The 57,671-nt window shown below is 65.9% G+C and carries 46 protein-coding genes (1 of these 46 only partly in view); 25 read left to right on the plus strand and 21 right to left on the minus strand.

The window, feature by feature from the left end:
- The first annotated feature begins 44 nt into the window (after positions 1-44).
- Positions 45-269 (plus strand): DUF3606 domain-containing protein, encoded by a 225-nt coding sequence (locus DES41_RS22590; protein WP_114469907.1) that lies wholly within the window; start codon positions 45-47, stop codon positions 267-269.
- A gap of 850 nt (positions 270-1,119) precedes the next feature.
- Entirely contained in the window at positions 1,120-1,431 is a 312-nt protein-coding gene (locus DES41_RS22595) for a DUF4148 domain-containing protein (protein WP_114469908.1), read from the plus strand.
- A 286-nt stretch (positions 1,432-1,717) separates the two neighbouring features.
- On the opposite strand, the gene DES41_RS22600 is transcribed toward DES41_RS22595, so the two are convergent.
- The 4 genes from DES41_RS22600 to xseA form a co-directional block, all read right to left on the minus strand.
- Complete coding sequence (locus tag DES41_RS22600) at positions 1,718-2,152, minus strand: hypothetical protein (protein WP_114469909.1); 435 nt, start codon at positions 2,150-2,152, stop codon at positions 1,718-1,720.
- Entirely contained in the window at positions 2,149-2,598 is a 450-nt protein-coding gene (locus tag DES41_RS22605; protein WP_114469910.1) for an H-NS histone family protein, read from the minus strand. The genes DES41_RS22600 and DES41_RS22605 overlap by 4 nt, the downstream gene beginning before the upstream one ends.
- Positions 2,599-2,808: 210 nt before the next feature.
- Positions 2,809-3,135: an exodeoxyribonuclease VII small subunit gene (xseB, locus tag DES41_RS22610; protein ID WP_114469911.1), complete on the minus strand. Its 327-nt coding sequence runs from the start codon at positions 3,133-3,135 to the stop codon at positions 2,809-2,811.
- On the minus strand, positions 3,132-4,871 hold the full coding sequence (gene xseA / locus DES41_RS22615; RefSeq protein ID WP_114469912.1) for an exodeoxyribonuclease VII large subunit: 1,740 nt from the start codon (positions 4,869-4,871) through the stop codon (positions 3,132-3,134). Before xseA ends, xseB begins: the two co-directional genes overlap by 4 nt.
- Before the next feature lie 575 nt (positions 4,872-5,446).
- On the opposite strand from xseA, the gene DES41_RS22625 reads away from it, so the two are divergent.
- From DES41_RS22625 to leuD, 5 genes are all read left to right on the plus strand, one after another.
- A complete protein-coding gene (locus DES41_RS22625) occupies positions 5,447-6,004 on the plus strand; it encodes a sugar O-acetyltransferase (protein ID WP_114469914.1) in 558 nt (185 codons plus the stop codon).
- Positions 6,005-7,018: 1,014 nt separating this feature from the next.
- Positions 7,019-7,987 carry a Bug family tripartite tricarboxylate transporter substrate binding protein gene (locus DES41_RS22635; protein ID WP_114469916.1) on the plus strand — a complete coding sequence of 323 codons (969 nt, stop codon included), beginning with the start codon at positions 7,019-7,021 and terminating at the stop codon, positions 7,985-7,987.
- 46 nt (positions 7,988-8,033) lie between these two features.
- Complete coding sequence (locus tag DES41_RS22640) at positions 8,034-8,951, plus strand: isocitrate lyase/PEP mutase family protein (protein ID WP_114469917.1); 918 nt, start codon at positions 8,034-8,036, stop codon at positions 8,949-8,951.
- A 14-nt stretch (positions 8,952-8,965) separates the two neighbouring features.
- Positions 8,966-10,378, plus strand: a complete 1,413-nt coding sequence (gene leuC, locus DES41_RS22645; protein WP_114470026.1) for a 3-isopropylmalate dehydratase large subunit — start codon at positions 8,966-8,968, stop codon at positions 10,376-10,378.
- A gap of 2 nt (positions 10,379-10,380) precedes the next feature.
- Positions 10,381-10,986, plus strand: a complete 606-nt coding sequence (gene leuD, locus DES41_RS22650) for a 3-isopropylmalate dehydratase small subunit (protein WP_114469918.1) — start codon at positions 10,381-10,383, stop codon at positions 10,984-10,986.
- Between the two features lie 16 nt (positions 10,987-11,002).
- On the opposite strand, the gene DES41_RS22655 is transcribed toward leuD, so the two are convergent.
- From DES41_RS22655 to ku, 3 genes are all read right to left on the minus strand, one after another.
- Entirely contained in the window at positions 11,003-11,899 is an 897-nt protein-coding gene (locus tag DES41_RS22655; RefSeq protein WP_245965825.1) for a GntR family transcriptional regulator, read from the minus strand.
- A 251-nt stretch (positions 11,900-12,150) separates the two neighbouring features.
- On the minus strand, positions 12,151-13,002 hold the full coding sequence (locus DES41_RS22660; protein WP_114469920.1) for a tetratricopeptide repeat protein: 852 nt from the start codon (positions 13,000-13,002) through the stop codon (positions 12,151-12,153).
- Between the two features lie 20 nt (positions 13,003-13,022).
- Positions 13,023-13,958: a non-homologous end joining protein Ku gene (ku, locus tag DES41_RS22665; RefSeq protein ID WP_114469921.1), complete on the minus strand. Its 936-nt coding sequence runs from the start codon at positions 13,956-13,958 to the stop codon at positions 13,023-13,025.
- 247 nt (positions 13,959-14,205) lie between these two features.
- On the opposite strand from ku, the gene DES41_RS22670 reads away from it, so the two are divergent.
- Positions 14,206-14,586 carry a response regulator gene (locus DES41_RS22670; protein WP_114469922.1) on the plus strand — a complete coding sequence of 127 codons (381 nt, stop codon included), beginning with the start codon at positions 14,206-14,208 and terminating at the stop codon, positions 14,584-14,586.
- A 412-nt stretch (positions 14,587-14,998) separates the two neighbouring features.
- Here the strand turns inward: DES41_RS22670 and DES41_RS39870 are convergent, their stop codons facing one another.
- The gene (locus DES41_RS39870) at positions 14,999-15,235 is read right to left on the minus strand and encodes a hypothetical protein (protein ID WP_425466384.1); all 237 of its coding nucleotides are present in this window, start codon (positions 15,233-15,235) and stop codon (positions 14,999-15,001) included.
- Between DES41_RS39870 and DES41_RS39210 the strand changes: the two genes are divergently transcribed.
- The 4 genes from DES41_RS39210 to DES41_RS22690 all read left to right on the plus strand — a co-directional run bounded on the left by DES41_RS39210 (position 15,179) and on the right by DES41_RS22690 (position 20,961).
- Positions 15,179-15,358: a hypothetical protein gene (locus DES41_RS39210; protein WP_245965826.1), complete on the plus strand. Its 180-nt coding sequence runs from the start codon at positions 15,179-15,181 to the stop codon at positions 15,356-15,358. The genes DES41_RS39870 and DES41_RS39210 overlap by 57 nt on opposite strands.
- A gap of 434 nt (positions 15,359-15,792) precedes the next feature.
- The gene (gene imuA, locus DES41_RS22680) at positions 15,793-16,587 is read left to right on the plus strand and encodes a translesion DNA synthesis-associated protein ImuA (RefSeq protein ID WP_114469924.1); all 795 of its coding nucleotides are present in this window, start codon (positions 15,793-15,795) and stop codon (positions 16,585-16,587) included.
- Positions 16,535-17,851: a Y-family DNA polymerase gene (locus DES41_RS22685; RefSeq protein WP_425466385.1), complete on the plus strand. Its 1,317-nt coding sequence runs from the start codon at positions 16,535-16,537 to the stop codon at positions 17,849-17,851. The genes imuA and DES41_RS22685 overlap by 53 nt, the downstream gene beginning before the upstream one ends.
- The gene (locus DES41_RS22690; RefSeq protein ID WP_114469925.1) at positions 17,848-20,961 is read left to right on the plus strand and encodes an error-prone DNA polymerase; all 3,114 of its coding nucleotides are present in this window, start codon (positions 17,848-17,850) and stop codon (positions 20,959-20,961) included. The genes DES41_RS22685 and DES41_RS22690 overlap by 4 nt, the downstream gene beginning before the upstream one ends.
- Before the next feature lie 128 nt (positions 20,962-21,089).
- Here DES41_RS22690 and DES41_RS22695 read toward each other — a convergent pair whose 3' ends face one another.
- Positions 21,090-22,931 carry an FAD/NAD(P)-binding protein gene (locus DES41_RS22695; protein WP_114469926.1) on the minus strand — a complete coding sequence of 614 codons (1,842 nt, stop codon included), beginning with the start codon at positions 22,929-22,931 and terminating at the stop codon, positions 21,090-21,092.
- Between the two features lie 69 nt (positions 22,932-23,000).
- Positions 23,001-24,392: a KamA family radical SAM protein gene (locus tag DES41_RS22700; RefSeq protein WP_114469927.1), complete on the minus strand. Its 1,392-nt coding sequence runs from the start codon at positions 24,390-24,392 to the stop codon at positions 23,001-23,003.
- 158 nt (positions 24,393-24,550) lie between these two features.
- On the opposite strand from DES41_RS22700, the gene DES41_RS22705 reads away from it, so the two are divergent.
- The 5 genes from DES41_RS22705 (at position 24,551) to DES41_RS22725 (ending at position 31,879) form a co-directional block, all read left to right on the plus strand.
- A complete protein-coding gene (locus DES41_RS22705; RefSeq protein WP_114470028.1) occupies positions 24,551-25,399 on the plus strand; it encodes a LysR family transcriptional regulator in 849 nt (282 codons plus the stop codon).
- A 1,050-nt stretch (positions 25,400-26,449) separates the two neighbouring features.
- Entirely contained in the window at positions 26,450-27,778 is a 1,329-nt protein-coding gene (locus DES41_RS22710) for an MFS transporter (RefSeq protein ID WP_114469928.1), read from the plus strand.
- Between the two features lie 66 nt (positions 27,779-27,844).
- Positions 27,845-29,278 carry an FAD-binding oxidoreductase gene (locus tag DES41_RS22715; protein ID WP_114469929.1) on the plus strand — a complete coding sequence of 478 codons (1,434 nt, stop codon included), beginning with the start codon at positions 27,845-27,847 and terminating at the stop codon, positions 29,276-29,278.
- A 47-nt stretch (positions 29,279-29,325) separates the two neighbouring features.
- Positions 29,326-30,885, plus strand: coding sequence for a tannase/feruloyl esterase family alpha/beta hydrolase (locus DES41_RS22720; protein ID WP_114469930.1), 1,560 nt, complete (start codon positions 29,326-29,328; stop codon positions 30,883-30,885).
- A 31-nt stretch (positions 30,886-30,916) separates the two neighbouring features.
- Positions 30,917-31,879 (plus strand): LysR substrate-binding domain-containing protein, encoded by a 963-nt coding sequence (locus DES41_RS22725; RefSeq protein WP_114469931.1) that lies wholly within the window; start codon positions 30,917-30,919, stop codon positions 31,877-31,879.
- A 36-nt stretch (positions 31,880-31,915) separates the two neighbouring features.
- Here the strand turns inward: DES41_RS22725 and DES41_RS22730 are convergent, their stop codons facing one another.
- Entirely contained in the window at positions 31,916-32,392 is a 477-nt protein-coding gene (locus DES41_RS22730; RefSeq protein WP_114469932.1) for an Lrp/AsnC family transcriptional regulator, read from the minus strand.
- A 113-nt stretch (positions 32,393-32,505) separates the two neighbouring features.
- Here DES41_RS22730 and DES41_RS22735 point away from each other — a divergent pair, with 113 nt between their 5' ends.
- Both DES41_RS22735 and DES41_RS22740 read left to right on the plus strand, forming a co-directional pair.
- Positions 32,506-35,985: an indolepyruvate ferredoxin oxidoreductase family protein gene (locus DES41_RS22735; protein WP_114469933.1), complete on the plus strand. Its 3,480-nt coding sequence runs from the start codon at positions 32,506-32,508 to the stop codon at positions 35,983-35,985.
- An 88-nt stretch (positions 35,986-36,073) separates the two neighbouring features.
- Entirely contained in the window at positions 36,074-37,213 is a 1,140-nt protein-coding gene (locus DES41_RS22740; RefSeq protein WP_114469934.1) for an acyl-CoA dehydrogenase family protein, read from the plus strand.
- Positions 37,214-37,369: 156 nt separating this feature from the next.
- Here the strand turns inward: DES41_RS22740 and DES41_RS22745 are convergent, their stop codons facing one another.
- The 6 genes from DES41_RS22745 to DES41_RS22770 all read right to left on the minus strand — a co-directional run bounded on the left by DES41_RS22745 (position 37,370) and on the right by DES41_RS22770 (position 44,994).
- Positions 37,370-37,993: an IncC plasmid conjugative DNA transfer DtrJ family protein gene (locus DES41_RS22745; protein WP_114469935.1), complete on the minus strand. Its 624-nt coding sequence runs from the start codon at positions 37,991-37,993 to the stop codon at positions 37,370-37,372.
- Positions 37,990-39,888, minus strand: a complete 1,899-nt coding sequence (gene traD, locus DES41_RS22750) for a conjugative transfer system coupling protein TraD (protein ID WP_114469936.1) — start codon at positions 39,886-39,888, stop codon at positions 37,990-37,992. The genes DES41_RS22745 and traD overlap by 4 nt, the downstream gene beginning before the upstream one ends.
- A 1-nt stretch (position 39,889) precedes the next feature.
- Complete coding sequence (mobH, locus tag DES41_RS22755) at positions 39,890-41,731, minus strand: MobH family relaxase (protein WP_114469937.1); 1,842 nt, start codon at positions 41,729-41,731, stop codon at positions 39,890-39,892.
- Positions 41,732-42,030: 299 nt separating this feature from the next.
- Positions 42,031-43,089, minus strand: coding sequence for a DUF932 domain-containing protein (locus DES41_RS22760; protein WP_114469938.1), 1,059 nt, complete (start codon positions 43,087-43,089; stop codon positions 42,031-42,033).
- Positions 43,090-43,329: 240 nt separating this feature from the next.
- Positions 43,330-44,340 carry a DUF7146 domain-containing protein gene (locus tag DES41_RS22765; protein WP_114469939.1) on the minus strand — a complete coding sequence of 337 codons (1,011 nt, stop codon included), beginning with the start codon at positions 44,338-44,340 and terminating at the stop codon, positions 43,330-43,332.
- A 90-nt stretch (positions 44,341-44,430) separates the two neighbouring features.
- Positions 44,431-44,994 (minus strand): hypothetical protein, encoded by a 564-nt coding sequence (locus DES41_RS22770; RefSeq protein WP_114469940.1) that lies wholly within the window; start codon positions 44,992-44,994, stop codon positions 44,431-44,433.
- A 481-nt stretch (positions 44,995-45,475) separates the two neighbouring features.
- On the opposite strand from DES41_RS22770, the gene DES41_RS22775 reads away from it, so the two are divergent.
- From DES41_RS22775 to DES41_RS22790, 4 genes are all read left to right on the plus strand, one after another.
- Positions 45,476-46,219 (plus strand): AcaB family transcriptional regulator, encoded by a 744-nt coding sequence (locus DES41_RS22775; protein WP_114469941.1) that lies wholly within the window; start codon positions 45,476-45,478, stop codon positions 46,217-46,219.
- A 439-nt stretch (positions 46,220-46,658) separates the two neighbouring features.
- Positions 46,659-47,000: a helix-turn-helix transcriptional regulator gene (locus tag DES41_RS22780; protein ID WP_114469942.1), complete on the plus strand. Its 342-nt coding sequence runs from the start codon at positions 46,659-46,661 to the stop codon at positions 46,998-47,000.
- A gap of 122 nt (positions 47,001-47,122) precedes the next feature.
- Positions 47,123-47,533: an HU family DNA-binding protein gene (locus tag DES41_RS22785; RefSeq protein WP_114469943.1), complete on the plus strand. Its 411-nt coding sequence runs from the start codon at positions 47,123-47,125 to the stop codon at positions 47,531-47,533.
- Positions 47,534-47,791: 258 nt separating this feature from the next.
- Positions 47,792-48,703, plus strand: a complete 912-nt coding sequence (locus DES41_RS22790; RefSeq protein WP_114469944.1) for a site-specific integrase — start codon at positions 47,792-47,794, stop codon at positions 48,701-48,703.
- Between the two features lie 1,039 nt (positions 48,704-49,742).
- Here DES41_RS22790 and DES41_RS22800 read toward each other — a convergent pair.
- Positions 49,743-50,234 (minus strand): hypothetical protein, encoded by a 492-nt coding sequence (locus DES41_RS22800; protein WP_114469945.1) that lies wholly within the window; start codon positions 50,232-50,234, stop codon positions 49,743-49,745.
- Between the two features lie 838 nt (positions 50,235-51,072).
- Here DES41_RS22800 and DES41_RS22805 point away from each other — a divergent pair.
- Both DES41_RS22805 and DES41_RS39875 read left to right on the plus strand, forming a co-directional pair.
- On the plus strand, positions 51,073-52,305 hold the full coding sequence (locus tag DES41_RS22805) for a DUF1173 family protein (protein ID WP_114469946.1): 1,233 nt from the start codon (positions 51,073-51,075) through the stop codon (positions 52,303-52,305).
- Between the two features lie 449 nt (positions 52,306-52,754).
- Positions 52,755-52,901, plus strand: a complete 147-nt coding sequence (locus tag DES41_RS39875) for a helix-turn-helix domain-containing protein (RefSeq protein ID WP_425466386.1) — start codon at positions 52,755-52,757, stop codon at positions 52,899-52,901.
- Between the two features lie 227 nt (positions 52,902-53,128).
- Here the strand turns inward: DES41_RS39875 and DES41_RS22815 are convergent, their stop codons facing one another.
- The 3 genes in view from DES41_RS22815 to DES41_RS39605 are tightly spaced (at most 19 nt apart) and all read right to left on the minus strand, a layout consistent with a single transcriptional unit that may run on beyond the window.
- Positions 53,129-55,279, minus strand: coding sequence for a bifunctional diguanylate cyclase/phosphodiesterase (locus tag DES41_RS22815; RefSeq protein WP_114469947.1), 2,151 nt, complete (start codon positions 55,277-55,279; stop codon positions 53,129-53,131).
- Complete coding sequence (locus DES41_RS22820; RefSeq protein ID WP_114469948.1) at positions 55,276-56,112, minus strand: alpha/beta fold hydrolase; 837 nt, start codon at positions 56,110-56,112, stop codon at positions 55,276-55,278. The genes DES41_RS22815 and DES41_RS22820 overlap by 4 nt, the downstream gene beginning before the upstream one ends.
- A 19-nt stretch (positions 56,113-56,131) precedes the next feature.
- Positions 56,132-57,671, minus strand: the 3' portion of a protein-coding gene (locus DES41_RS39605; protein WP_114469949.1) for a methyl-accepting chemotaxis protein. It continues 179 nt past the right edge of the window; 1,540 of the gene's 1,719 nt are visible here — the last part of the coding sequence; its start codon lies off the right edge, out of view; the stop codon is at positions 56,132-56,134.

Here is a 57,671-nt window from a genome sequence, read left to right on the forward strand (position 1 = left end):
GCCAAGTAACCGAGCGGCTACAGGCCGTAGTAAGGAACAACACCATGGGTAGCAAAGACAGAAGCCTTGAACCGAGCACTCCCGGCCCGGAGCGCATCGAAGTTGGCTCAGACGAGGCGCTTCGTGGCTGGGCCACGCGCCTTGACGTCAGCCCGGAACAGATCCGCGAAGCTGTCGAAAAGGTGGGCGACCTTGCAAGCGACGTCGAGCTGCATCTCAAAGGCAGCCGTAGCACCACCAACGACGATCGGGTTGAAGCACAAGAGTAGTGCAGCGGCTCCGCCGCAGCAAGAAGACGGGCCGCACCCGCCATGCCGCCTGAGGACTATTTCGGTCGCGGTCTGAGTTTTCGGGCAAAGCTCTTCTTGCTTCCTCGCTCATACGCTGCCAAGCATCCGGCGGTGGATGCCTGGCGTTGTCCAACCCGACGACGGCTCTCCACATGCGTTAGTCCAGCCGTCGCTCGTTTTGGGTTCAACGTCGTCGTAGGAGCCGCCTGGCTACTTGTTGCACGCTCTGGCGCCGTCCGCGAATGCAGGGCCGTAGTGGTCGTAACTGGCAACGCTCGCGCTGGGGCGAGAGCCGTCGTTGCTCCGCTAACAGCTGTTTTCTCCGGTGAGGTCAGTGGTCTTCGCCACGACTTTGCCCGTCAGGGCGCTTCATACAGCCCCTGCGACGGCGCCTGTTGCAGCCCCCACGGACCGGTAGGACCACCGATCGGCGCGCATGCTGCGCCAGCACCTAATACCCCGCGGGCAACAACGCCAACTGCCGCACCCGCGCCAACGTCTTTCTTGTCTCTTTCGTCTATCCAATTTTCCTGCTGACTGGTGAGGAAGAGAGCCGCGGGGGGGAGGGCGAGAAGTTCGGTGCCGCGCGCCGGTGCGCCGGGCACTCGTGGTCGAAGTGTTTTGCGATGTGCGCGTTCGGTGGCGCCGCACCTTTGTTGCGACGTTGGAAACGGTCCATTCCCCCGAGCCCGGTTTTTCTTTAAGGCTGCAGCTTCGACAATTGAGCCATCGATGAGACGCACTGAAACAACTCATCGAGACGCGGCGGACATGGGGTCCGGCCCCGCCGATCGAGCAAGTCACATCTGTCAACGCAAAGGAATTCATCATGAACAAGTTCGTCGCTTCCGCCCTGATCGCAGCTGCCGGTTTCGCTGCTGCCCCCAGCTTCGCCGCTGATTTCGTTGGTGGTGAAGTCGGCTATGTGCCAGAGGTCTCCACCAGCGTCAGCGGTCTGACCCGCGAAGCCGTTCGCGCTGAAGTGGTGCAAGCGGAACGCAATGGCACCATGCCTGAGCTGGGCGAAGGTGCTGACGTGGGCGCTGTCGCTACCGCCAAGAGTACGCTGAGCCGCGATGCCGTGCGCGCCCAAGCCGTCTACGCCGTGCGCCAAGGCCAATTGGTGGGCGGCGAAGTCTGAACAATCAGCGCACCCACGACGAGCCGCCTTCGGGCGGTTTTGTCGTTCTGGTGCGGCAACCGCCGTGCTCAAGGGGCCATGCCCATTGCCTCGACCGCGAAACTTAACGCGATGCAATGGCCATGCGCGAAGCGGCCCCTCCGATCAACGGGTTGCAAGTCCGTCCAGATGAGCTGGCCGGACGGAATCGGAGCGTTGGCCGCCTTCATCTGGAAAGTAGTGGGGCAACGGCCTCGTCGCTAACCGCAACAGGACCGTCCAAGCTCCGCAGTTCGGCCTTCGCTTCTCAACGAGACGACCTCAAGGCAGCAAGCGAAGCGAACAGCAATGAGAGCTCCGCGCCATAGCGCCACCACGGCCGCGCCATCGACTCGACGGCCCGGCCAAATCTCACACCGTCATGAAGCCAAGGCAGGAGAACGAGCGTGCAGAGCAAGGCGGCCACGACGAAGAGCAGCCAGTGAAGAAGCACCGGTCGACCAAGCCGGAACGCGGCAACGGCCCCCACAAAGGCCGGGAGGCCAAGCCCAAGGCTGCCAACGACGAGAAGGTCCCACAGCATGCGTCCGATGTGAGAGGCGCCGTTGCCGTCGAACCAAGCCACATACATCGATGGCGGCGCAATGGTCTTGGTAGCCTGCAGCGTCACCAGCGCCACGCAGGCCACGCCGAACCCCGTTGCAACGGGCCAGAACCCGTCCCTCATCACCGCGGTACTCATGTGGTGCGCGAAGAGGCCCGACGGGCCGCTTCCTCGAACGCGCGCAGCGGGTCGCCGGGCACATCGGCAGCGGAGGGCTCCTTCACCAGGAACTCCTCCAACTGCCTCCCAGCGCTCAGAGCCTCGCGGAGCCATCGAGGGTGGGGACCGCGTCCTTTCCAATAGTCGCCGGTTGCCGGGTTCCGGTACTTGACCGCAACGTGGAACGGCGAGCCGGAACTGCGAAGGGGCAGTTCCACTTTCGGCGGCCGCAGGACTGGAATGGGCGGCAGGGCCTTGCGGTGAGCAGCCTCCACATCGCGCAGGACCGTTGCGGGGCTCAGTTGGAACTCCACGGCCATGTCTGCAATCTGCTTTCGCGCGGCGTCGCGCTCTTTCAACCAGGTCGCATACAGAAGATGGTCCAAAGCGGCCAGTTCGGTCTTCAATTCACGCAGTGTGGGCATCAGGGAATGGCTCAGTATCCGGGTATTTTCTTTCGGAGCGGCCGCCCCGCCTTGCAATGCGCTGCTTGGCGCTGTCACCGGCGCATTGGGAGGTGCGCCTCAAAAGGCTAGTGGCGCGCAACGGCCTGCTTGCCGCCTGAGGTCGGTTGCCAAGGCGCAAGTCCGAAGAGGCCGAAGAGGCCGCTAGATTTTCGTTCAGTAGCCGAACCATCAGAACGGCACGTCGTCGTCTTCAGCATCCTCCGCGGCCGGTGGTGCCGGCCGTGCGCGCGCAGCGGTGCCCGTGTTGCCCGTCGCCGCATCGGCTCTTGGGCCTGAGGGGGCAGGCGTTGAAGGACTTTCGCCCACGTCCGCCAACGCTTCCTTGAGCGCCGCCTCGACGGCATCGATGCGCTGTCTGCAGACCTTGTAGGCAGCCACCGATTGGGTCACCACGCTCAGCAGGTCGTCGATGTTCGGCTCGTCTGAATTGCGAAGGTCCTGCGCATGGCGCTGCAGAACTTCATACGCTTCGCGGAATGTTTGCGGTTGCGTCATTTGCTTTCGTCCTTGGATTCTTTGTCTGGCTCAAGCCGAACCGATTGAACGGTGGCGTGCACCACCCCGTCCGAGAATGAAATTTCAACAGGGTCGACGAGGCCTGTCGCGCGCCGCGCAGATGTGACCGTTGCTCCATCGGGACCTCGCACCATGGCGAAGCCTCGCTTCAGGGTCTTCGACGGGCCCTGGCCAGCAATCTCGCGGAACAAGCCTTGCGCGGCATCCGACGCAGACGAAACCGCAGAATGGGCATCCCCCGCGATCGACTGCATCTGCCGGTTCGCCGCTGCTGCGGCATGCTTCAGGTTGGTGGCGGCACCGCTCAGCACGGTCGGGAGTGCCGCAGCGCATGCTTGACTGGCTGCCTTGACGCTCGTCTGCGCGTGGCGCAGGACACCGTCCAGTGCAGTCGGGACTGCTTGCTGCGCCAGGGCCAGCGCGGTCATTGCTCCATGGCGAATGTCGGCTGTCCACTCACGCGCCTGCCTGTCGGCCAGGTGCAGAGCTTCTCGCGCCGCTTCGCCGATGTTCCCCATGAGTTGAGCGTTCTGTGCACGCGCCTGCTGGAGTGCCGAAGCGGCGGAGGATTGCACCTCCAGCTCGAGCTTCTCCGTTTGAGCACGGGCTCGGTCTGAAGTCCGCTGGGCCTGCTTGACGACAAGTTCGAAGCTGGCCTGCGCGGCGCGAGCGCGAGAAACGATGTGCTGCTCCATGCCTGCAACGACTTTGCTTGGCGTGTCGAACCGACGGTGCGCGACCTCGTCGAGCACCGTGTTGTCACGTTCATGCCCAATGCCGGTAAGCACTGGTACGGAACATTCGCAAATCGCGCGAGCCAAGTCGTAGTCGTTCAGCCAAGCCAGGTCGTTGACCGCGCCCCCGCCCCGGATGATGATGACCGCATCGAGTGCTGTGCCTTGCGCAAGCCCTGTGAGCAGAGTTGTGCGGATCTCCGCCGCCGCGCCTTCACCTTGGAACCTGCTGTGCATGTAATCGAAACGGCAGACGCCAAAGCGCTCAAGCCGCGCCGCTTCCGCCGCGAAATCCCCGTGCCCGGCGGCTGCCTCTGGTGACACCACCAACGCACGGCGGAAATCCCATGGGGGTGCCAGCCTCTTGTTCATCTCGAACAGGCCCTCGCGCTTCAACCGCTGGCGGATTTCCCTTTTCTTGGCCTCCAGGTCGCCCAGCGTATACGTTGGGTCGATGCCGTCAATCTCCAACGAGAAGCCGAACTGTGCCTTGAAAACGGGTCGTGCCCGGACCAGCAATTTGATGCCTGCTGAAAGGATCGCGCCCGTCGCCTGCTCGAACTCGGGAACGATGCGCTCTGCGGTACGCGACCAGATGGCGGCCTGCGCTTTGGCCACGACGCTACCGTCTGCCGTGCGCTCCGACAGTTCCAGGTACACGTGCCCGCCTCTGGCGGACACGCGCAGAACCTCCGCGGTTGTCCACACGCCCTCGCCGTATGCAGCCGCGACAGTGCGTGCAACGCCGTTCAGGAGTTGGGACAGCAAGATGCCGCGGTGCGCTGGAGCAGCATCGGTAGCCGGAAGGAATGAGCTTGTGGTGGCAACCGCGACGGCCTGCGCAGGCAACCAGGCCGCGAACTGCGCAAGCTCCAGGCCGTCAGGCACGTACCAGCGGCGCTCGGTTCCGTCCCACCGGGCGCCCAGCGCTTTGGCGGCGTCCTTCTCCCGAAAGGCGACAGTGAGGAACGTCCGAGACATGGCCGCGCAGTCTAGCCGGCGCTCCCGGAACCAAGGCGTGGCCGCACTGGCTTGCCTGCCAGCTTAAGAGCCGCCATACGGCTCAACGAGCTTTCCATCCACAAACACTTGCGCTCCGATGACCTCGATGAGCATCGAAACCCACTGGCTCTCCCAAACATACCGCTGCACGCCCTCGGCTGCGAGTGGCAAGTCCTGCTGAGCGCTTGGCACCGCCCGTCGAAGGTTTTCCGGGAGCAGGGGCGCATTCATGTTGGAACTTCGGTGGCGTGCTCGTTGTTGTCGCAACTTCCTGAGCTTAGAAGCCGCCCGTAGAACCGTGCGCGGAGCTGAGAAGAGAAAAAGGTCGACTCTTGGGAGACCTGTGCGGTTCAGCACTGTGGCTGCTATTGCGATACTGTACAAACAATCAGTCCCAGACGCAAGACCGGCATGATCGCGGTGCGGTGCCGTTGACCATGGTGCAGCTGTCGAGGCGCACTGCCATCTTGGTCTTCGGCAGGGCCTCCGCACGGGTTCTGAGGCCTCGGCAGCCTTGCTTGCGCGCAGTCACGCGCGTGGTGCATGCTTGCCATATGCAAAAGACGCAAAAGCAAAGGATGCTTGCCGGCGAGTTGTACGACGCGGGCGACCCGGAGATTCAAGCCGACCTCGCCGCTGCACGCGAATGGATGGTCCGCTACAACGGGTCGCTTGGCGGAACGTCAGCGCAACGTCGTGCGCTGCTGCGCGAGCGCTTCGCGGGCGTCGGTGACGGGGCCGGCGTACGACCGCCGTTCCACTGCGACTACGGGTTCAACATCTCCCTTGGCGCCGGAGTTTTCTTGAACTTCAACTGCGTCATCCTGGATGTTGTCCAGGTCAGCATTGGCGACAGGACCCAGATTGGGCCTGGAGTTCAGATCTTGACCGCCGACCATCCGCGCGATGCGACATCTCGCGAGGCTGGACTGGAATTCGGACGCCCGATCCACATCGGCCGAAATGTCTGGATTGGGGGCGGAGCGCTCATCCTGCCGGGCGTGACGATTGGTGACGAAGCCGTGGTGGGGGCAGGAAGCGTGGTCACGCGCGATGTGGCCGCTGGACAGACCGTGGTTGGCAATCCAGCAAGGCCGCGGTCCTCGCGGTAGGCGCGACCGATGGCCGCCAGTTGGCGGAAGGGCCCCTGTTGCTATGGGAATCTCTCCGGCTCGCGAGTGGCGAGCCATGTCACGCTGAAACCCATGGAAGCCTCCGGCTGCTCGTGCGGTCTTCTCCGAATCTGTCGAGTCGGCGATGTGGAAGCGGAGCACGTCCATGTGGATGCGCTAGACCATCCGTGCGTTGCTGACGTTTTTGGCGCCAGCCCCGCATCCAGGCCGTCTCTCTCCACACCCGCCGCTCCTGCAGAGTCCCATGGCAGCACGTGACCAGCGCGCTCAAGCTCTTCCAGGTGCTTGGCAGGCTCGCGCCGGCAGAGCGCAGCCAGGCCTAGGGTCAGCGTCCACAGTGCGAACGACGAGGCTGGCGGCGCGGGTGATGGGATCTTCGATTGTCGGTAGCACAGGTTCGCCCGAGAAGGGGGGCAGGCGGCGAAGTCGGCGGTTCAGCGGAGCTTCTTGCGCGCGACCGGGCGAGCCCGCGGCAGTGGGAAAGCACGACGCAGTCTCCAGCTGTGCTTCCATGGCACTGCGACACCTCCTGTGGCTGTCTACGCGCCGCTTTGTAAATCGCGTGTGACGCCGCTTGAGGCCCGAACATGTGCTGGCGGCTACGCAAGATGTGCAGCCGCGGCATCACAGGGCTTCACGGCTTGGCGTTCCGTGGTGCTCGGCGCGCTGCGTCCTGCAATCCGGAGTGGGTCGGACGCCGTCAGATCACGTATGTCAGACATGGAAGTCGTTCACCTGAGCGTCCGAGAGACTGCACTGGCGATGCTGTTGCATGGGTTGCTGCAGAACACCGTCGCGATGTCTGCGGACCTGCAATTCAGAGCGCAGAGCCTGGAATTCCGGCGACTGTCTTCTGCGCCCTCAAGGCGCATGGCCCCGGTTTTCAGCGCCCGCTAGGTGGAACCCCTAGGTGGGTGACTGTCGCATGGTCCGTATATTACTATACGGACATGCATAACAGACAGCATCCGAACGACATGGAGACAACCATCGATGACCTGGACAACCGCGCGCAAGCTACTTCAGCCCCTCGTCGCCATCGCCATGGCCTTGTGTTTGCCGAACGCAAAGGCGGAGGCTTGGAAGCCCACGAAGCCCGTGACCTTGATAGTTCCCTATGCCGCGGGCGGGGGCGTTGACGCCACGGCGCGCTTCCTCGCCTCGGAGCTGCAGAAGCAGTGGGGGCAGACCGTCGTCGTCGACAACCAAGGGGGCGCGGACGGGCTTATTGGCTCGCGCAAGGCCATCCAGGCCAAGCCCGACGGCCAGACATTGCTGGTGCAGATTCCGTCGCTCGTGCTGAACGCCTATGCCCCGGGGTTCAAGGGTACCGACCCGGTCAAGGAGCTCGTCCCAGTCTCGGCATTCGCCAAGCTTTACGGCGTGGTCGCGGTTCCTGCGCAGATGCCGGGCACCACGATGGCAGAGGTCGTGAACCATTGCAAAACTTCCACCAGGCCGTGCTCATTCGGGACGACCGAGAACAGCGCCCGACTGCGCGCACAGCAGATGGTCGATGTGCTGCCGTCCCTCGTGGTCGTGAACTACAAGGGTGGTGGTCAACTCATCACCGACCTGGTCGCCAACCGCGTGGACATGGCCATCATGGGTTACACGGCCGCCATCCCGCACATTCGGTCCGGCGCCATCAAGGTGGTGATGTCGGTGGGCAAGCAGCGCTCACCTCTCCTGCCCGACGTTCAGACGCCTGTGGAAGCTGGCTTCCCCGACTTCGAGTCTGAAACCTGGTACGGCCTCTTCGCTCCGGTGGGCACACCGCAGACCGTCGTTGACAGCATCGCCGCGGCCGTGAAGCAGGCCGCCAAGGAGCCCGCACTCCAAAAGTCGTTCGCGAACCTCGGTGGCATCGCCGTGGGCAACACGCCTGCTGAGTTCACGGGAATGGTCCAGGCCGCCGCGGAGAACTGGGGCGCGCTCGCGCGCCGCTTCCCGTTCGAGTAGCCGTCCAGCTCTGCACTGTCCATCCAATTCACCGAAACCCACTGACATGACCAACGCCTCCAAATTGCGCCTTCAACTCAACAGCGGCAAGATGGTTGTCGCCCCTGGTGCCATCGACGGCATCACCGCGCGCGAAATCGAGCGCGCAGGATTCGCCGCGGCCTACATGACGGGTGCCGGTACCTCGATGACGCTGGGCTACCCCGATTACGGCCTGGCCACCATGACGGAGATGGTTGCCAATGCCAGCCGCATCGCCAACTCGATTTCCATCCCCCTCATCAGCGATGCCGACACCGGCTACGGCAACGAGCTGAACGTGTTCAGGACGGTGCAAGAGTTCGAACGGGCGGGGGTGGCTGGCATCCACATCGAGGACCAGGTGTTTCCCAAGCGCTGTGGCCATTTGGACAGCAAGGAGGTCACCAGCATCGAGGACTACATCGCCAAGATTCGGGCGGCCGCACACGCGCGCCGCAGCAGGGACTTCGTCATCATTGCGCGCACCGACTCGCGCGCGGTCCTGGGTTTCGACGAGGCCGTGAAGCGCGGCCGGCTTGCCCTGGCCAATGGCGCGGATGTTGTCTTCCTTGAGGCGCCGCAGTCGGTCGAAGAGGTCGCCTCCATCCCGAAGCTGGTCGGAGGCCCATGCCTGCTCAACATGGTCCAGGGCGGCAAGACGCCGAACATCCCGCTCGCCGATGCCGAGTCCATGGGCTTCGCCATTTCCATCCTGCCCGGGCTTTTGCTCAAGGGCATCATCGCCACGTGCGAACAGTTGCTCGCTGACGTCAGGAAGGTAGGGCGGCTGCCTGCGTTCACGGTCGGTTCGTCGCCGGCGAGTACCTTCGCCAGGTTCGACTCAGCGACCTGGGACGAGCGGCGCACAGCGTTCCGCGACCCGCTCGGCGACCCTGGTACGCCCGGCACGCCGGTTGTGCGAAACGCTTTGGCGACCAAATGAGCGGGGAGGGTGCCATGGTGCAGCCGCGCACGCTGTTCGAGAAGATTTGGCGAAGGCATGTCGTCATCGACCGCGGGGATGGCCACTACCTGCTGTACATCGACCGGCACCTCATGCACGACGGCTCGTTTGCCGCGTTCCAGAAGCTGCGGGAGAGGGGCTTGCAAGTTCGACGTCCTGACCTCGCACTGGCAACGCCGGACCACTACAACTCGACCTCAGCCCGACAAGTCGCTGCCGTGAAGGACCCACAGCACCGGACACTGCTGGAGGGGCTGAGGCGCAACGCAGCGGAATCCAAGGTGCGCCTGTTCTTTCTGGATGACGACCGCCAGGGAATCGCCCATGTCGTCAGCCCGGAGCAGGGGTTGACACAGCCCGGTGTCACTTTGGTTTGCGGCGATTCCCATACGGCCACACATGGCGCGGTGGGTGCTTTGGCATTCGGCATCGGCTCGTCCGAGGTGGCACATGTGATGGCCACCCAGTGCCTGTGGCAGCGCAAGCCCAAGACGATGCGCGTCAACGTGCATGGGGTGTTGAGGGCCGGCGTATCGGCGAAGGACGTGGTGCTCGCCATCATCGAGCGCATCGGTGCTGCAGCCGGGGTCGGACACGTCATCGAGTACGCCGGCGCAGTGCTGCGCAGCATGTCCATCGAAGGGCGCCTGACCGTCTGCAACATGTCCATCGAGGCTGGGGCGCGTGCCGGCATGGTGGCGCCTGACGACACGACCTATCGGTATCTGCACGGCAGGCCACTGGCACCGGGCGGCAAAAAGTGGGACGAGGCGCTGGCCTACTGGCGCACGCTGCCGACCGACGAGCAAGCAGTGTTCGACAAAGAGGTCAGCATCGATGGCGCCACCATCGCGCCGATGCTGACCTGGGGGACCAGTCCGGAGGACGCCGCAGCTGTCGATGGCCGCGTTCCGGACCCTGCAAGCGTGACCGATGCCGTACGACGGGAAGCGATGGGCCATGCCCTCGAGTACATGGGCCTCACCCCAGGCACACCGCTGGAAGGCATGACCGTCGACCGCGTGTTCATCGGGTCGTGCACCAACAGCCGCATCGAGGACCTTCGGGTAGCCGCGGACGTGGTACGGGGCCAGCGCGCCCAGGTGCCCAGCTGGGTCGTGCCGGGCTCCGGTCTCGTGAAGCGGCAGGCGGAAGCCGAAGGGCTGGACAAGGTCTTCAAGGATGCGGGGTTCGAATGGCGCGAGCCGGGGTGCTCCATGTGCGTCGGCATGAACGGTGACCTCGGCGCCCCTGGGCAGCGCCTCGCGTCGACTTCCAACCGCAACTTCGTCGGTCGGCAAGGTCGCGGCGTTCGCACGCACCTGATGGGGCCGGCCATGGCCGCTGCCGCTGCGGTGACAGGCCGCATCACCGACGTACGGAAACTTTCGCTTTGGAGCGCTTGAAGATGGAGCCCTTTGTCAAGTTGAACGCGGTTGCTGTCCCTTTGGACCAGCCCAACGTGGACACCGACCAAATCATTCCCGCTCGATTTCTTGGCCGGCCAAGAAGCGAGCAGGTGAAGGGCATGTTCCATGACGTGCGGCACGATGCGAGCGGCGCATTGCGCTCTGACTACGTGCTGAACGCGAAGGCCTACGCCGGTGCCCAAATCCTGGTGGCTGACGAGAACTTCGGCTGTGGTTCCTCCCGCGAGAACGCGGTGACGGTGATGATCGACAACGGCTTCAGGGCGTTCATCGCGCCAAGCTTTGGCGACATCTTCTTCAACAACTGCTTTCAGAACGGCGTCCTGCCCATCAGGTTGCCGACGCCTCGGGTCGAGTCCCTGCGGCGGCAATTGGTTGAGCAGCCGGGTGCCATGGTCACGGTCGATTTGCAAAGTCAGACGGTCACAGGCCCAGACGGGCAGGTCGATGGGTTTGAAGTCGACGGCTTTCGGCGTGACTGCCTGTTGAAGGGCGTTGACGAGATTTCCTTGACACTATCCCATGAAGACGAGATTGGCGCATACGAACGACAGCACTCCAACGAACTGTCATGGATTGGATAGTGGATGCCCAAGTAAATCAAGTGTGAACAATGCGGCCAGCTACGCCGCGCTGCGCCTCCAAGGGAGGGACATTCAAAAGGACGCGACTACGCTCTGGATTCATGTAGACCGTCAGCAGTTCGACTGGGTGATTATCTTTGTCGTACATCAGCCTGGTCATTCTCAGCAAAGGAACGCCAATCCCGGTGCCCAAATGTTCTGCATGAGAAGGGCTTGCGGCCACAGCAGTGATTTCTTCGATAACCCGAGAGAACTCCACGCCCTTGGACATTAATATTTCATAGAGCGGCTTTTGGTGCAGCAGCTTTGCTGTGACCTCTTTTGCCAAGGGGAGCGGAACCCATGCCTCTGTGACCATCATCGGCTGGTTGTTGACATGGCGAAGGCGGGCGGCGAAGAAGGCCTCAGCACCGCTTGAGAACTGCATTTGGAGCGCGACATGGGCTGGTGGTACGGCGATGCGCACTTCCAGGACCTTCACCTTGGTTTCCTGGCCTTGTCGCTTCAGCGCCTCAAGAAAGTTCGCAGCCTCGAACTGTGATTTCGGAAGCTGCTGGCTTACAAATGTCCCGCGACCTTGGAATCGCTCAACCAAGCCTTCGCTTTTGAGGTCTCCAAGAGCTCTGCGAACGGTAATGGAGGAGACGCCAAACAGCTTGCAAAGCTCCTCCTCGGTCGGCAGAAGGGCGCCTGCCTCATACACGCCGCGCATAATCTGCTCACGCAGCACCAGGAAGAGTTGGCGATGCAGCGCAGTTCCAGTTGCCTTGCTGAGTCGAATTGATGGGGCAGCAGTCATTGAATTCTGATTCTTTGCCGATTTGCGTTCCGGGGTGAAGCGAATTCTAGTCGGATTGGTATCCGTTTTATCGCCTATTGAAGTCAAGCGGCTGGCAGAAACTGCGTTCGGCAATTGGATAGACCTTTTGCTGAAAATGAGTTGGAAGGACCGCCGTCAGGCTGGCTGCTTGACGCCGCAAGAACGAGTTCGAATCGGACGCTTGATGGATGCAGTTGTGCGGAACGAGGGCTAGCCGCGCTCTGCATCCGCTCGTCGGTGCTGCGCAGAGTCGCTCGAGGGCGGTTGTGCTCGCCCGAGACCCGAGTCGGGGCGTGGAAGATGGACAGCTGAAAGCTTCGGCCTTTGCCGCCGGGAAAGCTGGCCTACGGTGGGGCGTTCTCCGCCTCGCGAAATAGGCGGCGATACGCATTCAGGTGCCGCAAAGCGCCACGTTCGTCACCGAGTCGTCTGCGGAGCATTCCAGCGTTGAAATGGGCGTCTGCGAACACCGGGTCCAGCCTGAGCGCCTCGTCGTAGGCGCGCAGGGCCTGTTCAGGCATGTCGAGGTCCTCCAGGACCACGCCAAAGTTGAACTGCAGGAGGGGGTGCTGAACGCCGTTGCGTTGGGCACCTTCGAACACCTGCCGCGCTTCTTCACAGTTTTTCTCCTCGCACAGCATTGCGCCAAGGTTGATGGCTGCATGCGTGTGCGTCGGGTCGCGCGCGAGAGCGTCGCGGTATGCGTCGGCCGCCGCGGCGCGGTCGACGTCCTCCAAAAGTTCGCCCCTTCGGAACGCCAGTTCCGCCTCCGAAGGGCCCTCCATGCCGACAGGTTGCACCCGCGGGACGGTGGTTTCGAGAACGACCAGCCCGTCCTCTTCGTCGGGAACCAATTGGAAGTCCAGCACGAGCTGGTCGCTCACGACATCGCGGGGGCCCTGGTCGTCCCAGACGACCACGTTGCGCCCATCTGCCGTGATGCGCAGGCCCGTCAGCGGCAGCAAGGACGGCAGCTCTGCGCGTAGCTTGCCCAGCGCGCGAAGGATGGTCCGCGGTGGCACCTGTGCGCTGCGCAGCCCATGTGCGGTGCGCAGCAGCACCAGGTCACGGAACGAAAACTGGAATGCGTTGCGCGGGCCTCTGGTCGGGCAGACGAAGCCTTCGGCCATGAGACCTGTGACGATGCGGCGAGACAGGCGCAGCTTTTGCTCCACCTTGCGCAGGGACCAGTTCAACTCCGGCTCCGCGGTTGTGCTCACTTGCGAGCCCTTGTGCGTGCAGGCGTTGGCACCTCGGGCGCAGACTTCGGCGCGCGCTTCACGGTCTTGCGGGCCTGCGCCTCGACCATGGCGGTGACGTTCGACGGAGAAGCAGCGCGCTTGCCTGGGGCGGTCTTGCCCGACGCCTTGTTCTTGCCAAGACTTGCCTGCAGCATCGCCATGAGGTCGATGACCTGACCGCCTCCGACCGCGGCATCTTCCGGATGGGACGATGCAACGACCTCCTTGCCTGCAATCTTCTGGTCGATAGCCGCCAGCACCCGCTGCTTCTCCTCGTCCTGGAACTGCGAGGGGTCGTAGCGGTCCTGTGCGATTTGGTCGATGAGCTGCAGTGCCAACTGCAACTCGGCACCATTGATGTCGGCTTTCTCGATGCCCAGGGCGCTGGGCATGCGCACCTCGTCGGCGTAGCGCAGTTGCTGCAGCACCAGACCGTCTTCGGCCGGTCGAATCTGCACCACGTACTGCTTTGCCTTCCACGCCCACTTGGCGAGGGCACAGCGGCCGCTCTTGCGCATGGCGGCCATCAGTAGCTGGTACGGCTTGCCGCCGCGCTTGTCCGGGGCCAGCAGGTAGGCCTTGTCGTAGTACAGCGGGTCGACGGACTTCTCGGGGATGAACGCGACGATGTCGACGACATGGCTGCTGGCTTCCTCGAGTGCCTTCAGCTCTTCCGGGCTGAACAGAACGAAGTGGTCGCGCTCGACCTCGTAGCCCTTGACCATCTCGGAGCGCGGCACGACCTTTTGGCTCTTCTCGGACACGTAGTGCTGCTTGAGTCGCGAGCCGTCCTTCGCCAGCATGTTGAAGCGGATGTCAGACCCGCTTTCTGCGGCCGAGTACAGGCGAACCGGGATATTGACCAAGCCGAAGCTGAGCGTGAGCGATGCGATGGAACGTGCGGTGGCCATGGACAGCTCCAGCGGGTTGTCGGAGCCACAGCGTAGAACCAGCGCCCCAGAAGTCCATTGGCGGCCGAAGACGCCTGGGTGTAGTCCCAGGCCGACAGTGAATGGTGGCTGAAGTTGCCGAGGGTCGTGGTTCGCTTGGCCGTCCGGACCCACGCGTCGTGGCGGCGCGGCACCAACAGACCAAGGTTCACGTCGCATCGGCACTTCCGCCTACCTGGTGGCAGCACGCCGGTCGCATCATCTGACCATGACCATCAAGACCGTCCTCATCGAAGACAGCAAGACGATACGGGACGCGCTCATCCCCACGATGGCTGAGCTCGGCGACATGGAAGTCGTCGGTGTGGCTGAGGGCGCCCGAGCAGCTGTGGCGCTGCTGGACAGTTTGCGGTCGGTTTGGGAGCTCGCAGTTGTCGACCTGTTTCTGAAGCAGGGCTCCGGACTGGACGTGCTGCGTGCATGGGGACCGCGCCATCGCGGCCGGCTCCTTGTCGTCCTCAGCAACTACGCCACCAAGGACGTGCGCGAACAATGCGCGATGTTGGGGGCCGATGGCGTGTTCGACAAGTCCACCCAACTGGATGCATTTTTCGACTTCTGCTCAACACGACGAACCCCCTCCCACTAGGCGGCGACGTCCGAAGGTGCTGATCCGGATTGCCTGCAGATCCCGCAAAGGAGCACCTGGATGACGTGGGTCTCGTTAGGGACTTGGGCGCGGCGTGTTCTCGCTCTTGAACGACACACCTGCGCCTGTCCGCCGCCTTGGTGAACAGCGGTGGCTGCACCGAGGCTGAGGAGACGCGCTCACGCTGGCTGAGCGCGCATAGGCTGTGCACCGGATGCCAGCTGGTCGCCATCGGCGCCTTGACTTGGTCTCGCAGGACCGTCGTGCGGCAGCCCTTCAGCCGCACCATGGGGAGGCTCCGCACTGCTGCACCTTGCTGCGGCCGAAGTGCCGGCAGGGGCACTATCGTAGGTCTGCACCTTGAACGGCCATTCGCGCATCGGCGATCGCGAAAGCGGTGGGAACGGCGAGGTCATCGGACGGCCACCACGTCGTTGGACGACCCATCAGCCGGAGAGCTGGCAAGCCCGGCCCGAAGGACCTCGGACCGAGCGCGCCCACGAAGGGCGACGCGCAACGGTTGCCAGGCAGACGAAGCCGGGTTGCGGTCGTATCGCCATACCAGCGCGGTCCCGTCGATCAGCCCAGACGCATGGAGCTGAAGAAGACGTTCCGTCCCAACCGGGCCGAGCTTTTGGTCATCGCGCAGGTACCACCACGCGTCGTCAGGCGCATCGAGAAATTCCATGCGCACAAGCTAGCAGGGCAGCGCTGCGAATGGAATCGTCCAAGCGCGGAAACCGTATGTGCAAATGCACATTTCGGAATCTGAATGCCGGCCGCGACGAGCGCAGAAGCCCGGCGAGTCTCTGGCAGGTAGTCGGCCGCGAGAACCTACACCAGCTGCTCGCGGACCTCCCGAGCCAGGTGGCGCAAGCAGCAGGCGCTCGTCAAGCGCCATCCCGGGTTGTAGGGTGTTCGTGTCGAGTTCGTAGCTGCCGCGGACGCTCACGACCTGGCGGCGCGCCAGATACTCCTTGTACTTGGCCAGGTGCAGCGGCAGCGCCCGAAGGTCCTCGAGCAGCTGCACCTTGCCCGCGGCTCAGGAAGTCGGGCTGTTTCTGAAAGCCAGGGTTGGAATGGACCCGTCGTCTCCGAACAGGTGGGTCGGCATGCCGCATGGACAGGGCGCCTCCAAAAAATCATGTCGCGAGCAGACACGATTGCGAGTTCGTGATACTGTATTGATGTACAGTAATTTCACACATGTCCGCCGTTCCTGCTTTCTCCCCACCTGCCGCAGCCAATGACGCTGGCGCGCCGCTGGCATCCGCGCTGGGAGCGCGCGTGGCCGAAGCGGTCTGGCGGGGCACGGAGCTGGAACACCGCACCACCGCAGCACGCCCGACCGGGTGGGCCGCGCTGGACGCCGAGCTGCCAGGCGGCGGCTGGCCCGAGCAGTCCGTCGTGGAAATCCTGGCAGCACAGCCGGCAGTGCTCGAGTGGCGGCTGCTGTCGCCGGCCTTGAAGACGGTCGTCCAGAACGGCGGCCAGGTCGTGGTCGTCGGGCCTCCACGCCAGCCGCACCTGCCGGGCCTGCAGTACATGGGCCTGAGCGAGCGGCAGTTCGTCTGGGTGCAGGCAGACCAGCCTGCCGAGCGCCTATGGACCACGGAGCAGCTCATCAAGTCCAAGGCGGCGGGCGCGGTCGTCGCATGGCTTCCCAAGGCGCGAGCGGAGCAGCTACGCCGGCTGCAGGTCTGCGCCCAAGGCTGCGAGAGCCTGGTCTTCCTATGCCGGCCTGAGGCGGCGCGCCACGAGTCCTCCGCCGCACCCTTGCGCGTCCATGCCTCGGCCGGACTCGACTGGACGCTGGACGTCCACATCCTGAAGCGGCGTGGTCCTGCGCACGAGCGGACGCTTGCGCTGCCTTCGATACCGGGCGGGCTGGCGTCGGTGCTGACGCTACGTGCCCGCCGGCTCACCCGCCCCGCCGCCGAGGTCTCCCATGCTGTGGGTAGCCCTGTTGACACGGTCCGACCCCGGCACGCCGCCGCCTGATGACGACCAGCTGCGTGGCCTCTCGATGTACGCGCTGCAGTTCTCGCCGCGCACCGCCATCGTGGAGGACGCGGTCGTCGTCGAGGTCGAAGCGAGCACGCGGCTGTTCGGTGGGCGCCGCGCACTGCGTGACCGCATCGTTGCGGAGGTGCCCGAGCTCGGGGTGGGCAACGTGGCCTGGGCGCCTACCAGCCTCGCGGCGGTGGCCTTCGCGCGGGCCGGCAGGGAGAACGGCATCCGCGGCCCCCTGACGCCGCTGCTCGACGCATTGCCGATGGACACGTTGGCCGCGGTGCGGCCGCACCTGACCACGCTGTCGCAGCTTGGCTGCAAGACGCTTGGCGATGTTCGAGCGCTGCCGCGTGGTGGCATCAGCCGGCGCTTCGACAAGCAGCTGCTCACCGCGCTCGACCAGGCCTATGGCTTGCGGCCTGAAGTCCATGAATGGGTGGAAGCGCCGCAGACGTTCAGGGCGCGGCTCGAACTGATGTCGCGGGTCGACACCGCACCGGCGCTGCTCTTTGGCGCGCGCAGGCTGCTCATGCAGCTGTGTGGCTGGCTTGCGGCGCGCCATGCCGGCACCACCGCCTTCGTGCTGCGCTGGATCCACGACGCCATGCGACCCCGGGGCTCAGATGCAGGCGGAGAGCTGACCATCCGCACGGCAGCGCCGATGCGCGATGTGGACCACCTGTGCCGGCTCCTCGTAGAGAACCTGGCCAAGGTGCAGCTCCAGGCGCCCGCAGGCGACCTGGAGCTGGAAGCGCTGGACGTGCACGCGCTGCAGGAGCACAGCAAGTCCTTGCTGCCCGACGTCGCCCAGAAGGGGGAATCCCTCACGCTGGTGCTCGAACGCATCGCAGCGCGCCTGGGGCCGGAGAAGGTGCTTCGACCGGTCGTTGTCGAGGACCATCGCCTGGAGTGGCAGACCCGCTGGCAGCCCGCCCCGCAGGCCCTGCCGCAGAAGCGAGCGCGCCGCAACCGTTTCCCACAGCCCAGCTTCATCCTCGCCAAGCCCCTGCGATTGGCGATGCGGGGCGACAAGCCGATGTACCAGGGCGTGTTGCAGATGCTCACCGGTCCGCACCGGGTCGAAGGCGGCTGGTGGCACCGCGTGCGCGAAGGCGACGACAAGGAGTCAACCGCGGTGGTGGTGAGGGACTACTGGGTTGCGCAGAGCCCGCATTGCGGGGTCCTGTGGGTCTTCCACGAGCACCTCGGGCGTGACCAGACGGCCTGGTATCTGCATGGGGCCTTCGCATGAGCGAGGACGGCCGTGCCGGCATCCCGCCCTACGCGGAGCTGCGCGCGCTGTCCAACTTCAGCTTCCTGAAGGGCGCCAGCTGGCCGGAGGAGCTGATCGAGCGCGCGAAGAAGTTGGGCTACAGCGCCATCGCCGTGTGCGATGAATGCTCCATGGCCGGTGCCGTGCGCGCGCACGTGGAGGGCAAGGACCAGGACCTGAAGGTCATCCACGGCAGCCAATTCAAGGTCACCTGCGACGCGCCGTTCACGCTCAACGTTCTCGCCTGCAACATCGAGGGTTACGGCAACCTGTGCCAGTTCATCACGGCCCTGCGGCGCACGGCCGAGAAGGGCACCTACCGCCTGGTGCTGGACGCCATCGAGCCCACGGCGCTGGCCGACTGTGTGGTGCTGGTCTCGCCAGACCGTGAGTGCACGGACGCGCAACTCGAGACCATCGCGCGCTGGCTGCTGTCCAGCTTCACGGGCCGCTGCTGGCTGGCGGTCGAGATGCAGCAGGTGCTGGACGACGAGATGTGGCGTTACCGCATGGAGGAGGTCAGCGCGCTGACTGCCATTCCCCTCGTGGCCAGCGGCGACGTGCGCATGCATGTGCGCTCGCGCAAGCCACTGCATGACGTGATGACGGCCACGCGGGTGGGCCGCCCCCTGACGGAGTGCGGCCTGGACCTGGAACTCAACAGCGAGCAACACATGCGCAGCCGGGTGCAGCTGGCACAGCGCTTTCCGCAAGCGCTGATGGTGGAGACCTTGAACGTCGCCGCCCGCTGCACGTTCTCTCTGGACGAGCTGCGCTACCAGTACCCCGACGAAGTCGTGCCCGAGGGGCACACGCCCACGAGCTACCTGCGCCAGCTCACCTACGAAGGCGCCGGCCGGCGTTGGCCCGAAGGCATCACGCCCAAGGTCCAGACGCAAATCGAGCACGAGCTCGCTCTCATCGCGGACCTGGGCTACGAGCACTACTTCCTGACCGTCGCTGACATCGTGCGCTTCGCGCAGTCGCAGGGCATCTTGTGTCAGGGTCGCGGAAGCGCGGCCAACAGCGTGGTCTGTTACTGCATCGGGGTGACCGAGGTCGACCCGGCCCGCACGTCGGTGCTGTTCGAGCGCTTCATCTCCAAGGAGCGCAACGAGCCGCCCGACATCGATGTGGACTTCGAGCACCAGCGGCGCGAGGAGGTCATCCAGTACCTGTACCGCAAGTACGGCCGCGACCGGGCTGCGCTGACTTCGGTGGTCATCAAGTACCGGGCCAAGTCCGCGTTCAAGGACGTGGGCAAGGCCCTGGGCATCGAGCTATCGCGCCTGGAGGCGCTGGCGTCCAACCTCGCGTGGTGGGACGGCGCCGACGAGAGGAGCCAGCGCGTGGCGGAAGCCGGCCTGGACATGCAGGAGCTCGTGGTCCAGCACCTAATGCAGCTGACCTCCCAGCTCATCGGCATGCCCCGCCACATGAGCCAGCACCCGGGGGGCTTCGTGCTGACCAAGGGGCCGCTCGAACGGCTGGTGCCGATTGAAAACGCGGCGATGGAAGACCGGACCATCGTGGAGTGGGACAAGGACGACCTGGACGCCCTGGGCCTGCTCAAAGTGGATGTGCTGGCGTTGGGCATGCTGTCGGCCATCAGGCGGTCACTCGAATTCGTGAGCTTGCGCAAGGGCTATGCGTTCTCGATGCAGGACATCCCCGCGGAGGACGCAGCCACGTACGGGATGATTTGCAAGGCGGACACCGTCGGGGTGTTCCAAATCGAGAGCCGGGCGCAAATGTCCATGCTGCCGCGGCTCAAGCCGAAGTGCTTCTACGACCTGGTCATCGAGGTGGCCATCGTGCGGCCCGGGCCCATTCAGGGGCAGATGGTCCACCCGTACCTCAACAGGCGGCAAGGGAAAGAGCCGGTTTCATACCCGAGCGCGGCGCTGGAAGAAGCGCTGGGCCGCACGCTGGGCGTTCCCATCTTCCAGGAACAGGTGATGCAAGTGGCGATCCTTGCAGCGGGGTTCACGGCTGGGCAAGCGGATCAGCTGCGCCGCTCGATGGCGGCCTGGAAGCGCAAGGGCGGGCTGCAGCAGTACTACGACAAGATCGTCAACGGCATGACCGAACGCGGCTACGAAAAGGCGTTCGCCGAGCAAATCTTCGAGCAGATCAAGGGATTCTCGGAGTACGGATTCCCAGAGAGCCATGCCGCCAGCTTCGCGCTGCTGGTCTACGCAAGCTGCTGGCTCAAGCACCACCATCCCGCAGAGTTCCTGGCGGCGATGCTGAACTCGCAGCCCCTGGGCTTTTACTCGCCGTCGCAGCTCGTGCAGGACGCCCAACGCCACGGTGTGGAGGTCCGTGCGGTCGATGTCATGTTCAGCGATTGGGATTGCACGCTGGAAGACCTGCCCGACCCGCCGGCGGTGCGGCTGGGATTGCGCTTGGTCAGCGGCCTGAAGGAGGCGTCGGCGCAACGCATCATGCAAGCGCGCACCCAAGCTCCGTTGGACGACCCTGAGGACCTGGCCAGGCGCGCTGGGCTGGAGCAGCACGAGATGCAGCTGCTTGCCGGTGCGGACGCGCTCAGGAGCCTGTCAGGACACCGGCGCCAGCAGGTGTGGCAAGCGTCGGCCCTGCGCCGGCCGCCCAAGCTGTTGCACGACGCTGTGGTCGACGAGGACTTCCTGGAGCTGCCGGCGGCGCCGGAAGGCGAGGAGGTCGTGCACGACTACCAAACCGTCGGCCTGACACTGCGCAGCCACCCGATGCTGTTGCTGCGACCCGTGCTGACCAAGCGCAGGTTGGCCAAGGCGAGCGACCTGGACCGGCTGCCGAATGGCCGCTGGGTGCGCTATGCCGGCATCGTCACGGTCCGCCAGCAGCCGGAGACGGCCAAGGGCACGGTGTTCATCTCGCTGGAGGACGAGACCGGCAACGTGCAGGTCATCGTGTGGCGATCATTGAAGGAGCAGCAACGGCCCGAGGTGCTGCGGGCGCGGCTGCTGGCCGTGTACGGGCAGTGGCAGCGGGAGGGGGAGGTCAAGAACCTCGTCGCCCACAAACTGGCGGACCTGACGCCGCTGCTCGGCAAGCTCGCGACGACGAGCAGGGATTTTCACTAGGGTGGAGTCAATGGACGCAAGAGTGCTGAGCCGTACAGCATGGCGCCGCTTCGCAGCCGTCAGCAGGGCGAGGTCGGCGCCTGTGGCATTTGCTTGGCTACGCCTGTGTGCTCCAGCGGCCTGCTTTCTCACCCGGACCCTGCGGTCGTGCGTTCGGCAATGGCCGCGAACATCTCCAGCACGCAGTGCTGCGCATCCAGCGTCTGCCGCGAAAGCACGTGGGGTCGCGGCAGCGCATGGGTGTAGAAGTGCGCGCCTTCGGCCGGATACCCCAGCACCCAGATGTTCTTGCCGCTTTTGCCGCTGGCATCGATGGGATGCATCTGCCTGTCGATGTCGATGCCGCAAGGATGGTAGTCACCGTTGCAGAACGACCGGATGATGCCGTGGTCCAGCAGGTTGTCGGTCAGGCTGGATGCGTCGGTGAGCGGCGAGTAGGCATCCAGGCGGGCGACCACCAGCACATCGGCCTCGACGCTGTGATCCCCCGAGGGGTAGGGTGCGTTGATCCGAAAGCGTGCCGTCCGGGTGTCGCCGACGATGCTGGCACCAGGACCGCCAGCGATGTCGATCAGGCCTGCCCTGCGCAGCGCCAGATACTCTGCGTTGCGCTGCCGTGGCGGCCCGAACGAGACCCGGTTGGTCGCCGCGTTGAAGTCCTCCATGAAGAAGCGGTGTGAAGCCGGCGTCAGGCCTGCGTGTTCGACGGCCGCGCGCATCGCCTCGCGCGTGTCGCGCAACACGTCCGTGGCTGCCTTGATCGGGCTGGACAGGTTGCCCTTCTCGGCCTCGGCGAGGTCGCTTTCGATCAGGGCATGGACGAAGTCATGGAACTGCTGGAAGGAGCTGAAGCTGCGCTGCCTCAGCGGCCAGAGGATGGCATCGATGCCAAGGCGTTCGTCCTCCGTGGCCACGAAGTCGCCGGATGCGCAGAGCGATGGCTGCATGGCGTTGCGGTAGGCACAGGCCATCTCCGAGAGGACGAGCGGCAGCACGTCTGCCTGGAAGTCGATGCGTGCGTCTCCCGTGGCCGCAAGCCTGGCCTGTCGTTTGAGGTTGACGGCCTCGACAGTGAAGATCCTTGCCTGGTGGCGGCCGGTCAAGCCTTTCTGGTTGATGCCGCGAGCGGCGAACGGCAAGCTGTTGCGGGAGAAGAGCAGCATGCGAGGCTCACGGCCGGATGGCCGATAGCACAGGCGCCCCTGGTCGTGGGCGTACCTTCCGCCCCGACCAAGGGTGAGCGCTGAAACGACGTCGTGGGACGTCAGGCCCAGCCCCTGGATGGCGACCGTGGCCCCGGGTTCGATGGCGTCCAGCGTCTCGATCGGATACGGGGATGGGACGTAGGCAAGGTGGTGATTGCGCTGGGCGTGATCGGCCACGAAACGGTCGAACGCACGGTCCTGCCCGTTGGGCCCCCGCCTGCCGTGCCCGGTGGTCAGGTACACGTAGGCCGCGGCCCGCGTGTGGCCATCGGGCGTGCAGACCTCGTAGGCGGAGGCCTTGGCGCGCAGGTCAATGACCCGTTGGCGGTGATGCGCCACCGTCACATGGTGTGGAAGCATGTCGACCACGCGCCGATAGGCCCACGCGAGGTACTCGCCCAGCATGGCGCGGGGCAGGTGGTCGCCCTGGGTGATGGGTTGGCCACGCTCAGCAGCGTTGCGCAGAAAGCGATCGCCGTGGCGGCGGTAGCCAGCAGCATGGGCCCACTCGACGAGCGAGATGCCGCCATCGCCTCCGGCCAAGCTGGCCGGCGGGAAGATGGTGACCTGGGACGCCACCGTGTTGATCAGCAGATGCTCGGGTTGTTGGGCGCGATGGCATCCCTGTCCGGCATCGCCGTCGTCGTAGACGTCGATCTGCAGGCGGGTACCGCGAGGCAGGCGATGTGCGTGCTCCAGCACGCGCTCCAGGACCGTGAGGCCGCGCGGTCCGAGGCCGATGACGGCGACTCTTGTTGCATCCATGCTTGGCTCCTGTGTTGGGTGTCCGGCGTCGGTCGTGGCGCCGGCTTGGGTGATTGGTGGTGGCTGACGTCAGCAGGGATGCCGATCGGCTGCGCTGGGGGGCTCCCGCGTGCTGCGGTGGAATGCGACGGGTTGGATGATGTCCGGCAGATCCGCTTGCAACCCCTGCTCGAAGAAGAAGCGCTCGCCGAAGGCGGGGCGCAGTTCATCCAGCCAGCTCGCGCGGGCGTCGAACTTGGCATAGAAGGGGCGGCGCACCCAGAGCGGGTTGCGTGCCTGCAGGAACTGCAGGGCGAAGAGCTTGTCGCCACCGAGTTCGACGATGCCATCGACCATCACCTTGCCCGGGAAGGCGCTCATGGATGGCCCGCGCACCGTGCGTGCAAGACCTGACACCGAGCGGTAGGCCTGCTGGAACACTTCGTAGGCCTTCACGAGAGGGAGCTTGAAGTAGCTGCTCGGCCCGGTATCCCGCTCGACGAACATGTAGTAAGGCGTTGCACCGAGCCGCACGCCTGTGGTCCACAGCTCCGACCAGCATGCAGGGTCTTCGTTGACGTGGCGGATGAGTGGCGCCTGGATGCGCACCGTTGCGCCGGTGGCGATGATGCGGCGAAGGGCTTGCTGCGCGATCGGCTGCTGCAACTCACGGGGATGGCTGTAGTGCGCCATCAGCGCCAGGTTGCGGCCGGCGGCGACGACGCGCTCGAACAGGCGCAGCAGTTCGTCGGCGTCCTTGTCCGTGACGAAACGCTGCGGCCAGTAGGCGACCGACTTGGTTCCGATGCGGATGCTCTGCACGTGGGCCAGGTCCGGAGCCAGTACCGGATCGAGGTACTCGGCCAGGGAGCGCGCGTTCATCACGAGCGGATCGCCGCCGGTGACCAGGAGGTCGGTGGTTTCGGTGTGGCGGCGCAGGTAGGCGCACAGCTCCTGCGACTCCTTGGCGTCAAACTTCAGTTCTTCCATGCCCACGAACTGCGGCCAGCGAAAGCAGAAGGTGCAGTAGGCGTGGCAGGTCTGGCCCGCACCGGGAAAGAACAGCACGGTTTCGCGGTACTTGTGCTGCAGCCCGCGCAGCGCCACGCCATCGAGCGTGGGAACGTTGTGGGTCATCTGGCCGGCCGGGTGCGGATTCATGCGCATCCGGATGTTGCGCACGAGCTGATCGATCTGCGCTTCGGGCGCACCATTGGAGACCAGGCGATGCAAGTCGAAGAACTCGCTGTCCGGCAGCATGTCCCTGTGGGGAAAGGTCAGCCGGTAGATCGGATCGTCCGGGATGCGGTCCCATTCGATCAGCTGGTCCAGCACGTAGGCGTTGACCCGGAAGGGCAGTACCCGCGCGACGATGTCGATGGCCTGCCTGTGCTCCAGGGACAGGTGTTGCCATTGCGGTGCCTGTCGGATGGACAGACGCGTGTAGGGCTTGAACTTGGCGTTGGCCGGGGACTCTTGCATGGCTGTTCTCCTGGGTTGGGCCGGTGGCATCGCGGTGCAGGCGACGGGGACGAGCGGCCCGCGGCAGGACGTCCTCAGCGCAGGAAAAATTTACGGAAGTGCGCGGCCCAGATAAAGCCGTAGCTGCTGATTTCAGAGATGGCGAACGCTTGTCGAACATGAGCCCTCAGCACCTGGACCTCGCCGCCGTGGAAGCTTTCGTGCTCGTCGCTGAGCTGCGCAGCTTCACCCGGGCTGCGGATGTTCTGGGCGTCACGCAAGCCGGCGTCAGCCAGCAGTTGCGCCGCCTGGAGGGCCAGCTGGGGCAGCGTCTGTTGGACCGTACGCCGCGTCACGTGCGCCTGTCCGTTCAGGGAGAAGCGTTTCTGCCCCATGCGCGTGACCTGCTGGCCTCGCAGAAGACCGCTCTTGAGACCATCGACCGACCCGTTCGCGCCCTCAGCATCGCCATCAGCGAGCATGTGGTGGGCCCTGAGCTGCCTGCCGTGCTCGCCCGCATCAAGGCGCATGACCCAGGCCTGTTGTTGAAGGTGCACGTCGATGACGCCGCAAAGGTGCGTAGAGCCTTCGAGCGCGGCGAGTTCGATCTGGCCATCATTCGGCAGGGCGCGCGCCGGGACGGTGACCTGCTGTTCGAAGACCCCTACGGGTGGTTCGCGAGCCCAGCAGGGAACTTCACCAATGTCGCGCTCCCCTTGATCACGGTGATGGAAGTCTGCGGTGTCGGCGCCGTTGCAAGGCGTTTGCTGCTGCGTTCGAAAGTGCCGTGGGTCGACGTTCTGTGGGCCAGCGGCGTGACCACGGCGATCTCTGCCGCGCAGTCCGGGATCGGTGTGGTCCCCATGGCGCGTCGGCTGGCCGCGGGCAGCTTGGTGGACGTTGGGCCAAGCCTGGGGCTGCCAGCGTTTCCTTCCGCAAAGGTGGTCATGCTGTCAAGGCATGGCGACGCACAAACGCGCTCGGTCCAGCGAATGCTGCGATCGGCGTTCAAGGCCTTCGTTGCGTGAGGAGAGATCCGTTTGGATGGAGGCGGCAGCCCGTGCAGGCGACGATTCGCGTGCCACTGCGCGCTGTTGCTGCTGCGCCCTCGCTTTCACCTCCAATGAGACAATGTGCCGACCCATCGTTCTGAACTTGCAGTGGATCTTTCGTTTTTGCGTACGCTTGCCGGCAGCAGGTTGCCTCGGCCCGTTCCCATTGGTCCAGCGTTCCATCTTGTCCTCGCCTACCGGGCTGCCGGCTATGTGGAGCTCAGCGTCCCGCCGCAGGTCCGCACGCGCAGCGGAAATGCCATGCAGCCTGACGCCGTGGTGCTGGCGCTGACGCCGCAAGGCCTTGCTGCCATTGCCCCCGATGCCGCAATGGGGAGCTAGGTGTTGAAGCCCTGGTATGCCAGTGCGTCGGCGCTGAAGGAATTGCAACACCTGCGGTTGGTGATGCCATCACCGGCTATCAGCTGAGTGCGCGGCCCACAGCGATGGGCGCATGGTCTTCGATGGGCAAGGAACAGCGTCCCCGGCCGGCACCATTGAACCGGTCGCGCCGGTTGACCTGCCAGCGACAGAACCGGCAAAGTTTTTTACCGATCCCGGCACAGCGCCCGGGAAGACGAAAGCGATCAAGTCAATGACCACCAGCGCTTGGGCAGGCCGCTGGCCAGCGTAGCCCATTGGGCGAGCCCGGATGCCGCCCACGCGTGTCACGGCGGCGCGTCTCGCCGCGACCACGGCGGCGTCGAAGTCGGCGATCGCGCTGAAGGCGGCCCGGCTTGTCGGCGGCCGCGGCGGGCAGCTGCGCACGCGGCGATCAGTTAGCGCGCGGTGCGCGACCATGCTGGCGGCACATGTGCAGTCATGTCTGCGGTCCTGGGCCGTGCGCGCATTCACCATGGTTGCGCTCCACCATTCCTCGGCTGCGTTCGCGGGGTTGACTGCCGGCATCTCCGGACGAGATGGCACGTTCTCCCATCGGTATGCATTTCGCGAGTTAACCCGATAGGCCCCCCCGGGGGCGCCGATCGACCATGCAGGCCAAGCAGAACCATCCGAGACAACCCGATGACATCCAGAACCCTGTCAGCGCCACATGGCGGCAGCACTTCCCTCTCGGCCGCCGACGCGGTCTACCGCAAGGTCAGTTGGCGGCTGATCCCGCTGCTGTTCGTCTGCTACATCGCGGCCTACCTGGACCGTGTCAACGTCGGGTTCGCCAAGCTGCAGATGCAGGACGCGTTGCAGTTCAGCGAAGCGGTGTATGGCCTGGGCGCCGGCATCTTCTTCATCGGCTACTTCCTGTTCGAGGTGCCGAGCAACGTGATCCTGCACAGGGTGGGCGCGCGCCGCTGGATCGCCCGGATCATGATCAGCTGGGGCCTGCTGTCGGCGGCCACGATGTTCGTGAACTCGCCGATGACGTTCTACGTGATCCGCTTCTTCCTGGGCGCGGCCGAAGCCGGCTTCTTCCCCGGCATCATCCTGTACCTCACCTACTGGTACCCCGCGGCGCGCCGCGGCAAGGCGACCTCGCTGTTCCTGGCAGCCATCCCGTTCGCCGGCATCCTGGGCGGGCCGATCTCGGGCTGGATCCTGCAGGGCATGGCCGGGGTCAACGGCTGGCAAGGCTGGCAGTGGATGTTCCTGCTGCAGGGCCTGCCCACGGCCGCGCTGGGCGTGCTGGTCTGGCGCTACCTCGACGACCGCGTCAAGGACGCCGCCTGGCTGAGCCCCGACGAACGCGCGTTGGTCGCCCGTGACATTGCGGCGGAAGGCACCGGCAAAGCCGAGGCCAGCATCTGGAGCGTGATGTCCAACGGCCGGGTGTGGTTGCTGGCGCTGGTGTACTTCTGCTTCGTGTCCGGCCTGTACGGCATCTCGTTCTGGCTGCCCAGCATCATCAAGGCCATCGGGGTGACGGGCGCGCTCGACATCGGCCTGCTCAGCGCGATTCCGTGGTCCTTCGGCGTCGTCGCGATGTACCTGACAGCGCGCAGTGCCGACCGCCGGCTCGAGCACCGCTGGCACTCGGCCATCGGCGCCGTCGTCGGTGCCGCGGGCCTGCTGATGAGCGTGGCGATGCACGGGAACGCCACCCTGTCGATGGTCGGCCTGACCATCGCGACGATGGGCATCATGTCGACGCTGCCCGTGTTCTGGGGCATGCCGACCGCGTTCCTCGGGGGTGCCGCTGCGGCGGCGGGCATTGCCCTGATCAACTCGCTCGGCAACCTGTCGGGGTTCTCCGCGCCCTTCATGATCGGCCTGATCAAGGATGCGACCAAGAGCACCGACGCGGGCCTGCACATGCTGGCGGCATTCCTGGTGATCGGCGCCGTGCTGGTGTTGTGGGTCAAGCCGTCGAAGCAGCCTGTCGCTTCGTCGACGCGCTAGCCGATCCGCAGCTATCCGCCGCGGGCTGCCAGCCCGCGGCTTCATCCCCTGATAGGAAACGACGCCATGAACGCCCATGTGATGGACCCTGTGCGCCCGACCGTTGCGGCCACCGGCCGCCGCGCACCCTCCGCCGAACTGCTCGCGGCATTGCGGGGCCGCTTCGCAGCGCGTCTCTCCACCGCCGACAGCGTGCTGCTGCAGCACGGCAGCGACGAGTCGAGCTACCGCCCCCAGCCGCCCGATGCGGTGGTCTTCGTGCACGACACCGCCGAGGCGGCATTCGTGGTGAAGGCCTGTGCGGCCGAGCGGGTACCCGTCATCGCCTTCGGTGTCGGCTCGTCGATCGAAGGCCACCTGCTGGCGGTCGAGGGCGGCGTGTGCATCGACTTCTCGCAGATGAACGCGGTGCTGGCGATCCGTACCGGCGATCTCACGGCCACGGTGCAGGCCGGCACCACGCGCAACCAGCTGAATGCGGCGCTGGCCGGCACCGGCTTCTTCTTCTCGGTGGACCCCGGCGCCGACGCCAGCATCGGCGGCATGGTGGCAACCGCCGCTTCCGGGACCAACACCGTGCGCTACGGCACGATGCGCGACAACGTCGTGAGCCTTGCGGTCGTGACGGCGCAGGGCGAGGTCATCCGTACCGCATCGCATGCGCGCAAGAGTTCGGCGGGCTACAACCTGACGCAGCTCTTCTGCGGCTCGGAAGGCACGCTCGGGCTCATCACGGAGGCGACGGTGCGCATCCATCCCCACCCCGAAGTCGTGGCCGCCGCGGTGGTGCATTTCCCCACCGTTCGCGCGGCCGTGGATTGCGTGATCGAGTCGATCCAGCTCGGCGTGCCGCTGGCCCGCGCGGAGATGCTGGATGCACTGACGATCCAGGCCGTGAATGCACACAGCCGCACCGCGCTGACCGAGAAACCGACGCTGTTTCTCGAATTCGCGGGCAGCCAGGCGCAGATCGACGAGCAGGCGGCGGTGGTGCGAGAGATCGCCAGCGGCCACGGCGGCGGCGCATTCCAGTGGGCCAGCCGGCAGGAAGAGCGTTCGCGCCTGTGGACGCCGCGCCACCACGCCTATTTCGCATCGCTGCAACTCAAGTCCGGCAGCCGCAGCATGACGACCGACGCCTGCGTGCCTTTGTCCGCGCTGGCCAGCTGCGTCGAGGAGACGCTCGACGACATCGCCGCCCATGGCTTGCTGGCGCCGGTGTTCGGCCATGTCGGCGACGGCAACTTCCATTGCCTGGTGCTGGTCGACCCCGACGCACCTGACGAGGTGGCAGCGGCCGAGGCATTCAGCCACCGACTGGTCCAGCGTTCGCTGAGACATGGCGGCACATCGACCGGCGAGCACGGCGTGGGCCTGCACAAGATGCAGTACCTCGTCGAGGAGCACGGCGCGGTCGCGGTGGCGCTGATGCGCTCGGTCAAGCGGGCGTTCGACCCGCAGAACATCTTCAACCCTGGCAAGGTCGTCAGCTTCGGCTGAGGACTGGATGCGCACACACAACCATTCCATTGACGGAGACAACCACCATGCACATCGCCCGAAGTGCTTCACTGATTGCCGTGCTCGCCTGTGCCGGCTGTGGTGGCGGCGACGACGCCGCCCCCGCGCTCACGCTCGCTGAACGGTGCCCGCAGCTCGCAGGCAAGACCTTGGCCGGTGGCGCCACTGTGCAGGAGGCGAAGGTGGTGGCTGCCACCGGCGCGCAACCGGAGGTCTGCGTGGTGCAGGCCAGGCTCGATGGCTCGACCCTGCGTCTGGAGGCCCGCATGCCGACCAGCGGCTGGAACGGCAAGATCGCGTTCTTGGGCGGCGGCGGCTTCGACGGTGCGATGCCGATCGCGACCGACCAGCAGTTCAGCCCCTCGATCCTCAGCGAGCGCTACGCGACGCTCGGCACCAACGGCGGCTACGACTACCCGGGCGCGCGCGGTCTCGATTACTTCAAGGCCGCCTTCGCGCTGGATCCCGAGCAGCTGGCAGACTTCACCTACCGTTCGGAGCACCGCGCGCTGCCGCCGGGCAAGGCGCTGGTCGCCAGCTTCTTCGGCGCGGCCGCGTCGCACAGCTACTTCGAGGGGTGTTCGATGGGCGGGCACGATGCGCTGACGCTGGCCCAACGCTACCCGGAGGACTTCGACGGCATCGTGGCGCGCGCGCCGGCCGGCAACATCATGGGCTTGTTCATGCAATTCAACCGCATTTCCAAGCAGGTGCGCACGCCGGCCAACACGCTCAACGAAGCCAAGCAGACGCTGCTCGCGAAGGCGGTGCTGGCGCAGTGCGACGGGCTCGACGGCGTGGCCGACGGCATCATCTCCAAGCCCGCGGCCTGCCACTACGACGCGGCGCCGCTGCGCTGCGCGGCTGGAGCGGACACCGGTGACGCGTGCCTGTCCGACGCGCAGATCGCCACCGTCAACACGGTGACGTCTGCCATCGCCACGGCCGATGGCGCCTGGTCGCATCCAGGCTACAACCCCGGATCCGAGGACATGCCCAAGGGCTGGGGCGAGTACATCTGGCCCAGCGCGGCGCTGGGGGGCGCGTCGGTCCAGGGCCTGTTCTCGGATGGCTTCGTGCGCTCCTTCATCACGCAGGACGCCAGCTACGACACGCTCGCCTGGAACTACGACGACTGGCTGCCGCGCATGGGCGCGGTCGGCGGCATGTTCCAGGCCTTTGACCCCAACCTGGCGGCCTTGAATGCGCGTGGCGCCAAGCTGATCCTGTGGAACGGCACGACCGACTCGTCGGTCAGCGCGCGCGACACGGCGCGCTACTACGACAACGTCGTTGCCTCGCTGGGCCAGGCCAGGGCCGACCAGACGGTCGAACTGTTCATGGCGCCGGGTGTCGGCCACTGCTTCGGCGGCGCCGGGCCCGACAAGGTCGACCTGCTGAAGGCGGTGGCGACCTGGGTCGAGCAGGGCACGCCGGCGTCGGCGCAAGCGCTGGTGCACCGCAAGGTCGATGCGGGCGGCGCCACCGCCGTTGCCAGGCCGCTCTGCAAGTACCCGGCCTATCCGCGCTACAAGGGCAGCGGTGACGTGAACGAGGCAGCCAGCTTCGTTTGCTCGACCAGCTGAGTCTGAGCCACAAGGGTCCAGAATCGAGGCGATGGAACTGCGCCAACTCAAGTACTTTCTTGCCATCGTCGAGAACAAGAGCCTGTCCCGTGCAGCAGAGCATCTGCACGTGGCGCAGTCGGCCCTGAGCAAGCAGCTCGCCGAACTGGAGTCGGAACTCGGTGTGCAACTGCTGTCGCGCAGCCGCAATGGCGTCGCGACGACCGAGGCCGGCAGGGTGTTCCACGAGTACGCCCAGGGCATCACCAAGCAGGTCAGCGATGCCCGTGCGGCGGTGCTGCGGTCTTCCGAGACCGTGGTCGGCTCGGTGCTGGCGGCCTTGCCGCAGAGCGTCGCCGCCACGCTTGCGCTGCCCTTGATGCGCGCGGTGGCACGCCGCCACCCCGACATCCAGTTCCAGCTCAACGAGGAACTCACCGGCAACATGGCCGAACAGCTGCTTGTCGGACGTGTCGACGTGGCCATCTTCACCGACACCATGCCTTCGCGCGACATCGCGTTCACGCCGCTGGTCGAAGAAGCGTTCGTGCTGATGCATTCGCCCCAGGACGCGCAGGCACCCGCGCCGGGCGACGTCTCGCTCGGCCAAGCCGTGGCGCGGCCGCTGGTGCTGCCGAGCCCGCAACACGGCCATTGCACGCGCTGGATCGTCGACGAGGCCTTGCGGCGCGCCGGCCATGCGCCGCAGGGCATCGCGGCGGAGATCAACTCGGTCTACGTGCTCAAGAGCGCGGTGGAAGCCGGCATCGGGCCGACCATCATGCCGCTCGGCCTCGCACAGCGCGAGGTGGAGGACGGGCGCCTCGTGGCCCACCGCATCGCCGCGCCGGACATGGTGCGTGTGCTGGGCCTGTGCGTGTCGCGCCACCTGCCCACCACCAATGCCAAGCTCGCGATCTGCCGCCTGATCGGCAACGTGGTGCGCGATCTCTGCGAGAGCGGCCAATGGTCGGGCGCGCGCTACCTCGCCAGCGACGCGCCGTTCGGCCGCTAGCGGTCGGCAGCGGCCGAGCCCGGAGGCGTCGACCTTTCAGACCAATGGCGCCTGGCGCACGAGGATGGCCTTCAGTGCAAAGCTCGACTTCAGGTGCGCCACGCCCGGCATGCGCGCGAGCTTGCCGGTCAGAAAGACCTGGAACGCCTCCACACTGGGCGTGACCACCCGCAGCAGGTAGTCGAAATCGCCGGTCATCAGAAAGCAGCTCATGACCTCCGGCGCCAGCTTGATCTGCTCTTCGAAGCGCACGAGCGCATCGGCGTCCTGCTTGTCCAGCGTGATGGAGACGAACACGCTCAGCGTGCCTGCCAGACGTGCTTCGTCGAGCGTGGCCGTGTAGCCGCGGATACAGCCCGATTCTTCGAGTGCCTTCACGCGCCGCAGCACCGGCGTGGTCGACAAGCCGACCTCGTCCGCCAGCTCGCGCCAGCTGATGCGGCCGTCCTTCACCAGTGTCTGCAGGATCTTGCGGTCGATGCGATCCAGGTCTTGAGTTGGTTCGACTTGCATTTTGTGCGTTCAGTGGATAGAACGACCAAGGATAGGTCGATCCGATGGCTGAATTGGAGCATCCTGCCACGCACTTTTCAATACGCTTGTGGTCCCGAACAGGAGCACACGACATGGGCGCGGACGACAGACTTTTCGAGAAGCAGGACATCTACGGCGCCGACGACGGGCCCGCGTTCATGTCCGGCATCCAGGCGCTGGTGCGCTTGCCGATGGTGCAGCGCCGGCTGGACCGCAGCCGCGGCCTCGCCACCGCGGGCCTGGTGTCGGGCTACCGTGGCTCGCCGCTCGGCGCCTATGACCAGCAACTCTGGAAAGCCGCGGCCCAGCTGAAGGCGCACGACATCGTGTTCCAGCCGGGGCTCAACGAAGACCTGGCCGCCACCGCCTTGTGGGGCGCCCAAATGCACCGCGCCTTCGGCCCGAGCAAGGTCGACGGTGTGTTCGGCATCTGGTATGGCAAGGGCCCCGGCGTGGACCGCACCGGCGATGTGTTCCGCAGTGCCAACGTGATGGGCACATCGCCGCTGGGCGGGGTGCTCGCCGTCTCGGGCGACGACCATGCGGCCCAATCGTCGATGTATCCCCACCAGACCGATGGCCTGTTCCAGGCGGTGTCGATGCCGGTGCTGCAACCGGCCAGCGTGAGCGAGGTGCTGGAGCTAGGCCTGGCCGGTATTGCGCTCTCACGCTTCTCGGGCCTGTGGGTCGGCATGAAGACGATCGCCGAAGTGGTGGAGGCCGCCGGCGTCGTTCAACTGGCGCCGCCCACGCCGTTCGTGGTGCCGCCGCACGACGGTGACGCGACGCCGCTGCACTGGGACCCGGCCATCCAGTGGCCGGCCCAGCGCTTCGAGCTCGAGCGCAGGCTCATCGACGCACGCCTGCCGGCGGCGCGCCGCTGGGCCCGCGCCAACCAGCTCGACAAGACCATCGTCGCCGCCCGCGAGCGCAGGCTCGGCGTGGTGACGGTCGGCAAGGCACACCAGGACCTGATGCAGGCCTGCGCGGACCTCGGACTCACCACGGCCGACCTGCAAGGCCTGGGCGTCTCGGTCTACAAGGTCGCGATGAGCTGGCCCCTCGAAACCCATGGCATGGTCGAGTTCGCCAAGGGCCACCAGGAGCTGTTCGTCGTCGAAGAGAAGCGTGCCACCGTCGAATCGCAGATCAAGGAAGCGCTGTACCACGCGCCATCTCATGCACGGCCGGCCGTGAGCGGCAAGCAGGATCCCGCAGGCCGCGCGCTGTTGCCGGAAACCTCCGAGTTCACGCCCATCATGGTGGCGCGCGCGCTGGTCGAACGCCTCGGTGGCGTGGCCGATCTGCCACAGCGCCTGGCGCGCATGCAGGCACGCCAGACGCCGGTCGACGACATGGCCGTGCCGGCGCGCACGCCGTACTTCTGCTCGGGCTGCCCGCACAACACATCGACCCGGACACCCGATGGATCGATCAGCGGCGGCGGCATCGGCTGCCACGTCATGGCCTTGATGCTGCCCGAGTTGAAGACCGACACCTTCTGCCAGATGGGTGGCGAAGGGGTGCAGTGGGTCGGTGCGCAACCTTTCTCCGAGACCCGGCACATCTTCCAGAACCTGGGCGACGGCACCTACCAGCATTCGGGCGTGCTCGCCATCCGCGCCGCGTTGGCGCTGGGCACCAACATCACCTACAAGATCCTCTACAACGACGCCGTCGCGATGACGGGCGGCCAGCAGGCCGAGGGCACCAACGACCCCGCACGCATCACGCGCCAGTTGCATGCCGAAGGCGTCACGACCATCGCGCTGGTGTCCGACGCACCCGACAGCTGGGAAGGCAACACCGACCTGGCACCGGGCGTGACGGTGCACCACCGCGACGCGCTGGACGCCGTGCAGCGCCGCCTGCGGGAGATCGACGGCGTGACCGCGATCGTCTACGTGCAGACCTGTGCGGCCGAGAAGCGCCGCCGGCGTAAGAAGGACAAGGCTTTGGCCGCGCCGGCACGGGCACTGATCAACCCGCGTGTCTGCGAGGGCTGCGGCGACTGTTCGGTGCAGTCCAACTGCATTGCGATCGAGCCGCTCGAGACACCGTTCGGCCGCAAGCGGACGATCAACCAGTCGAGCTGCAACACCGACATGTCGTGCATCAAGGGCTTCTGCCCGAGCTTCGTGGAGATCGAAGGCGGCAAGCCTGCCAAGCCCGGCATTCTGTCGGTCGAGCGCGAGCAGCAGCTCGTCGCGTCGCTGCTGCCAGTGGTGCCGCCGCCCATGCAGCATCGAAGCTACAACGTGCTGTTCGCCGGCATCGGTGGGTCGGGCGTCCTGACCGTCGGCGCATTGCTGGGGGCGGCCGCGCTGGTCGATCGCAAGGTGTCCAACGTGCTCGACTTCACCGGCCTGGCGCAAAAGAACGGTGCGGTGCTGAGCCAGGTGCGCATCAGCACGGACGCGGCCGGAATCCAGGCCTCGCGCATCGGCCCGGGTTCGGCCGACCTGTTGATCGGTGCCGATCTCGTCTACTCCGCCTCCGACGACGTCGCATCGCGCCTGTCGCCCCTGCGCTCGGCGTCGGTGGTCAATGCCGACCTCACACCGACCGCGGCCGTCGTGCGCAACCGGGATGCCGCACTGCCTGCCGTACAGATCGCGCAGCGCGTCGAAGGCCGGTGCGCGCCGGACGCCTGCCACAGCATCAACGCGAGCGCCTTGACCACCGCATTGTTCGGCGACTCGACCTCGGCCCATGTGCTGATGCTCGGCTACGCCTGGCAGAAGGGCCTGCTCCCCTTGTCGATCGCGTCGCTGGAAGTGGCGATCGACAGTGCGGTGGCGCCTGCGACGAACCGCCGCGCGTTCAGCTGGGGCCGCATCGCCGCACAGTTCCCGCAGGCAGCGCAGGAGCTGATCGAGGCCACCGTGCCGACCCAGGGCGCGGCCCAGACACTCGACGAGTTGGTGCAGATGCATGCCCTGGAACTGACCCACTACCAGAACGCCGCCTATGCCGAGCGCTACCTGCAACTCGTCAACCGGGTCCGCCATGCCGAACGCGATGCCATGCCCGGCGCGCGGGAGCTCGCGCGCGCCGTCGCCGTCAATGCCTACCGCGTGATGGCCTACAAGGACGAATACGAAGTGGCGCGCCTTTACGCGTCGGCAGAGTTCAAGGCCACCGTGCACAAGCAGTTCGATGGCGTCGGCAAGGTCTCCGTGTGGCTCGCGCCGCCGGGCATCGCACGCATCGACGCGAACACCGGCCGGCCCAGGAAGACCAGGTTCGGCCCCTGGATCTTCAAGGCATTCGCGGTGCTTGCCGCGTTCAAGGGCTTGCGTGGCGGCATGTTCGATCCGTTTGGCCGCAACCACGAGCGTGTCGCCGAGCGTGCGCTCGTCGAAGACTACTTCGACCTGGTCGATGGCCTGCTCAAGGAGCTGAAGCCACGCACGCACGCCAGCGCGGTGGAGCTGGCGTGCCTGGTGTCGCAGGTGCGTGGCTTCGGCCCGGTGAAATTGCAGGCATTGCAGGCGTACCGGCACGACAAGGAGGCGTTGCTGAAGGCGTTCCGCGCGCCGGCCCGCATCGCCATCGCCAAAGCGGCATGACCCGGGCCCTGCAAGCCGCGCATCGACCATTGCCGGACCCGCTTGCGGGAGTCCGCTTCCTTCCACTGCCAAAGAGACGATCCCCGCCATGCTGCTCAACCCCGACCAGGAAGCCATCCGCGACGCGGTGCGCGCGTTCGCGCAGGCCGAACTGTGGCCGCACGCCCCCACCTGGGACCGCGAGCACCACTTCCCGAAAGCCGCGCATGAGGGTCTGGCCGCACTCGGTGCCTACGGCATCTGCGTGCCCGAGGAAGACGGCGGCGCCGGGCTCGACTACCTCACTTTGGCACTCGTGCTGGAAGAGATCGCGGCCGGCGACGGCGGCATCAGCACGGCGATCAGCGTCACCAACTGCCCGGTCAACGCCATCCTCATGCGCCACGGCAACGCGCAGCAAAAGAAGCAGTGGCTGCAGCCGCTGGCGCAGGGGCGGATGCTGGGCGCCTTCTGCCTGACCGAGCCGCAGGCCGGCAGCGATGCATCGTCGCTGCGCACCGTGGCCAGGCGCGACGCCGATGGCTACGTGATCGACGGCGTCAAGCAGTTCATCACCAGTGGCAAGTACGGCCAGGTCGCAATCGTCATCGCGGTGACGGACAAGACGGCAGGCAAGCGCGGCATGAGCGCATTCATTGTGCCGACCGATGCGCCGGGCTACCAGGTGGCGCGCCTCGAAGACAAGCTGGGCCAGCACAGCAGCGACACCGCGCAGATCAACTTCGAAGGCTGCCGGATTCTGGCAGACAACCTGATCGGCCAGGAAGGCGACGGCTACCGGATCGCGCTCGGCGCGCTGGAGGGTGGGCGCATCGGCATCGCGGCCCAGAGCGTCGGCATGGCGCGCAGCGCGTTCGAGGTGGCGCTGGCCTACGCCAAGGAGCGGCAGGCCTTCGGCGGCGCGATCTTCGACCTGCAGGCCGTCGGATTTCGCCTGGCCGACTGCGCCACGCAACTCGAGGCCGCCCGTCAGCTGATCTGGCATGCCGCCAGCCTGCGCGACGCCGGCCGGCCGTGCCTGAAGGAGGCCGCGATGGCCAAGCTGTTCGCCAGCGAGATGGCCGAGCGCGTGTGCAGCGCCGCCATCCAGACGCTGGGCGGCTACGGGTACGTCAACGACTTTCCGCTGGAGCGCATCTACCGCGACGTGCGCGTGTGCCAGATCTACGAAGGCACATCGGACATTCAGAGGCTGCTGATTCAGCGGGCGCTTCTCAGCCACGCTTAGATGCACTTTGCTCACGGGGCCGTGTGATCCCAGTCGTCCAGGAAGCATGCGCTTGGGTACTGTTGTGGGGACCGTTCAGCAGATCTTGCGGAACTTCTGCTGCCAGGAGAAGCTTCCACGCCCACTGGTTCAGCTCCGAGAGCAGCCCAGCCTTCGCTAGCCTCGGCGATGGAAGTCGGCGACAGCCCTCGCGATCGGCGCGGCCATCCCGAGGGGCGCAGCCGCCCATGCCAACGGATGCACGGACACCGGCAGTGCCAAGGACAGAGCGCAAGCGCATGTCGCGACGATGGCGGCGCTCAAGCACAGCGCGAAGAGTTCAGGGTCATGGCGGGTGAACTCGTGGGCCTTGATGACGCGTCGTGCGAAGGAATCGGCGAGGAGCGCCAGCATCAGGAACAGGCTTTTGGGCGCCCATTCGAGCAGGGCGGAGAGCCGGTAGCTCGCCAGTTCCAGCAAGGCCTCGATCGACCGAAAGTAGGCGTTGTCGAAGAGGCGGCGATTGACCTGCGCCATCTCTTGGCCGATTCGCCCTGCGGAGCGCTGTCCTTCGGGCGCGGCCTGGTGCGTCGGTAGCGGTGAAGCCGCCCCAGCCCGTGAGGTCATGGCCATGGCCCGGTCAAGAATCCGATCGGCAGTGGCGATGCCCCACACATCGCTGGCCCGAAGGTGCTCCTGCTGCAACTGCTGCACGAACCGTTCGGGCGGATGCGCGGATGGCAGATACAGGATGAGCAGCAGCAGGGTGCTCAAGGCGAAGACCGCGACCGCGCGGATCATGGAGGAGCCGTCCCCTCGACCTCGACCGACGTATCGATGATCTCGAACCGGCCCTTGATGCGTCGGCCGCCCGAGATCGACGCGAAATAGTGGAGGTTCGGCAGCTTGCCCAGAATGTCCGCGGGCACCGCCTCTTCGAGTGTTTCCGTGATCTGCGTGGAGTACGAGGACGAGAAGTCGCCCAGGCGCGCGTCCGCCCCTTGACTGAGCCCGACACGCATCGTGTGGATGGCCGTCCGACCGAATGTCTCAACGACGAAGTCCTGCGTTGGGCGGTCTTTGGTCCGCAGCGCGATCAGGTTGTTGAGGTTGCCCAGCACCATGCGCGCTGCATCCTCGCTCCCCAGCCGCCTGGCCAGGTCGGCCAGCGTCTGCATGGCGCAGGTCGAGTAGATGCCGCCCTCGGCGCCCTTGTTCAGGATCTCGATGAGCGACAGGTTGATCACGTTGGAGACCTCGTCCACGAACAGTGCGATGCGGCCCTGGATGCCCAGGTTGTAGCGCATGCCCGCCCGCGCGGCGAGGTCGGCCAGCGCGAGCGCGCTGATCGCCGACGCCACCGCCGGGTCGGGCAGCGAGTCCACGCCCATGTAGAGCACATGTCCGGCCTGTTCGATCTTCTCCAGGTTCATGATCGGCCGCTTGTCGTTGAGATCGAAAGGGTCGGGCGACAGCGTGCGGCCGAGGTCCCCGGATGTGAGCATGGACAGGATGGGGAGCAGGTTGGCGGTGATCTTCTGGTAGTGCTCGCGGTCGTGGCGGAACGTGCGGACCTGGGCATCGATCGTCTTGCTGCTCAGCGCATCGGTGATGTGATGCTCGTAGTAGGAGACGAGGCCAAGCAACTCGGCGGTCGTCGCGTCGGACGGCCGCCGCATGTTGCCGCGATGCGCTTCGTGCAGCAGCTTCTTCATTTCCGGGATGTCGCGCCACTGCGGGCCGAGCTTGGCGACGTAGTGACGACGCAGCGTTTCTTCCAGAATGGGCTCGATCCCGTTTTCGATGTAGCGCATGAGCTTGCGCAGGTTCGGGCGTTCCTCGAGCTCCACCAGGCCCTGAACGACCACGTTCACGGCGTCCCAGCCAAAGGCGCTGAAAGCACCGGCGGTGTCTGGCGGCATGATGGCCTGGATGCGGGACGCGACCTCCGTCGGCTTTTGCCAGTTGAAGGTGAAGTCGATCCGGATGCCAGTCTCCGGAAAGGCGGGGTGGAACTCAAGATAGGTGTCTGGCGTGCGGTAGCGTCTGCAGGCCCACTGCACGACGCGCTTGAGCCTGTGGCTGTTCTTGGGATCGATGACGATGACGACATCGCCCCGGCGGATCGCTTGCAGAACCAGCGTGGCCAGCGCGACCCCTTTGCCGGCCTGTGTGGTCCCGACCAGCAGCAGCCCGCCCTCGAAGTTCTGCAGGGGACGGTAGAGGGCCTGCTCCAATGGCTCGACCCCGTGGATGTAGGGCAGGCCGATCTCGGCGTCCGGCTGCGGATCGGGTGCGTAGCCCAGCATGCGCAGAACGGCGGGCGGCACCAGGTGGTCCCGGTAGTCGACCTTGGCGAGCTCGTACAGGCGTTGGGAATGCACAGGGAGCCACTCGAAGCCATGCCCCAGGTAGACGCTGCCGCTGTCGCGTGTGAGCCGCTCGATCCGAGCCGCGGGGATGATCTGCATCGCACGTCCTGCCAGCGAGGCACGTGCCACAAGGATGCCGATGGCTTGCCACGCGCGGTATGTTCCGGCGGCCAGGCAGAAGACGGCCATCGGTACGGCCAGCAGCCATGGGGTCGCGTGGGTCCCGGCTTCGTACACGATTGCGGCGAATGCGACGAACCACGCCAGGCTTGCGTGTCCTTCGTAGGCGCGCCGCCACGGCATCTCGTAGGAACGGGTGAGCATGTCAGACCGTCAACATGGCTGCGTTCTCAGGCCCACCGCCAGCCAGGTACGCGGGAGCGATCAACAGTCCAAGGTGCTCCTGCCCGTCGATCTCGAGCGTCATGGCGCTGGCCGGCCCCTGAGGTCCGCGCGCGAGCATGCACGCCTCGGACAACCCGCGCAGGGCGTGGGACGGCTCGATGTGCCGCCGCTCGAACTCGGCCAAGGCGATGAACAACCCTTGTGGTGTCGCCAACGCGCGGCAGCCCTGCTCGGCGTTGCCCAAGGCCTGCGCGATGTCGGCGACGGCTTCTCGCAGGCGCGGTGCCAGGCGCATCGGCAGCTCCAGCCGCCAAGGACCGGGGGCCGCTGTCGCGTCCGAGGGCTGCGGCCTGCGATCGACCTGCCGGGTGCCTGTCGGTGCGTCCTGTGTTGTCGGCGGTTGCGGGTGGGCATCCGGATCCAGCAAGGCGCTGACCTGCAGCTCGAGCTGCTCGCCGCTGGTGGCCGAACCGACTTTTGCGCCGCCGGCGGCCTGCTTCGTGGTGACCCGCGCCGCGGTGTCGTCGGCCGTTGGTCGGGCGATGGCGTCGGGCCCGTGGTCCGGCACTGAAGGCGCCGATGACGCCGATGGTGCTGCTGGCGTCGTCGCCTGCGAGGGCGCCAGGATCGCGGCGGTCGATGGCGCAGGGCGGTGCTCCAGGCTGCCGAGCACCCAAGCCGGCTCGATCAGCTTGACGGCTTCGAGCGCCGCCTTTGCGCCAGGCGGTTGGATGCTCCACAGCGGTTTGCCACTCGACTGGACCTGCAGGATGCCTGCACCGAGCAAGATCTCCAGCATCGTCTCGGCCGACTCTGGCATGCCGGGCAGCTGCTCGGACTCCAGCAGCTTGCGGATGTCCGTGGCCGCGTTCGGCCAGACGATGAACAGTCCATCGGAACCGAACCAGACGCGCGATCTCTCTGCGTTGGGCTCCCAGGCCGGATGCATGGCGACGAGCCGGCGCAGCGCGTCGACCAGGTAGCGCTCGAGATGCGATCCCCGCATGGGCCTGCCGGACCGGCTGGCACTGGTCTGCAGGAAGCGGTCGATGACCAGCGCAGCGGAGCGCCGTACCAGCTCGTCCAGGATGTTGTGCTCTCGCGCCAGTGGCATGCCGGCCAGGCTGGCCAGCATGTGGGGCACGACCACGGCGTTTCCTTGGGCGAGGTGTTGCAGCGTTGACGCCGGCAGCACGAGCGGCAGAACAAACAGCGCCAGCCCCGGGCTCTGGGGCGCGGTGGGCTCCCACTTGAGGAAGTAGCGGTCTGCACCGCGTTCTTCCAGCCAGGGATGCAGGCTCTGCAGGTAGGAAGGCCACTCGGTCCCGTCTCGATCGGTGACCACCACCTGGCTCAGCGTGCGATGGACCTCCGCGCAGAGGCCTGCAATGAAGGTGGCCAGCCGCCATCGCGGTTCCAGGTGTCGGCGCGTGGCAATCGTCGCCCGACGGGAGAAAATACGCGCGTCGGTGCCCTGCAGCGCATAGAACGCGGTTTCCAGCCCGAGCTTCAGCAGCCCGCCCGGCTCGCTGAAATAGTTGGTGGGCGTTGCCGGTAAAAGATGTACGAGCGCTGCGTAGCGCCGAACCAGCGTCATCACATCCTTGTCGAAGGACTCCTGGGTGCATCCGTAGCACAGCTTGATGCGTGCGAGCAGCTCCTGGTGGGCGGCCAGCAGCTTGTCGAGTGCCAGCGGCGGAAAGCCAGGGTCCGCCGGGGGATATTCGAAGTCCGCGAGGCTGCCGGCGATGGTCGGCGTTGCCTGGGCGCTGGGTGCTCGTGCGCCGGCTGGGGTCTCCTCAAGCGTAGCGGTCGATGCCATGTTCCTCCTTGTGCGGGCTGCAAATACACAGCGGCTCGGCAACCGGATGGACGAGGCACTGCACTGCGGTGCAGCGGTGGACGTTGCGTGCGCCGGTGAGCAGCTTATGGCGCGGCATGCGGCATGGCGCATGCCGAGGGCGACCTCGGTGGAACGCTCGCCGAGAATTGACGAGGCCGGCTTCTTTCGGTGTGGCGAAGGACAATCGCGTCTGGGTTGGGCAACGCTCAAGCGCAATGTCGGCCGCTTCGCCGGCACCTTGCGGTGCCGACGAAGCGGGGTCTCCCTTGACCGACGACCTAGGCCGTGGCCAGTTCAGCCCATTCCTTGGGTGTCAGATCGATGAGCCTGCCACCGATCTCCTCGAACTCCGTCGCGCGGTCGTAGTCCTCGACCTCCTGGCTGTAGTGCGTGACCGCGTTGACCAGGCCGTAGCCGGAGAGGTCTGCGCCCTCGACCAGATGGCGCAGCACGCCGGTGCGCTCGCCGTCGCTCATCGCGTACCGGTTGGCCAGTACCTCCACGCTCTTGACCGGATTGCCGGCCAGCCGAACACCCATCGTCGCCTGCATCTTGTGCGCGGATTCCAGGAAGGCGGTCTCGGTGACCGTCGCCTGCACGACATCCCGCACCTTCATGAAGAAGGCCTGGTCGTCTGCGCGCAAGGTGTCGTCCTGGTAGACCTTGAGGTCACCTTCCTCGCCGCCCAGCGCCCGGCCGATGTGGGTCTTGCGCAGTGCGCGGTCGGGGACGATCAACCCATTGCTGCAGACGAGGCGGTAGAGCAGCGGCTGCACCGACAAGCTACCGTGGCCGACCTCCGAGTTGGTGATCACAATGCCTGCCTGCACGACATCGCCAGGCGACATCGTGTAGGCCAGCGGCGGGACCACGACTTTCAGGTACATGCGCGTGTCGGTCAGCTCGACCGACTCGAACCGCATGTTCTCCAAGGTCCGCAGGATAGGGATGACCGCGTTGGCAAGGTCGTAGTTGTCCAGCCTGCGGTAGCGGTCGGACAAGACGGCCCGCGCCTGGCCATCCAGGGTGCGCAGCATCTTGCGGCCTTCATCGCATTGCAGCCAGGTGTTGACGTTGCGGTCCAACAAGGTGGGCTGCTCGGTCCGCATGCGTTCAAAGTAGGCATACGGGATGCTCAGCTTGCCGGCGAGCTGCCGGCGCGCCAACTCGGTCACGGCGAAGCTTCCGCCGTCCGGGTGGTCCACGATCAGGGCGGTGTCGCCGTGGTCGCTGGTCTCGTGCCGCATCATGGAAGAGTGCAAGACGAGGTCTCTCTTGGTCGCCAGCTGGCGCTCCAGTTCATGGGCCAGCTGCACGAGTGTTCGTCCGTTGCGCATGTCGATCTCCTCAGGTATGGCAAGGGCGCTCGTTGTCCCCGTTGGGGTGAGCGCCCCAGGGGGTTGATGTTTGACCCGGCAGTGCCGGGCCTTTGAGCGCGATCTGGAGATCGCGCGGTGGCGCTGCGTCGCAGCGTTCTCTTCATTGCGGCGTCTGCATGAAGGCGCCGCCATTGGCAAGCAGATGCGCGAGACTCTGGCTCCTCGGGAGGCGAGCCCCGTGGCTCGCCCCTGGAGCGCTCAAGCGGCGCGCTTCATGTTGCGCACCACGACCCACCAGACGTCGGCCCAGTCCGAGCCCCGCTTGCGCGGGATCAGGACCTCCACCTCACGTCGGGTCGCATGCCTTGCTTCCTTGCACAAGCGACGCGCCAATGCGAATGCACTGGCTTCGCCCTCGAAGTCGCCGTCGGCATCGTTGTCGCCATAGACGAGGACCCGCCGAACGGTCTCGGGGATCTGGACGCGCTCCAGGTTGCCCGCACTCATGGCCGCCCACGTCGGAACGTTGCGCAGCATCTGGACTGCCAGGGCGGTCTCAATGCCCTCTGCAATGGCCAGTTCTTCCGTCGGCGCGAACAGCCGGATTGCCGCGCCGTTCACGCCAGTGGACAGCAGCTTCTTCGCATCGGAGAGCGGCGCCTTGCGGCCTGCGCTCAGGTACGTGCGATGCAGCGTGACCATCCGGCCGTCCGGTCCGTCCACGCGGGCCAGCATCGCGGCGTACTCGCCGACGCGCTGGCTCTTGCCATCCCCGCTGCGTGCGTAATAGCCCAGGCGCGGATGGTGTCGAAGCGAGTCCGGGTAGCTGTCTCGGCCCAGTCCCCGGCCGGTCAGGTACCGGTCCACCGGGTCTCCTGGCTGGACAGGAACTGCTTCGTCCCAGATCCTGCGCGCCAGTGCAGCCATGCGCTCAGGACTCGCCACGGATTCTTGCCGCGGTGCCTCTCGAAGGCCGCCAACGCAGGCGTTCACCTTCTTCAATGTGGTGCCGAAGTCCCATCCGAAGATGGCCTGGGCCAGTTTGAAGCCGCCACCGGGCCCGCACTCGGGATTCCTGCAGTGGTAGTTTCCTTCCCCGAACCGGTCCGTGTACTGGAACCGGTCGGTCCCTCCACACAACGGGCAGGCCATGTTCTTGCGGCGCAGGATGCGCTCATCGGCACCCAGGCACCGCAGGATCTCGTCCCAACGGCCGTGCGCGCGGGCTTGCACGTCTTCCACGCGTATCGCGAAAGCTTGATCGTTCATGTCACGGTCTCCTGGTGATCCGGCCCGGCCGCATGCTGTGGTGCGGTGGGGCGTTCGTCGCAACCTCGAGCGGGCTTGCCGGGGTGCAGGTCATGCGAACAGGTCGCCCTGTGCCGAGTGCCGATTGACTTGCTCATTGAGCCACTGGGGATTACGGCTGAGCTGCGCGTCCACCCAGTCCGGGTTGTTGGCGAGCGCATCCTTGATCCACTGCGGGTACCGGCTGAGCGATTCCTGCATCCACCGCCTGGTTTCGCGGGCGATGTGGTGGCGTACGTCCTCGCAGTCGATGGCGCCACAGTAGGGAATCGGCGACAGTGGACTGGAACCGACGACCTGGAGGCAGCTCGCGAACGAGAACGGCTGGCGATCTTTCTCCGGCTCGGTGAAGACCCACCGCAGTGTGGCCAGCTTCTCGTCGAGCGGAGCGTCGGGATCGGCGAGCATCTGGACGTCCTGCAGCAGGCGCCAGTGCAGGTAGACGATCTCTTCTTCCGTCCATTCGCTGACGCCGTCAGGGGCGTGGACGTCAAATACGGACCAGTCGGGCGCCTCGATCACCGTGGCACCCGCCATGGCGGTGCTTGGGGCGATGAAGAACAGACCCGCAGGAACGGTGCCCTGCGGTGGTGCAGGTGCGAAGCCATGTCGCATGGCGACCTCCTTGGTGGTGGAGAAGGCGCGCGGACCCTCGATGGGGCGGACGCCCCTCGGGGTGGATGACTTTCGGACGGGACCGCCCGAGACCTTCAGGGTCCTGAGACCCGGGCTGGCTGGGAGAAGGCGATTGATGCGCCTTGATCGGTTTGCCAGCTACCGATCGGAAGAAGCTTTCGGCGCACGGCGGGCGCCTGCCTCGAAAGCCGGTTCCGATGTTCCGCACTGGTGCATGCCGCGCGGCCGATGCTTCAGGGCTCGGGTTCGGAGCGTCTTCTCGATCGGAGGATCGCGGTGGTGTGCCCCACGGCCCAGCTGCCGTTGGATTGCACACTAGACGAGGTCACGGACAGGGTCAAGCGCGAATGGCGGTCAGCCCGCGCCGTTCTCGAAATCTGCCGCATATGGGCCCCCATTCGAGGTGGCGTCGCACCAAGACGGCTTCGAAGATGGGGAACGATCAGCATCGGAGCCAACGATGACCGACTTCCAGATGGTGAAGACCGATCAGGGTCGTGTGAACGCCCGCATCATGGCCAAGGAGGCGAAAGTGGACTTCAGGCGCGTGGAGGGCGCGAGTCTGAAGATCCAGACGCGCTTTGCGAGCGCGGAGGCCAAGCGTCTGTTCGTGCGCCTGTTCCAGACGCTGCAGCTCAATGCCTACTTCGTGTCGGTCATTGCACGCACGCGAGTGGAAGGCAAGGACATCGACGAGATGGAGAGGGCCCTGCGTAGCGACATCGACGCCGTGAAGAAGAGGCTGCACACAGCCATCGATGGCGCTGAAGCAAAGTTCAAGGCCCATGGCATCGGCTCCCTGGCCACCTACGACACACCGCCCCTGGACATCGAGGTCGGTGTCCTATCCTCCAGTGGCCGACGCTACCTCGAGCTGTTCAACCTGTTCGATCAGTTGATGCCGCTGCTGTTGACGCTGGAGATCCACGAGGTGATCACGGCGCAGGAGTTGGATCAGGAGCGCATGGCGTTCAAACGCCTGATCAAGAAGGTGGCTACGACAACGCGTCAACGTGCCGACACGATGCGGCGTCGCATGCACGCAGCGGTGCAGAACGCCGAGCGCGTGGTGGCGGACACGGGGCAGGGCGCGGCCAAGCAGGGCGTGGCGTCTGTGCCGCTCCGGCCGGAACACAGCGAGGTGCCAGCCGACCGCACGCTGCTGCCGGAAACAGCCCCAGTCGAGCCACCCGTAGCCGAATAGAACCGATGTCCGGAGATTCGGCCATTCGATGTGGTGCCGTACATGCGAGGGCTTGCAAGAGCCCGCACGGCGCTGTTACCTTGTCTTCGCCTTCCCGCCTGGACGAGGAGATCGTCGAGCGGTCGTGGACAGCTGGATCCTGTGGCCATTCCAGCCCTGAGGTACCGAACGGCATCCTGCCGATCCGTGGGGTTGAACGCGCCCGAACGCGCTCATCGGTAGGATGGATGTGTTGTGCAACCATCGTGCGCTGCCGGTCCGTTCGGTCTGAACGCGGCCTGCCTGGCTCACAGAGGGAAGTTCCAAAGCGCATGCCAGGCGGACGCAGGCAGCGTGGTTCCGAGTGATGCGTCCTCCGCGTGGCTGTAATCCAGGCCTTAGCACGACGCAAACGAGTCAGGTCGGCAAAGGCCGGTGCGAGCCGGTATGGAGTCGAGCCATGCTCAGTTCACCATCTTCTGCTGCTTCGCTGCCCGAGTCGGGCTATGTACGCCAAGCGAAGCTGCTGCAATTAGTTCCGTTCTCGAAGTCAACGCTCTGGCGGCGCGTCACCGACCGCACCTTCCCTCCGCCCGTCAAGCTGTCGCCGGGAGTGACGGCATGGCGCATTGAGGACGTGCGACGTTGGATGGCCCAGGTCGATATCCCTCTTGAGTCCGCGAACGCGGCGCAGGCTGTCGTCGGCAACCAAGCGACCAAATCGGCGGCTTGTGCTGGACCAGGGGTTGGCGGGCTGGCCAGCAGCCCGCGCCGGCTGTTCCGCAGTGGCAGGCCGGCCTAGGGGCGCGGTGACCGACGGCGCCGCTGGGCGGCCCGCAGGCGCTGACGCACGGTCTGCACACTGGGCTTCTTTCTAGAATTGCCGTGCGCGACCTGCGCACTCACACTGGAAAGAACATAGAAATGGCAACTGCGAAGAAGACCCCGGCAGCGAAGAAGAGCGCTCCTGTGAAGAGCGCTGCTCCGGCCAAGAAGGCTGCGAGCGGCCCCGTCACGCTCAAGCCAATCAAGACGGCTTTCAACAAGTCCACGCTGCAGGCCCACCTGGCCGAGGCCGCTGGCGTCGAGCCCAAGGCTGTCAAGGCCGTGATGGCTGCGTTGGAAGCCACCATGGTGGCTTCCCTGAACAAGAAGGGTCTGGGCGAGTTCACCCTCCCTGGCTTGTTGAAGGTCGTCTCCGTTGCCATCCCGGCCAAGAAGAAGCGCCGCGGCATCGATCCGTTCACCAAGGTGGAGCGTGAGTTCGCGGCCAAGCCTGCAACGGTGCGCGTCAAGGTGCGTTCGCTGAAGAAGTTGAAGGACGCCGCTCTGTAAGGCAGAGCTTCGCAGCGCGCGGCTCGGCGGGGCCTGTGTATCGCTCTGGCGGGCAGGTGGGCCGCTACCGCCGCGGGCGGTGGCCGCCATGGTTGCCGATTCCCCTCGTGTGCCAGCGGCGGGCATCAGGCGGCGAGGTTGATGCGATCCTGAGACGGTCGTGAAATCGGCACCAATTCGGGCCGATTTCGGTGTAGCGATCGATCCCGACCTGCTGCAGCATTCCCAGCGCTTGAACTGCCTGGAGGGTGCACAGACATGGATGCGGAGCGTTTTGCCTTGTCGACTGCATTGTTGCGGTCGGTGCTCTCCGGCATGACATACGACGCTGCGGCCCGCGTGCACGGGCTGAGTCGCACCGCCGTGGAGCGGCGCGTCAAGGCACTCGTTCTTGAGCTTGTCCGCTCGGTTGGCATCGACGGCCTGAACGAAAGCCGGGCCATGTTCGTTCGCCAGTTGCGGGCCCATCGGGAGGGGATAGAACGCGCGCTTGTGCGCTTCGAGCCGCACATCGACTCCGCTCCACCCTCGGAGAACCTCATCTTGTCGGATGACGACATACGCACAGCCGTGCGCCGTGTGAAAGCACGCACCCGTACGCCCGAGCGGGATGTGGCCATGGTGTGGATCCTCTTGGCGACCGGCCTGCCACCATTGGAAGTGGCGCGCCTGGAGGTCTCGGACTACCTGAACGCAGATGGCACGGTCCGGTTGGCTTCGACGGTTCGCGCAAGCGTCGCGGTCAATGGGCGCTCGCGTCCCTTGTACTTCTCAAGTCCTGCTGCGTGTGAGGCGATCGATGCCTATCTCGCCACGCGCGCACGGCCTGGCCCATCGATCCCGGGGTCGGATGCCTGCTTTCGCGGTCTTGATCCTCAGGGGGCGCTCTTTCTGACGCAAGCCGGCAACCCCTTCCATGTGGCCAGTGTTCCGTCGGGTAGCCGTGCACAGGCGCTGTGCCGTGAGGTGCACTACGCCTACCGCAAGATATTCCGCAGGATCGGCATTCCGGGCCTGTCGGCTCTCAGCTTGCGACAAACCGTCGTGGATCGCCTGCTGCGAAAAGGTGCGGAGATCGGCCAGATCGGCGAGTTGTTGGGGGTGCGTGATTTGAGGGTGCCGTCCAGGAAGCGGGTGAACCTACCCGATCTGATGCATGGCCTGGTGTGATGCGTTCCAGTGTGGCAGCGGCCGGCCCTTGCTCCGATCGTGTTTGGTTCTTTCGTCGGACTGCTCCTTGCATCGGGCCCTCGTGCAGTGTCGAAGCGTGAGGATGGAGTTGATCGGTGCACGACAACGGCATGTAGGTGATCGTGCGGAAACAAGGTCCTGAAAGACCGTATTTGCTCAATCTCGCGATCGAGGTTCTGCGGTGGCTCCGAGAGATTCTGGGCGTTGAAGGACCAGGCGTGCAGCCTTGAGGGCGCGCAAACGCACTGCCGCACTTCCTTCGCGATGCCTTCCAGTGCAGCGAACTGGAATTGCTGGGGCAGCCCGTGGTTCTTGCGATAGGACGCGCGAAGACCGGACAGTCCCTCCGCAAAGTGCGGACTTGGCGGGACAAGGTCGAGCGCTGGCCGGTCAGCCGGCCATTGGACGAGGCTGTCAGCAGCTTGTCCGCCATCTTGCTCGAGGAGGTCTACTGAGCATTCATCGTGGCTGGGCGTCGGGAAGTCGACGGTCTGTCCTGGGTCGGCGTGGTCCGCCTGATCCCGCTCAAGGCCATTGCCTGGCTGGAACTCGCAGCGAGGAAGGAGCAGGGCGCTAAGGTAGACGCCAAGGACGTGCGCAAGCATATCTCGACGATGTGCCGCGCCTTCCACAACTGCTCACGCCCGCCTCACGCATTGCGATCGACCGGAAGATGGCGACGACATGACGCGGTTTGTTGTTGCCGTCGCTGCCGACACGGCGATCGACGCCAAAGTGCTGCAGCTCGGCGACGTCGCCGTTGCGGAGCGGGTGGGCCGCATCGCCCAGAAATAGGGGATTGAGCTGCCCGCGCGGGCGGCCGGATGACGGACCAGGAACTGAAGCCGAGCGGGCGGATGGCGAGCGTCCTTGAAGCGCAATCTGTGGGGTCCAGCAAAATTGAAGCGTCGGCGCGCCGACGGGCCGGTGGCGGAGATTTGTGGGAGCGCCGCTGCACTCCGCGGTCGCGGAGGGCAGGGCGTCCAGGGGCTGCGGTAGGTTCATCCGACGTTGCCGCTCAGGACTCGGGCAAGGTGCGCTCCGGATCCGGCGCGTCCGATCGGTCTGCGGCCTTGCGGGCACGCTCCCGCAACGACCGCCCCGCCTGCGCGTAGGCATCCCCCTCCATCAGCTGCCTGTGACGTCGATCGCCTTGGTCGTCGGCAGCATCGGGAAGACAGGCCGCCATGAGGTGGCCCGCCTTCTTCGCAAGGTCCATCGCACAGAGCGGTAGTGCGATGAACACGGCGTTGAACATGCGTCTGGTGGCGTGCCCGATGCGCTGGTAGCGTGCTTCGCGGCTGTCGTTAAGCCGGATGCAGCGCTGACAGCACAGGTACAGGCCACGATGGCGCCGTCGCAACGTCTCGTCGCGTTCGAGCTCGGTCAGGATCTCCGCGGCCAAACTTGGGTCTTTTCGCGCCTGCGGATAAAACTCGAGCCACGTGTCTTCTTCTTGGCGCTCAAGCCGTTCGCGCTTGGTCAGTGCTGCCGGCCTGTCCTGCCACATGCCGGCCTCAACGGTCAGGCGCGACGAGCGCCGTGTCGGACGAGGCTCCGGGCGCAGCCGAAGCGCAATGCTTCGGCGTTGACCTGGGAGCCCGGCAGAGGTAGGGCAACTTTCTGCGCGCCACCACCACGGCGATCCTTCCAAGCAGAACACCGCAGGTGCGCGGCTTGCTCTCTTCGTGCGAAGTCATCGGTCTCTCCAGTGAAAGATGGGGAGGCCGCACCCGCGCGCGGGGAACTGGTTCCCCGGTTGGGTGCTTCGACATCGTCGAAGTGCTGGACACGTGCCTTTCGGCACGCGTTGGGAAGAGATCCGCGGTCCTTGCGGACCGGGACCTCGCTTCGACAGGCGCCTGGCGGTCGAGCCCGCCGGGTCCTGCATGCCGTGTGGCTGCGCTGGCGGCGCGGCATCACGGGCTTGAGCGCAGACTTGCGTTTGCGCATGCTGCGGCCATTCGCATGGCCTGGCCGGTTGGGTCCGGCCGCTTCAGGGCGGGTATCGACCGCAACGCCAGCGGTTTGCCGGACTTCAGTCGGCCTGAAGACAGGCCTCATGAAGGCTGGTGAGCTCGACGCTCACGGGTAGCAGTCGCACTCTCGGCGAAAGCGAGGGCGATCGCAACACGGTTGGCCAGCAATACCACTTGCCGTGGCCGAAAGACGCCTCGATGCCCGGACTTCGGTGTGGCGGCGGCGGTGCGTCGCATCCCTCGGAGATGCCGCGGGCAGACGGTTACCGCAACCGTGCCGTTGCCAAAAGCTCCGCGCAACAGGGCCTGTTTGCAGCTTGCCCCCGCCTGGAGCCTTGCCGACGATCAGTGGCCTGGCCAGGGCCGAACATGGATACCCAACGATTCGCCATCGCAGGCTGCGAGTTCGATGCTGACGACCCGGGGTTGCAGCCGGCGCTTGCGCGCGTGCACGAGTCGGCGGAGCGGCCCCGTTGCCTGTGCGTGCCGGGTGGCGTGGAGATGTACGTGGCACAGCATCGGCAACTGGTCGTCAAGCGCATGCCAGGGTCGGGCATGCGGCACCATCCGGGTTGCCCCTCCTACGAGCCCGACGCGCAGCAATCAGGCCTGGGCGAGCTTTTGGGCGAGGCGGTGCTGGAGCGCAGTCCGGGCAGCTTCGAGCTGCGTCTGAATTTTCCGTGGACGCGCGTGCAGAGGCGCGGGGTGCCCCGCGGCGAACCACAGGAGCCGGCCGAAGTCGTGGTTGCGCGCCGGCAGATGAGTCTGCGCGCGCTGATGCACTTTCTCTTTGATCGGGCGGGCATCAACCGCTGGTCGCCGGCAATGGCAGGCAAGCGCAACCAGGGCGTGCTGCACAAGTACCTCATGGAGGCTGCGGACACCGTCACTGCGCGTGGCCTCACGCTTGCCGAACGGCTCTACGTGCCGGAGCCGTTTTCCGAGGCGGGACGTGACGGTGCCGCCCGGCGGCGCCGGGAGAAGCTCGCCGTGCTCCATCCTCGGGACGGACAGAGTCCGCTTGCCATCGCGCTCGGGGAGCTCAAGGGCTGCGACAGCACCGCACAGGGCTGCCGCATCTGGATCAAGCACGCACCCGACGCACCGCTGCTGGCAGCAACCCGTACCTGGGAGCGCATCGAGCGCACGTTCGGGCCGCTGCTGGAAGCGCGCCATGCCGATACGGGGCATCGGGTGCGCTTGGTCATGGCAGCCTTGATCCGGGCCCGACGCGAGCACACGTATGAGCTCGATGCGGCCAGCCTGATGCTGACCAATGAACAATGGATTCCATTGGACGGTGTGCACGAGCTGGCGCTGGTGCAGGAGCTCATCGCCCAAGGGCGGCGCTTCATCAAGCCGCTGCGTTACGACGCGCGCACGGTGGCGGCGTTTCCAAACGCTCTGCTGCTCGACACAGGTGGCCAGCCCGTGCCGCTGCACGTCGTGAGCGCGTTCATGTCGGCGAAGGACCGTGCAGTGAAGGAAAAGGCCGCTCAGGATGCCGGCAAAGCCTGGGTGTGGCGCACCGACTCGCCAATGCCAGATCTGCCACCTGCACATCCGGTTTCGACGCGGAAGAGCGCATCGGTTTCGTCGTAGTGGTTCTTCGCGCAGCTGTCGGGTGCGCTGGAGCGGGGCGACCCCACTATCAAGGGCGCTTGGTGGCGGCGATACCGACCTTGTGCTCGCCAACCACTCTCTGGTTCTGGCACCTACTGCGTCCGGGACGAGCAGCACGTTGCTCAAACTGGGCTGCGTTCCCGCAAGGCAGCGCGCCGCGGCGATGCCAGTGGCATCCAGACTGCGAAGCTCGACGGCGATGTTCCTTGCATGTATCTCCGTTGAGGTCGACGAGCGACTGGCCCACGCGATCCGACGGATGCACGAGAAACCGGATGCATCGTGGACCGTCGCCCAGTCGCCCAGTTCGCGCGGGAAGCCGCGATGTCGCGGTCGGCGTTCTTCACCCGGTTCGGCCGACTCGTCGGTGGACGCCGATGGAGTGACTGCTCAGATGGCGCATCGCGCTCGCAAAGCGCCTGCTCAGCCTGGCCGGCGCTACGGTCGCCGAGGTCGCTGGGCGCCCCGGGTACGGCTCCGCCAGCGCATTCAGCGTCGCATTCACGCGGCATGTCGGCGAGCCTCTAGCGCACTTTGCTCCCCGCGATCGTGAGACGCGCATGGTCCGGTCATAGGATGCCCAATGGCCGCTCAGCAGCGATTGCCGCCGTTCGCGTCGCCGATATGAAAGTCATCTATGCAGGAGGTCACGCATTCGGGTCTCCCAATATTCGCCTTCAGATGAAATTGGCGGCTCGAGCATGGCCCCATGCATTGTCAGCTGCAGGGAATGAATCGTTGGGCTGCCGAGTGCTCAATTTTCAGATCGCAACCCCGCTTCAATAGATTTCCGGTGATCCGCTCACATCAAGTCGATCGAAACCGGCCTGCCGACATGCCAGCCCTGCGCATGGTCGACGCCGATCTCGCCCAGGGCCGTCATGGTGGCTTCGGTCTCTACCCATTCGGCCACGGTCTCGAGCCCGCACAGGTCGGAGATGCGCCGGATCGACTCGACGATGGCCCGATTCACCGGGTCTGTCAGCAGCGAGCGCGTGAAACTGCCGTCGATCTTGACCTGGTCGACTGGCAACTGCTTGAGGTAGCTGTAGGAGGACAGGCCCACGCCGAAATCGTCCAGCGCGAAGCGCACGCCGATTGCCTTGAGCGTGTGCATGAAGCGCAGTGCTGCCGCAAGGTCGCCCATGGTCGCGGTCTCCGTGATCTCGAAGCACACCCGTTCCGGTTTCAGATCCGTCTGTGCAAACAGGCCGGATACATATGCCAGGAATTCAGCGTCGCCGATGGACTGGCCGGACAGGTTGATCGAAGCCTCCACGCCGGGCCGGGCGACCAGCCATTCCAGCGTCTTGCGCACGACCCACCGGTCGATGGCCTGGATCAGGTTGTAGCGTTCGGCGGCCAGGATGTAGGGCGTGGGCGCCAGCAGCGTGCCGTCGTCGCCGCGCATGCGCAGCAACATCTCGCCGTGCTGCAGGGCACCCGGGCGCGGGGACAACCGGACGATCGGCTGGAAGCACAGCGCAAACCGGTCTTCGTCCAGCGCCCGCCGCACCTGGGCCACCAGGCTCATCTCCTGCCGCTGGGCCTGCAACTCCTCGTCGCCGCGGTCGAACACGTGGATGCGGTTGCGGCCGCGGGCCTTTGCCGCGTTGCAGGCCAGGTCGGCATCTGCCATGCTGGTCGCCGCCATGCCGTCCTGCCCATGGACGAGCGAGATGCCGATGCTCGCCGTCACCTGGAAGACCTGGTTCTGCCAGGAGAAACGGTGGGCCTCCAGCGCGCTGCGCATCCTTTCGGCCACGCGCAGGCCGGCGTTCAGCGAGCAGGCCGGCAGGATCAGGCCGAACTCGTCGCCGCCCAGACGGGCCAGGGTGTCGCTGGGGCGCAGGCTCGCCTGCAGGATGGTGGACACCTGGCGCAGTAGGAGGTCGCCCCCTGCATGGCCGACCGCATCATTGACCACCTTGAACTGGTCCAGATCCATGTAGACCAGCAGGTCGCTGTGTTGCTGCGAAGGCGAGCGGCGCCGTAGCAACGTCTCCAGGCGCCGCTCGAACTCGCGGCGGTTGGCGATGCCGGTCAGATGGTCGTGGCTGGCGTCGTGCGCCAGCTGGCGCACCATGGCGCGCTCCTCGGTCACATCCCGACCGACGAACACGCTGCCCATGATCGCGCCCGTGTCGTCGCGGATCGGCGAGACCGTGCTGGACACCTGGCGTTCGCTGCCGTCGGGGCGGATCAAGGTCGCGTCGATCAGGCCGGCCTTCCACAACGCCTGTGGCTGGGGCTCGGGGTCGATCGGCTCCCGGGTGGCGGACCAGACCATCTCGCCGAGCGCCTGCACCGTCTGCCCCATGACGTGGGCTTCCTCGACGCCGAACAGCTGCAGCGCGGTGGGGTTGATCGAGACGATGCGGCCGTCTGGACCGGTGGTGACGACCGCTTCCGCGATCGAGCGCAGGGTCACGCGCCATTGCTCGGACTGAAGAGACAGGCGCCGGTTGGTGGCGCGCAGTTCGGCAGCAGCGGCTTCCGCCTGGCGCTGCGCCTGCAGCAGTTCGCGTTCGTGGCGCCGTGTGGCGGTCGCATCGAAGACGGAGAAATTGACGACTGCCGCATCACGCGAGTCCAGACGGCGGACGGCGCAGACGAGCACCGGCAGCCGCTCGCCATCGGGCCGGACGATCTCCAGCATCAGCTCGTTGACGATACCGTATGCCTCCAACAGCGGAACGCAGTGGGTCTCGTACATGATTCGACTCGCTGGTGCCAGCAGATCTTTGAAACGCCGGCCCGAAAGATCTTTGCCGGTGCGGGCAGACCAGTCGGCAAAGCGCGCGTTGGCGCGGCGGATGCGCCCATCGGCCCATGTTTCCACCAGGCCGCAGGACGCGTCGATCTCCAAGGGCTCGAACGCGAGGGGATCGGTGTCAAGGTCGGGCACGGTCTTGAGGATCCGGGTCAGGGCGGGGATGGTGCTGGCGTTCATGCGAGGCTCGCCAGGCCATCGGCCATTTGCTGACCAATAGCCAGAGTCAAGAGGAACGTGCGGATCACCGCGGCCGTCTCGCACGGCGCACTCATGTGCGGGCAGTGGCCGGTCGCCTGCAGCCAGGTCAGCCGGGCGTGCGGCCAGCGGCGCTGCAGGTAGTCGCCGACCGCCGGTGGCGCCAGCGCATCGTCCCTGCACTGCACGATGAGCGTGGGCACGCGCAGCCCGGACAACTGGCCGCGCAGATCGCTCAGGAAGGTGGTCCGTGCGAAATGCTTGGCCACGTCGGGCGCCATGCGGCAAAAGCTGTCGGCGAGCCCGCCGGCCAGACTAGGTCGGTCGGGGTTGCCCATCACGACGGGAGCCATCATCCGGGCCCACTTGAAATGGTTGGCATCGAGCAGCTCCAGCAGGCTGTCGATGTCCTCGCGCTCGAAGCCGCCTGCGTAGCCGGCGTCGTTCAGGTAGCAGGGCGAGGGCGCCAGCATCACCAGCGCGGCGAACAGGTCGGGACGCGCCCGGGCGGCCAGCATGCTGCTCATGGTGCTGACTGAGTGGGCCACCAGCACCGTGTCCTGCAAGCCCGCGGCCTCGCAGACGGCGATGATGTCGTCGGCATGGCCCTGCAGAGTGGCATGGCGCTCGAAACTGTACGAGCCCGGAGCAGAACTGCCGCAACCGGCGTGGTCCATGAGCACGACGCGGTGGCTCTCGGCGAAGCCGGGCGCCAGGTCGCGCCAGACGTTCTGGTCGCAACCGTAGCCGTGGGAGAACAGCACCGGGGTGCCGCTGCCTGTCTGGCGCACGTTGTGGCGTTCGAGTGCATTCATGGGGTGATCCGCCCGCGCATCAGATGCGTGTCCATCCGCCGGTGTCGCGGACCGTGGGTGCCATGGCGGTCTGCAGGCGCAGAGCGCGCGGGCTGGCAGCGCGGTTGCGCTGTGCCGATGCCGATGCCGATGCGGGCCACTGGGGCGCGTGCGCCTCGTGCGCATTGTTAGCTTCGTGCGCATCGAGCTTGAACATCGCCACCGTGTCGACCAGCTGCTGGGCCTGCTGCTTGAGGTTCTCCGCCGCGGCGGCGCTTTCCTCCACCAACGCGGCGTTCTGCTGCGTCACATGGTCCATCTGCGAGATCGCCTCGCCGACCTGCCCGACACCCTGGCTCTGCTCTGCGCTCGCCACGCTGATCTCGCCGACGATGTCGCTCACGCGCTGGATGGCGTCGACGATCTCCTGCAGCGTCTCGCCGGCCTGGCCAACCTGCACCGAACCGTCGGCGACCTGCTCCACGCTGTCGGTGATCAGGGTCTTGATCTCCTTCGCGGCGTCGGCGCTGCGGCGTGCCAAGTTGCGCACCTCGGTCGCCACGACCGCGAAGCCGCGCCCCTGCTCGCCTGCACGGGCCGCTTCCACGGCCGCATTCAAAGCGAGGATGTTGGTTTGGAACGCGATGCCGTCAATCACGGTGATGATCTCGGCGATCTTCTTGGAGCTGTCGTTGATGCCGCGCATGGTGCTCACGACACGCGAGAACGCGGCCCCGCCCTGCACGGCGATGCCGCTGGCATCCTGCGCCAGCTGGTTGGCCTGCTGGGCGTTGGCGGCGGTGTTGCGCACCGTAGTGCCCACTTCGTCCATGGTCGCGGCGGTCTGCTGCAGCGCTGCGGCCTGCTCTTCGGTCCTGCTGGACAGGTCGAGGTTGCCTTGTGCGATCTGCTCGCTAGCGGTGGCGATGCTATCGGCGGCGCCCCGCACCTGGCCGATGAGTGTGACCAACTGGCGCTGCATGGCACCCATGGAGGCGAGCACGCTACCCGCGGGCGCGTCGTCCACGCCTGGGACCGGGCCGAGGTCGCCCTGGGCGACACGCCGGGCCGCTGCGTTCAGTTCGGCCGGCTCGGCACCGAGCGCTGCAAACAGGCGGCGCACGATCAGCCAGCCCAGCAGCATCGCCATCGCGACGGCGCCCGCACTGACCGCGAGCAGCATCGTACGTTGCGATGCGTAGGCGGCGGCCGCCTCGTCGACCTTGGCCGTCCCCTGCGACTGGATGTACGCGGCGTAGTCCCTCGATGTGGCCAGCAGCTGGGCCAGCAGGGGGCGGCACTCGACGTTGATCTTCTCGACCGCTTCGGCCCGGCGATCGTTCGCGGCTAGCTGGACGATGGACAGCGCCACCGGTGCATAGGCCGATTCGACCTTGTCGATCGCCGCCACCATGGCGCGCTCGCGCGCCGAGATCCCGGCGCCCGCCACTTCCTGCTTGAGCGCCGCCATCGTGGACTGCAGCTCTTCATGGGACTTGACGGCCGCATCCTTGTGCTGGGCGATCTGGTCTGCCGAACGGACGAGCACCATGTCGCGCACGGCGGTCGCGCGAGCGCTG

The organism is Pseudorhodoferax soli (genome assembly GCF_003337555.1).
Lineage (GTDB): Bacteria > Pseudomonadota > Gammaproteobacteria > Burkholderiales > Burkholderiaceae_C > Pseudorhodoferax > Pseudorhodoferax soli.

Excerpts from the sequence above, each read along its gene's own strand:
- DES41_RS22590 (WP_114469907.1), top strand. The coding sequence starts at position 45 with ATGGGTAGCAAAGACAGAAGCCTTGAACCGAGCACTCCCGGCCCGGAG.
- DES41_RS22595 (WP_114469908.1), top strand. The coding sequence starts at position 1,120 with ATGAACAAGTTCGTCGCTTCCGCCCTGATCGCAGCTGCCGGTTTCGCT.
- DES41_RS22600 (WP_114469909.1), bottom strand. The coding sequence starts at position 2,152 with ATGAGTACCGCGGTGATGAGGGACGGGTTCTGGCCCGTTGCAACGGGG.
- DES41_RS22605 (WP_114469910.1), bottom strand. The coding sequence starts at position 2,598 with ATGCCCACACTGCGTGAATTGAAGACCGAACTGGCCGCTTTGGACCAT.
- xseB (WP_114469911.1), bottom strand. The coding sequence starts at position 3,135 with ATGACGCAACCGCAAACATTCCGCGAAGCGTATGAAGTTCTGCAGCGC.
- xseA (WP_114469912.1), bottom strand. The coding sequence starts at position 4,871 with ATGTCTCGGACGTTCCTCACTGTCGCCTTTCGGGAGAAGGACGCCGCC.
- DES41_RS22625 (WP_114469914.1), top strand. The coding sequence starts at position 5,447 with ATGCAAAAGACGCAAAAGCAAAGGATGCTTGCCGGCGAGTTGTACGAC.
- DES41_RS22635 (WP_114469916.1), top strand. The coding sequence starts at position 7,019 with ATGACCTGGACAACCGCGCGCAAGCTACTTCAGCCCCTCGTCGCCATC.
- DES41_RS22640 (WP_114469917.1), top strand. The coding sequence starts at position 8,034 with ATGACCAACGCCTCCAAATTGCGCCTTCAACTCAACAGCGGCAAGATG.
- leuC (WP_114470026.1), top strand. The coding sequence starts at position 8,966 with ATGGTGCAGCCGCGCACGCTGTTCGAGAAGATTTGGCGAAGGCATGTC.
- leuD (WP_114469918.1), top strand. The coding sequence starts at position 10,381 with ATGGAGCCCTTTGTCAAGTTGAACGCGGTTGCTGTCCCTTTGGACCAG.
- ku (WP_114469921.1), bottom strand. The coding sequence starts at position 13,958 with ATGGCCACCGCACGTTCCATCGCATCGCTCACGCTCAGCTTCGGCTTG.
- DES41_RS22670 (WP_114469922.1), top strand. The coding sequence starts at position 14,206 with ATGACCATCAAGACCGTCCTCATCGAAGACAGCAAGACGATACGGGAC.
- DES41_RS39210 (WP_245965826.1), top strand. The coding sequence starts at position 15,179 with ATGGAGCTGAAGAAGACGTTCCGTCCCAACCGGGCCGAGCTTTTGGTC.
- imuA (WP_114469924.1), top strand. The coding sequence starts at position 15,793 with ATGTCCGCCGTTCCTGCTTTCTCCCCACCTGCCGCAGCCAATGACGCT.
- DES41_RS22685 (WP_425466385.1), top strand. The coding sequence starts at position 16,535 with ATGCTGTGGGTAGCCCTGTTGACACGGTCCGACCCCGGCACGCCGCCG.
- DES41_RS22690 (WP_114469925.1), top strand. The coding sequence starts at position 17,848 with ATGAGCGAGGACGGCCGTGCCGGCATCCCGCCCTACGCGGAGCTGCGC.
- DES41_RS22695 (WP_114469926.1), bottom strand. The coding sequence starts at position 22,931 with ATGGATGCAACAAGAGTCGCCGTCATCGGCCTCGGACCGCGCGGCCTC.
- DES41_RS22700 (WP_114469927.1), bottom strand. The coding sequence starts at position 24,392 with ATGCAAGAGTCCCCGGCCAACGCCAAGTTCAAGCCCTACACGCGTCTG.
- DES41_RS22705 (WP_114470028.1), top strand. The coding sequence starts at position 24,551 with ATGAGCCCTCAGCACCTGGACCTCGCCGCCGTGGAAGCTTTCGTGCTC.
- DES41_RS22710 (WP_114469928.1), top strand. The coding sequence starts at position 26,450 with ATGACATCCAGAACCCTGTCAGCGCCACATGGCGGCAGCACTTCCCTC.
- DES41_RS22715 (WP_114469929.1), top strand. The coding sequence starts at position 27,845 with ATGAACGCCCATGTGATGGACCCTGTGCGCCCGACCGTTGCGGCCACC.
- DES41_RS22720 (WP_114469930.1), top strand. The coding sequence starts at position 29,326 with ATGCACATCGCCCGAAGTGCTTCACTGATTGCCGTGCTCGCCTGTGCC.
- DES41_RS22725 (WP_114469931.1), top strand. The coding sequence starts at position 30,917 with ATGGAACTGCGCCAACTCAAGTACTTTCTTGCCATCGTCGAGAACAAG.
- DES41_RS22730 (WP_114469932.1), bottom strand. The coding sequence starts at position 32,392 with ATGCAAGTCGAACCAACTCAAGACCTGGATCGCATCGACCGCAAGATC.
- DES41_RS22735 (WP_114469933.1), top strand. The coding sequence starts at position 32,506 with ATGGGCGCGGACGACAGACTTTTCGAGAAGCAGGACATCTACGGCGCC.
- DES41_RS22740 (WP_114469934.1), top strand. The coding sequence starts at position 36,074 with ATGCTGCTCAACCCCGACCAGGAAGCCATCCGCGACGCGGTGCGCGCG.
- DES41_RS22745 (WP_114469935.1), bottom strand. The coding sequence starts at position 37,993 with ATGATCCGCGCGGTCGCGGTCTTCGCCTTGAGCACCCTGCTGCTGCTC.
- traD (WP_114469936.1), bottom strand. The coding sequence starts at position 39,888 with ATGCTCACCCGTTCCTACGAGATGCCGTGGCGGCGCGCCTACGAAGGA.
- mobH (WP_114469937.1), bottom strand. The coding sequence starts at position 41,731 with ATGGCATCGACCGCTACGCTTGAGGAGACCCCAGCCGGCGCACGAGCA.
- DES41_RS22760 (WP_114469938.1), bottom strand. The coding sequence starts at position 43,089 with ATGCGCAACGGACGAACACTCGTGCAGCTGGCCCATGAACTGGAGCGC.
- DES41_RS22765 (WP_114469939.1), bottom strand. The coding sequence starts at position 44,340 with ATGAACGATCAAGCTTTCGCGATACGCGTGGAAGACGTGCAAGCCCGC.
- DES41_RS22770 (WP_114469940.1), bottom strand. The coding sequence starts at position 44,994 with ATGCGACATGGCTTCGCACCTGCACCACCGCAGGGCACCGTTCCTGCG.
- DES41_RS22775 (WP_114469941.1), top strand. The coding sequence starts at position 45,476 with ATGACCGACTTCCAGATGGTGAAGACCGATCAGGGTCGTGTGAACGCC.
- DES41_RS22780 (WP_114469942.1), top strand. The coding sequence starts at position 46,659 with ATGCTCAGTTCACCATCTTCTGCTGCTTCGCTGCCCGAGTCGGGCTAT.
- DES41_RS22785 (WP_114469943.1), top strand. The coding sequence starts at position 47,123 with ATGGCAACTGCGAAGAAGACCCCGGCAGCGAAGAAGAGCGCTCCTGTG.
- DES41_RS22790 (WP_114469944.1), top strand. The coding sequence starts at position 47,792 with ATGGATGCGGAGCGTTTTGCCTTGTCGACTGCATTGTTGCGGTCGGTG.
- DES41_RS22800 (WP_114469945.1), bottom strand. The coding sequence starts at position 50,234 with ATGTGGCAGGACAGGCCGGCAGCACTGACCAAGCGCGAACGGCTTGAG.
- DES41_RS22805 (WP_114469946.1), top strand. The coding sequence starts at position 51,073 with ATGGATACCCAACGATTCGCCATCGCAGGCTGCGAGTTCGATGCTGAC.
- DES41_RS22815 (WP_114469947.1), bottom strand. The coding sequence starts at position 55,279 with ATGAACGCCAGCACCATCCCCGCCCTGACCCGGATCCTCAAGACCGTG.
- DES41_RS22820 (WP_114469948.1), bottom strand. The coding sequence starts at position 56,112 with ATGAATGCACTCGAACGCCACAACGTGCGCCAGACAGGCAGCGGCACC.